Below are 45992 nucleotides of genomic sequence, written 5' to 3'. Positions count from 1 at the left end.
GGTAGCACCAGTAGCGCCAGTGTTGCCTCTAGGTCCGGTAGCACCAGTAGCGCCAGTGTTGCCTCTAGGTCCGGTAGGTCCAGTAGGTCCTCTGCCGAACGAAGCTGAATTAACTAGGGTGGTTTGTAATTCGGCTATTAGTTTAAGGAGTTCTTGGAGTGTACACGGGTCAATTCGGAATAGTTTGGTAATGTATAGTAAATAATTAATTAGGTTTTGAAGTTCAATAAATACGGCGCTTGCTACGAAGTTTGGATTTTTTAATATAGTTATTAAATTTTTAATAATGGCCAATCCTTGTGCTTTCAGAGCGGAAGTGGCGTCTAGTGAACAGATGAATTTGCTTAGTAGTTGCAATGTATCTATTAGATCCTCTATGTTTTTTTGGGATGGATTAGCGAAAAGTTTTGGAATTATTTTTATTAAATCGTTAATGATTGCTCGAAATGTTCTAATTTGTGCTTTAGAAATTGGGATTGATGGGGTATTTGGGATTCGTCCGGCGCTACTTGGAAAGCATGGCTTGGAGTATTTATTTTCATTGTCGTTATAACGAGACATTAAATCTCTCCTTTCTAATGAGAATGTGAACGAAACTCATCATAGTAGATGCAAAAAATAGTTAAATGGTCATAATAAAATTGTTTGTTTAAAGAAAAAATAGAAAAAACGCCTTAATTTAAGGCGTTTTTTCTATTTTCTGCGTATTGATAATATCGTTTTAGTGAAATTTTTGATTTGAATCCAGCTAGTTTTATAATTTCTGACTCCGGAGTTTCTTTTTTTATTAAGTTTAAAATATAGGTGTTACGAAAGTGTTGTCCTGAGATTCCTTTTCGTAAATTAGCTCTAGCTACTTCGAGGCGAATCATTTTTTGGATAGCGATTTCTGTTAATCCTTTCGGCGCATCATTTTCGTATACCCATCTGTATGTTCCGCGATTAAAATCGAATGCGACAAACAGTGGGTCATTACTATGGTATTTTGGACGAACGGGTTCAGGAATGCTTTTGTAGTAAGTGTACAGTTGTTTTTTGTCTTCTTTCGTTAATGAAATTGTTCTTTCTACCCCTGCGGTTGCTGGGATAGATAATGTGTTAGTTTCAAAGTGAACGTGATGCATAGTTAATGCTGTAAGTTCCTGTAAGGATAAACCATAGTCGATTAATAAGTTTAAAATAGTGATATTACGATCCATTAATAAAGGGCGCACAGGACGTTGTTTTTCTGAAAGGCCTTCCAATGAAGTGACTATGTGTTTTAATCTTTTTTCTTCATCAGATGAAATGAAATCTTCGTTACGTAGTGTGCGATCTGGTTGAATGGAAATTTCCATATTTTTCAATGGATTGGGAATGTTAAGAAAATGATGCATTCTATTTAGTACAATAAATACACGGTGCATTGTTTTCTCTGAGTAGTGTCGATTCTTTTTTAAGTCGGAAAAGTAATCTTCATAGTCTTTTGTACAAAGTGTCGCCCATATATTACTGGAAGGGAGCTTTTGTTTTTTTTCTAACCAATGTCCGAAATCTTCGATGTCATAAACATAACGTTTAATGGTTGAAGGCTTTCGACCTTTATTCAATAAAAAAATAGAAAAGGCTTGTATTGTATCATGGAATTCCGTTGTTTCCATAGTCCCACCACCTTAATTATTTCTTATATTATAGCAAACTTTTCTGAAAATAGGCATTTGAAAGAGAGACTGGAATAATAATATTTGGTGAGTGGATAAAATGAGGTGATTGTATGGAACAATCGATGCGTAAGAAAAATAACAATCAAATTAATATTGTATTAAACCATCGAAAAAAAATTTCGTTACCGGCATCAGAAAATAAAGCAGTAATTTCAAGTGAAACCACTACTAAACATGAGATGTTGCAGAGAATTGAAGAAGAGATGGGAAAACTTGTTGGGATGGATGATATAAAAAAGATAATAAAAGAAATTTATGCTTGGATTTTTGTGAATAAAAAAAGGCAAGAGGTGGGGTTGAAGTCTGAGAAGCAAGTGCTTCACATGTTATTTAGGGGTAATCCCGGTACTGGGAAGACAACCGTTGCTAGAATGATAGGGAAATTGTTGTTTGAGATGAATATTTTATCGAAAGGGCATTTAGTTGAAGCTGAACGTGCTGATCTTGTAGGTGAGTACATCGGTCATACAGCACAAAAGACAAGGGATTTAATAAAGAAGGCTATGGGAGGGATTTTATTTATTGATGAGGCGTATTCATTAGCGAGGGGTGGAGAGAAGGATTTTGGGAAGGAAGCTATTGATACACTTGTGAAGCATATGGAAGATAAGCAACACGGCTTTGTATTAATTTTAGCTGGATATTCAAGAGAGATGAATCATTTTCTTTCATTAAATCCAGGGTTACAATCTCGTTTTCCGTTTATTATTGAATTTGCGGATTACTCGGTAAATCAGTTGTTGGAAATTGGGAAGAGAATGTATGAAGAGCGTGAATATCAGTTGTCGAAAGAAGCAGAGTGGAAATTTAGAGATCATTTACACGCGGTAAAGTATTCGTCACAAATTACATCGTTTAGTAATGGGCGATACGTACGGAATATTGTTGAAAAATCAATTCGCACACAAGCTATGCGATTGTTACAAGAGGATACGTATGATAAATATGATTTGATTGGGATATCAAGTATGGATTTGATGCTTGAAGAGGAGACGCACAGTACGTAAACTGTGCGTCTGTTTTTTGTGTATAAGTGTATTTACTCTTTTTTCGCTTTTTCTTGGTAAGATTTATGGAAGCGCTCCATTTTAGCGCTTTTTTCGTGTGTTGAATTAGGATCGTGTTCAATTTGACCTACTGAGCTTTTTTGAGCACCTTTATTAACGTGGTTTGTCATTTGTATTCACCTCACTTTAAAAATTAGTATAAACATTATGTGAAGAAAAACTCGTTAGAAAAGAAAAACCTCTTTACGATATGTAAAGAGGTTAGAGTGCTATTTATGCATTGAACGTTCATTTGTATCGATGCGTCGATGCGGTAAATGCCATTTGTAATGAATAGAAATCATGCGGAAGCAAACAATTAAAATGAATAAGGTGTATAGAGCCCAATCGCTAACGATAATTTTAGCGCCAATTAAGAAACCTGCTAAAATTGTCCAAAACGCATATACTTCAGCTCGAAGGACAAGAGGTTTTCTGCGAGCTAAAAGATCACGAATAATACCACCGCCGATGCCGGTTAAAACTGCAGCTACAATTGTAGCGCTAATTGGTAAATCTAGTTTTTGAGCATATAGTGCTCCTTGTACAGCGAATGCTGATAAGCCGATGGCGTCCGTGATGTTTTCCCACTTTTTCCAATGTCTAATTAATTTATTTGGAAAAAGAAAAATAATCGTCATTGATAAAAGTGCGATTTGGAATAACATGTCTTGTTGCCAAAATGCGACGATTGGATAACCGATTAATAAATTACGAAGGGCACCTCCCCCAAATGCGGTTGCCATTCCTAAAATATATACCCCGAAAATATCATAATCTTCTTCCATTGCAACAATGGCTCCGCTTAGTGCGAAGGCGATTGTGCCTATGATGCTAAAAATCTCCCATGCCATGAATTTTCTCCCCCGCTAACTAGATGAAATATGCTTCCTCTGCTATTATATTAGAAGGTTTAAAATTCGAAAAGGATGAGTGAACATATTTGATGGAAGAAAAAGAAAAAGTCATATTAGTTGGCTGTCAATTGTCGCAAGATGATGATGAAAAATTTATGCATTCCATGAAAGAACTTGCATCGCTAGCTAAGACTGCTCGAGCGGAAGTGTTAGTATCAACGACGCAAAAACGTCCGAAGTTCCATCCGGCGACTTATATAGGGAAAGGTAAATTAGAAGAGCTTGCGGCTTTAACTGAAGAATTAGAACCAGCAGTTATTATATTTAATAACGAGTTAACACCGAGTCAAATTCGAAATCTATCTTCGGTGTTAGATGCAAGAGTAATTGATCGAACGCAATTAATATTAGATATTTTTGCGCAACGTGCGAAATCGAGAGAAGGTAAGCTTCAAGTAGAATTAGCTCAGTTGCAATATACGATGCCGCGCCTTATGGGGCAAGGTTTGTCTTTATCTCGTCTGGGTGGCGGGATTGGTACAAGAGGACCGGGAGAGACAAAACTTGAAACAGATCGTCGTCATATTCGATCGCGTATTGATGAAATAAAGAAACAACTTGCGGTTGTTGTGGAACATCGGAAAAGATATCGTGAGAGAAGAAAAGATAATAAAGTATTTCAAATTTCGTTAATAGGATATACGAATGCAGGGAAATCCACGTTGTTTAATAGGTTAACGGAAGCGGATACGTTTGAAGAAAACTTATTGTTTGCAACGTTAGATCCGACAACAAGGAAGATGCCATTACCTTCTGGTTATACAGTGCTACTGACTGATACAGTTGGTTTTATACAAGATTTACCTACGTCACTAATTGCTGCTTTTCGTTCTACGTTAGAAGAAGCTGGTGAAGCGGATGTGATTTTGCATGTTGTTGATTCGGCAGACCCTAATTACGTAGGGCATGAGCAAACGGTAAAAGAATTATTGTCAGACCTTGAAATTAATCATATTCCTATTATTACGCTTTATAATAAAAAGGATAAGTTGCATCAAAATTTCATTCCATTTCCGAAAAGTGACTTCTTAATGACTAGTGCTTTTGAAGAAAGTGACTTATTACATATAAAAGAAGCAATAGAAAAACAGATGAAGGAAGAAATGGATCGTTATCAAGTGGAAATTCCTCCGAGTGAAGGCAAGTTGTTAACGCTATTAAAGACAGAGACGCTATTAACAAAGATGGAGTTTTTGGAAGGAAAATTTGTATATGATTGTACAGGGTATATATTTGCTCATTCATCGCTTAATGGGCAATTAAAGAGATATTTAGTGGAAGAAGGAGAAAATAAACATGTTTGATCGTTTGAAAAATGGAGAAAAAATTGCTCCGATCGTAAAAGAAGTAGAGAGCCAGATTACAGAAGTACATAAACGTGCGGATGAAGTAATTGAAAGTAATCAGTTTCGTGTATTAGAAAGTTTTCGTAAACATAAAATTAGCGATTCGCATTTTATTCCGACGACAGGTTATGGTTATGATGATATTGGCCGTGACACGTTAGAGAAAGTGTATGCTGATGTATTTGGAGCGGAAGCTGGTCTTGTTCGTCCGCAAATCATTTCAGGAACTCACGCTATTTCAACAGCTTTATTTGGTATTTTACGTCCGGGAGATGAGTTGCTATACATAACGGGGAAACCGTATGATACGTTAGAAGAAATCGTTGGTGTACGCGGAAAAGGTGTAGGTTCATTTAAAGAATATAATATTGGCTATAATGCAGTTCCGCTTACTGAAGAGGGGCTTGTTGATTTTGAAGCTGTTGCAGCCGCAATTCATAGTAATACGAAGATGGTTGGTATTCAACGCTCGAAAGGTTATGCTACTCGTCCGTCATTTACTATTTCTCAAATTAAAGAGATGGTAGCGTTTGTTAAAGAAATTAAGCCTGATGTTGTTGTATTTGTAGATAACTGTTATGGCGAGTTTATTGAAGAGCAAGAGCCATGTCATGTTGGTGCAGATTTAATGGCAGGTTCGCTTATTAAGAACCCTGGCGGTGGAATTGTTAAAACTGGTGGTTACATTGTTGGTAAAGAGCAGTATGTTGAAGCGTGTGCATATCGTTTAACATCTCCAGGAATCGGTGCGGAAGCAGGAGCGTCTTTATACAGTCTGCAAGAAATGTATCAAGGTTTCTTCTTAGCACCGCATGTAGCGGGACAAGCGCTAAAAGGTGCGATTTTTACAGCTGCATTTTTAGAAAAGTTAGGAATGAATACATCACCAGCATGGAATGCGCCAAGGACGGATTTAATTCAGTCTGTTCAATTTGACGATAAAGATCGTATGATAGCGTTCTGTCAAGCGATTCAATACGCATCGCCGATTAATTCTCACTTCACGCCGTATGCGAACTATATGCCAGGTTATGAAGATGATGTAATTATGGCTGCGGGAACGTTTATTCAAGGTGCGAGTATTGAATTGTCTGCTGATGGCCCGATTCGACCACCGTATGTTGCATATGTGCAAGGTGGATTAACGTATTCGCATGTTAAAATTGCGATTTGTTCTGCAATCGATGCATTAATTGAAAAGGATTTATTAACAATTTCTTAAAGGGAAGCTGTCGATTTCGACGGCTTTTTTTCGTGTGAAAGTAATGATTTGTGCAATTAGAAAAAAGAATGAAAAAATTTATAAAAAAATCATGTAAGAAAAGCTAACATCTATTGACACTAAACATAACATGGTATAAAATGAGAAGCAGTTAAGGCGAAGGAGGAACTGAAACGATGAAAGAAGATAGACGTTCTGCTCCGCTGTTTCCTATTGGTATTGTTATGGATTTAACACAATTATCTGCACGTCAAATTCGCTACTATGAAGAGCATAATCTTGTTTCTCCAACCCGTACAAAGGGGAATCGTAGATTATTTTCATTTAACGATGTAGATAAGTTGTTAGAGATTAAAGATTTATTAGATCAAGGCTTGAATATGGCTGGTATTAAACAAGTGTTACTAATGAAAGAAAATCAAACAGAAGCAGTGAAAGTAAAAGAAGAAACGAAAGAAATTTCAAAAACTGAGCTTCGCAAAATACTTCGAGACGAACTACAACATACAGGTAGATTTAATCGAACTTCATTGCGACAAGGTGACATTTCAAGGTTTTTTCACTAAAGATAACTGATTCTGAAGGTGTTTAGAGGGACTAAGGAGGAATTTATAATGGCTAGGTACACAAGAGAAGATATTTTCCGTTTGGCGAAAGAAGAGAATGTAAAGTATATCCGCTTACAATTTACAGACCTTTTAGGAGTAATTAAAAACGTAGAAATTCCAGTGAGCCAATTAACAAAGGCTCTTGATAACAAAATGATGTTTGATGGATCTTCTATTGAAGGTTTTGTACGTATTGAAGAATCTGATATGTATTTATATCCTGACTTAGATACTTGGGTAATTTTCCCATGGACTGCTGAAAAAGGTAAAGTTGCTCGTCTAATTTGTGACATTTACAATGCGGATGGCACTCCGTTTGATGGAGACCCACGTAACAACTTAAAACGTGTGTTAAAAGAAATGGAAGCTTTAGGATTCTCAGATTTCAATCTTGGACCAGAGCCAGAATTCTTCCTATTTAAAGTAGATGAAAAAGGAAATCCAACATTAGAATTAAACGATAACGGTGGATACTTCGACCTTGCACCGATGGATTTAGGGGAAAACTGTCGTCGTGATATCGTTCTTGAACTTGAAGAAATGGGCTTTGAAATTGAAGCATCTCACCATGAGGTTGCACCAGGTCAACACGAAATTGACTTTAAATATGCAAATGCAATTCGCTCATGTGATGACATTCAAACATTCAAACTTGTTGTAAAAACAATTGCTCGTAAACATGGTTTACACGCAACATTTATGCCGAAACCATTATACGGTGTGAACGGTTCAGGTATGCACTGTAACTTATCATTATTTAAAAATGGAGAGAACGTATTCTTCGATCAAAACGGTGATTTACAATTAAGTGATGATGCTCGTCACTTTATCGCAGGTATTTTAAAACACGCACCAGCATTTACAGCGGTAGCAAACCCAACTGTAAACTCTTACAAGCGTTTAGTACCTGGATACGAAGCTCCTTGTTACGTAGCATGGTCTGCACAAAACCGTAGCCCATTAGTACGTATCCCTGCATCTCGTGGTATTAGTACACGCGTAGAAGTACGTAGTGTTGACCCAGCTGCAAACCCATATTTAGTAATGGCTACATTATTAGCGGCAGGTCTTGACGGAATTAAAAACAAATTAACTCCGCCGGCTGCAGTAGACCGTAACATCTACGTAATGACAAAAGAAGAGCGCGAAGAAGCGGGTATCGTTGACTTACCAGCAACATTAGCGCAAGCGTTAGTTACATTACAATCTAATGAAGTAGTATGCGGTGCACTAGGAGAGCATTTACTTGAGCACTTCATCGAAGCGAAAGAGATTGAGTGGGATATTTTTAGAACTCAAGTTCACCAATGGGAACGCGATCAATATATGTCTCTATACTAAGAGAGAAAAAAGCCCTAATACTACGGTATTAGGGCTTTTTTTATTTGTGGGCAACATAGGTGCTGGTGAAATAAATTGAATAGGTGTCCGCAAAATGCCCGGAAAAATCAAGGAGATTCTTTAAAATGCTATTGTATTTCTTCGATATTGTATGTTTTGCTCAGTGTTTGATAAATAAAATTGCAAAAATATAGTACCTTGCAATAAACAGTACCTGATGGTATATTATGGATATAATAGGTACTGTTTATTGAACGGTACTGAAATAAGAAAGGGGGGATTGTCCTTGAACGTTCAATTTAAAAAAGGTGTGTTAGAACTGTGTGTATTGGCGCTTGTAAAACGTAAGGATTGTTATGGTTATGAACTTGTTCAGCAAATTTCAAATAAATTTTTAATATCGGAAGGTTCTGTATATCCGCTATTACGTCGTTTAACGAAAGAGGAATATTTTCAAACATATTTAAAAGAATCCACGGAAGGACCGCCCCGTAAATATTATCAGTTAACAGAGCAAGGAGAGATGCAACTTACGTTATTAGTAACAGAGTGGCGTGATTTTGCTAAAGGTGTTCAAGAAATTATTGAAGGGGTGGAATGGGATGAGTAAAGAACGGTTTCTTAAAGAATTATCAAGTCATCTTAGAAAGTTACCAGAAGAAGAGCGACAAGATATTTTATTTGATTATGAAGAGCATTTTCAATTTGGGATAGAAGAGGGGAAAACTGAATCAGAAATAATAAAAGGGCTTGGCTCTCCGAAGGTAATTGCGAAAGACTTGCTTGTTTTGTATCGCTTTGATGAGATGAAAAAAGACCCATCGACTTCAAATATAACAAGAGCTGTCATGGCAGCGGTTGGACTTAGTTTGTTTAACTTTATTATTGTGTTAGGCCCATTAATTGCAATTATAGCTTTTATATTTTCCTTTTGGGTGGGTGGTATTGCTAGTGTAGTGACACCATTTTTCGTTATTTTAAAAGTGTTCATGGGTACTTTTATATGGTTGGATCTTTTCGTTAGTATAACGTTTGTTGGAGTAGGTTTGTTGTTATGTATTGTAGCTTATTATAGTACGAAGTGGTTTAAAAGATTATGTGTGCGCTATGTAATATGGAACTTCAAAATGATAAAAGGGGAGTAGATGATGAAAAAAATATTATTAGTAGCTATCGCTTGTATCATTATTGGAGTAATAGGGATTTCACAAACATATAAAAAAGCAGTAGAAACTGTGGAGAAAGGAAATAAGGAAGAAGTTATTAAAAACGAAACGCTAAAAAATGTAGAAGTTAAGTTAGATGCTGGAGATATTGTTGTACAAAAATCTCCTGATTCCTCTTTTTATGTAAAGCAAACAGGAGACATAAGTAAACAGGAGATTCGTATTGCTGAAGATGGTGACACATTAAAAGTTATAGGGGAAATAGAAAAAGGTGTTTCATTTGATTTTTCATTTTACAATTTCGGATTTCAAGCGCCTGCATTGACTATATTAGTACCTGAACGTTCTTATCAAGAGATAAAAGTAAATTCATCCGCTGGACAAATAGAAATAAGTAATGTGAAAAGTGACCGCGTAAGTGTTGAAACACTAGCTGGAGAAGTGGATTTGAAACATGTAACAGCAAAGAGTGTGGAGGGATCTACAAAAGCTGGTGAGGTGAATTTTAAAAAAGTAATAGGGAAAGCAACAGCCAAAACGGCTAGTGGGGATATAGATATTATTGATCATGATTCTAAATATGATTTAGAGGCAAGTTCAACCGCTGGAGATGTAGATATTACTTTATTGGAAAAACCACAAGATGCAGTTGTAACTGGGCAAAGCGCTGCCGGAGATGTGACAATTTTTAATGAAGAAAATAAAAATATAACGATCGGTAATGGAAGTAAAAAGATTAGCGGTAAAACCGCTGCTGGAGACGTTACTATTGAAACGCGTTAATAATTAATGTAATGTATTCTTTTGAGTGAACGGAAATCTATCAAAATATAAAAGAAGATAACGCCCTATATAAATAAGGGGATTATCTTCTTTTTATTATTTTTAATGTAAATCACGATATACGCCAATTACTTTTCCGATAACTGACACTTGTTTTAAAATGATAGGTTCTAGAGAAGCGTTTTCCGGTTGTAGACGGAAATGGTCTTTTTCTTTGTAGAAACGTTTAACAGTTGCTTCGTTATCTTCTGTTAAAGCAACTACAATTTCACCGTTGTATGCAGACTGTTGTTGGCGAACAACAACTAAATCACCATCAAAGATACCAGCTTCAATCATGCTATCTCCAGAAATGCGTAACATAAACACTTGATCTGCTCCAGCAACGATACTAGCTGGAAGTGGGAAGTGATCTTCTACACTTTCGACTGCTGTAATCGGTAAACCAGCAGTAACTTTTCCGACGATTGGAACTTGAATAACAGATTGTGTTTCTGTCTCCATTCGGTTGTCACCTAAAATTTCAATTGCGCGTGGTTTTGTTGGATCGCGTCGAATATATCCTTTTTCTTCTAGTCGTGATAAATGTCCGTGCACTGTAGAACTAGAAGCGAGGCCGACTGCTTGACCGATTTCACGTACGGAAGGTGGATATCCTTTTTCTTGTACTTTTAGCTTAATAAAGTCGAGAATGTCTTGCTGGCGTTTCGTTAACTTTTCCATGTTTTCTAACACCTCGTTTTCTTTCGTTTTTCTTATTAATAAGTATAACATGCGAAAAAACATTCTACAAACATAAGTTCGAACAATAGGGAGATTTATGATACACTAGAGGGAAAATAAAGCGAGAAAGAAGGGTTCAAAATGAATGCAATTGTTTATGCGCGTGTCAGTACAACAAAAGAAGCGCAAGAAACATCATTATTGCGTCAAAAGGATGAATTATTGCATTTAGCTGAGCGCTATCAAATGAATGTGATAAAAGTGATTGAAGAGCAGGCTAGTGGCTATACAATTGAACGTGATGGTATATTAGAAGTATTAGATACAATTCGAGATGAACAAGTTGATGTACTTTTAATACAAGATGAAACGCGTCTTGGTAGAGGGAATGCGAAGATTGCATTAATGCATTGTTTACATAAAGAAGGAATAAAAGTGTATACACATACGCATAATGGTGAATTACAACTTTCGGATTCTGACTCGATGGTGTTGGATATAATTGGAATTGTGGAAGAGTATCAAAGAAAGATTCACAATTTAAAAATTAAGCGTGGCATGCAAAGGGCGGTAGAGAAAGGATTTCGTCCGGAGAATAATTTGAAAAATCGTCATTTAAGTATAGGACGTGAGAAAAAAGAAGTGCCAATTGAGGAAATTGTACGTTTACGCCGGAATGAATTAACTTTTGAAGAAATTGCAGCAACACTTCGTGGTTTTGGTCATGATGTTTCAAAAGCAACTGTACATCGAAGATATGTAGAATATACAAAGCAATTGCTTGATAAAGAGGACTAACTATTGTATGATAATAATCAGTTTTGAGTAGAAGGGGGATTCGAGATGCCAAGTCACGAACTCATTGAACGCATTAACTTCTTAGCGAAAAAAGCAAAAGCTGAAGGCTTAACTGAAGAAGAACAACGTGAGCGCCAATCGCTACGTGAACAATATTTAAAAGGATTTCGTCAAAATATGTTAAACGAATTAAAAGGAATTAAAGTCGTTAACGAAGAAGGCACGGATGTTACACCGACGAAATTAAAAGCTCTAAAAAAGCAAGATAATGCAAAATTAAATTAAAAGATGGGCATAGCCCATCTTTTTTGATATTAATAGAAAGATACATGAGTAATAGCTTTCCAGTTGTAATACTACTTCAATCGTTTCAGTACATAGTGAATGATGAATTTAGACATATCTATTGATATGTCTTTTATTATGCGCTTGTTTAGAAGTTAATAAGTGAATAAACCGAATCTGTTGATCCGGTTCCAGTAGAAGTAATGATTACGAGAAGGGTGTGTATGTAGTATAAGCATATTGAGGAGAATATACGCGTGATGGTTATTTTAGAATTAGTAGGAGCAGGTGGAATTGATATGCTTTTCATTTTTATCCTGCTATTTGTGGGCAGTAAAACTCCCACCTCAAAATTCAGGTGGAGCAAAGAAGTTAGGTGGAAGCCCTGCTGCCCGTAAAAGCTCGATTGGTGAGGGCTAATAATCAGTGGGGGATGAACAAAACCCCCACTGATTAAAGTTTCACTTTATATTAAGCAAATGATCTCGTGGAGGTATTATTTTGATGACAATTATTATTGATCGTATTTCGGTTCAAAATGAGATTGTCTTAATGAGGATGTTCTTTATGTTCAGTTAGAGCGTTGTATTCATTTGTTTCGCAGAGTAATGGAAGATGGATGATATATTTTTTATTTGAGAATTTAATGTTTTTGCATAAAAATACAGATAATTCCCTTTCTTCCTAAAATAAAAACAGTAAAAAAGTATGTCATATTGAATACCCATACATTCCCGGAAACATTGATTTTTTTATAAAAAATCAAAAAAACATCAACATATTTGTCGATACATGTTGTATAATCTTGCGTGGGAAGCTATCATATAAATGTATAAAACGTTTACTAACATACGCGAAGGGAAGAATAGCATGTCACATTCAATCGAACAACTTTCTATCAACACGATTCGCACATTATCCATTGATGCGATTGAAAAAGCAAACTCTGGTCACCCAGGAATGCCAATGGGTGCAGCACCAATGGCTTATACATTATGGACTCAATTTATGAAACACAATCCAAATAACCCAACGTGGTTTAACCGCGATCGTTTCGTATTATCTGCAGGTCATGGTTCAATGTTACTATACAGCCTACTTCATCTATCTGGTTATGACTTAACAATGGATGATTTAAAGAACTTCCGTCAATGGGGAAGTAAAACTCCAGGACATCCTGAGTATGGTCACACAGCAGGTGTAGACGCAACAACTGGTCCACTTGGACAAGGTATTGCAACAGCTGTTGGTATGGCGATGGCTGAAAGACATTTAGCAGCAAAGTATAACCGTGATGCGTACAATGTAGTGGATCATTTTACATACGCTATTTGCGGTGATGGCGATTTAATGGAAGGCGTTTCTGCTGAAGCATCTTCATTAGCTGCACACTTAGGCTTAGGTCGTCTTGTAGTGCTATACGATTCAAATGATATTTCTTTAGATGGCGATTTAAATCGTTCATTCTCTGAAAGTGTAGAAGATCGTTATACAGCATACGGCTGGCAAGTTATCCGTGTTGAGGATGGAAATGATATTGAAGCAATTGCAAAAGCAATTGAAGAAGCGAAAGCTGACGAAAAACGCCCAACGCTAATTGAAGTAAGAACGACAATTGGTTTCGGTTCTCCAAACAAATCAGGAAAATCAGCTTCACACGGTTCTCCGCTTGGTGTAGACGAAACAAAATTAACGAAAGAAGCATATGCTTGGACTGCTGAACAAGATTTCCATGTAGCAGAAGAAGTATATGACAACTTCCGTAAAACGGTACAAGATGCTGGTGAGACTGCACAAGCTGCATGGAACACGATGCTAGGTGAATATGCACAAGCATATCCAGAATTAGCAAACGAGTTGCAAGCAGCAATGAATGGTCTTCTTCCAGAAGGTTGGGAACAGAGCTTACCAACTTATGAATTAGGATCAAAAGCAGCAACACGTAATTCTTCAGGTGCTGTAATTAATGCTATTTCAGAGTCTGTACCATCATTCTTTGGTGGATCAGCTGACCTTGCTGGTTCTAACAAAACATACATGAATAACGAAAAAGACTTCACAAGAGCTGATTACAGCGGTAAAAACATTTGGTACGGTGTTCGTGAGTTTGCGATGGGTGCAGCAATGAACGGTATTGCACTACATGGTGGTTTAAAAACTTACGGTGGTACGTTCTTTGTATTCTCTGACTACTTACGTCCAGCAATTCGCCTTGCAGCATTAATGCAATTGCCTGTAACGTATGTATTCACACATGATAGTATCGCTGTTGGTGAAGATGGTCCAACACATGAGCCGGTTGAACAATTAGCAGCACTTCGTGCAATGCCAAACGTTTCTGTTATTCGTCCAGCAGACGGTAACGAATCAGTTGCAGCTTGGAGACTAGCTCTAGAATCAACAAAAACACCAACTGCATTAGTGTTAACTCGTCAAGATCTTCCAACATTAGAAGGTGCAAAAGACGACACTTATGAAAAAGTAGCAAAAGGTGCATATGTAGTTTCTGCAAGCAAAAAAGAAACTGCTGATGTAATCTTAATTGCAACTGGATCTGAAGTAAGCTTAGCAATTGAAGCGCAAAAAGCTCTAGCAGCAGACGGCGTTGATGCAGCTGTTGTTAGCATGCCATCTATGGATCGCTTTGAAGCTCAAACTGCTGAGTACAAAGAATCTGTGCTACCAAAAGCAGTAACGAAACGTTTCGCAATTGAAATGGGTGCTACAATCGGATGGCACCGTTACGTAGGTCTTGATGGAGATGTACTAGGTATCGATACATTCGGCGCTTCTGCTCCTGGTGAGAAGATTATGGAAGAGTATGGATTTACTGTAGAGAACGTTGTTCGTAAAGTAAAAGAAATGCTTTAATGATTTTAGAAAAATCTCTCCAGCATGGGGAGATTTTTCTATGTAGTTGAGTTTTTTCGACAGAAAAAGTTTTTTCTCTCTCCGTAGTCAGACAATCATTGCAAATTTTCTCTTATATAATGTAGGGAAAAGGTTGTCCAGATTGGGAGGGGAAAAATGAAAACGTATGAATTGTATTTAATTCAAGAGGATATTGCGAAAGCTTACTTTGGTCGTGAATATTTGTTTTTTGATTTATTTGCTCGATTTTCAGAATCTGGGTCCCTTTCGGAGAAAAAAGTATTATATAAACAAATGACGTATATTACGATGCCGTTACAAGTAATGAAAATTCATCATAAATTAGAACAAGCTTTGCGTGTTCTTGGCAAATATGAAAGAACAAATTATACTCATACGCTTTATACAGGAGCTGAATACGGCGAAATAGTCGTGAAATCACAATATATTCGAATGAATACTTCTGGAAATGTATCCATGGAAACAACTTTCTTTGAGGTGCTTAGAAAGTGTGAGTTAACATTTTTAGCGATGGATTATGAAAATAAAAAGTACGGCTGGTTAAATCCTCTCAAACAAGTACGAACATATGTGTAAAAAATGTCGAATAGTATCTTGTCTTATTGAAAAGGTTTTAGTACACTGTAAGGTAGACAACATGAAGGAGGAAAAGATATGCCAATGTGGTTAGGTATTCTAGTGGGCGTAGTAGCACTAGTAGCAGGCGTGGCGTTAGGATTTTTCATTGCCCGCAAATATATGATGAATTACTTACAAAAAAATCCACCAATTAACGAACAAATGCTAAAAATGATGATGATGCAAATGGGGCAAAAACCTTCCCAAAAGAAAATCAATCAAATGATGAGCGCGATGAACAAGCAACAAACGAAATAAGCGCTAAAGGGCACTCTTACCGAGTGTCCTTTTCTTTTGGATATAATAAGTGTTTAAAACTTTTAAAAATTCTGTGTTTTTGGTAAACTGAAAACATCGCTCATTTTAAGGGAGGAGGATAAATATGAAAGTGTTTTTTAATTTAGCTTGGTTTTTTAAGCAAGAAAAACGAGCGTACATAATCGGAATTATTATGTTATTTGGTGTCGCGCTTCTTGAACTTGTAGCGCCAAGAGTACTAGGGATTGTAGTAGATGAAATTAATAATGGAACATTAACGGCTGAAAAATTGTTGAACTGGGTTATTCTATTAGTAGTTGTAGGAATTACGATGTATATATTACGTTACTTATGGCGTATTATGATTTTTGGATCTTCTTTAAAACTAGCTCGTCAACTGCGAAAGAATCTATATGAACATTTTACTAAGATGAGCCCATCCTTTTATCAATCACGTCGCACAGGCGATTTGATGGCACATGCAACAAATGATATTCAGGCGATTCAGCAAACTGCGGGGTCAGGTGTTTTAACACTTGTTGATTCATTAGCTGTTGGAGGATGTGTACTCGTAGCGATGGGATTTACAATTAGTTGGAAGTTAACGTTATTAAGTTTAATTCCGATGCCAATTGTAGCTATTTCTACAAATTATTATGGAACTTTATTGCATAGAAGATTTCATAAGGCACAGCAATCGTTTTCTGAAATCAATGATAAAGTACAAGAAAGTATGAGTGGGATGAAGGTAATTCGCTCACTTGGACAAGAGAAAGAGGATTTACAAGCATTTCGGAAAAAATCTGAAGATGTCGTACATAAAAATATGCTAGTTGCACGTATTGATTCGTTATTTGATCCAACGATTTCCTTAATTGTCGGATTTTCATTTTTGATCGCAATTTGTTACGGATCATTATTAGTCGTACGGGGAGAATTAACTGTAGGGGAATTGGTAACATTTACAACATACTTAGGGACACTTGTATGGCCAATGTTAGCGTTTGGATGGCTATTTAATATTATGGAGCGTGGACGTGCTTCGTATGATCGTGTAGAGAAGATACTTTCACAAACTTCAGATGTAGTGAATAGGGACAATGCTATAAATACTATAGCAAGTGGTGATGTTTCATTCGCTGTTGATTCGTTTTCTTATAAAAAGAATGAACTATTAAACTTAAAAGATATTTACTTTAATTTAAGAAAAGGTGAAACGTTAGGAATTGTAGGACGTACCGGTGCAGGGAAGACGACGTTGTTAAAATGTTTAATTCGAGAGTATGATCATTTTAATGGTGAATTAAAAGTTGGGGAGCGGGATATTCGAGATTTAACACTTCACGGTGTGCGTTCTGCAATTTCATACGTACCGCAAGATCACTTTTTATTTTCAGCGAGTATTGGGGAGAACATTGCTTTTGGAAAGGCCGATGCTACATATAAAGAAATTACCCGGGCTGCTGATATTGCTTGTATTCATAATGATATATTTCAATTTCCAGAAGGGTATGACACTGTAGTAGGTGAAAGGGGCGTTTCACTATCAGGAGGTCAAAAACAGCGAATCTCTATTGCGCGTGCATTATTAACAAATGCTGAAATTTTAATATTAGATGATTGTTTATCAGCCGTAGATGCAAAAACAGAAGAAACTATTTTAACTGCATTGAAACGAGAAAGGGCAGAGAAAACGACGATTATTACTGCCCATCGTTTAAGTGCTATTCAGCATGCAAATCTTATTCTTGTTATTGATGAAGGTAGGGTTATGCAGCGAGGGACACATGAGCAATTAATGAAAGAAAATGGTTGGTATAAAGAAATGTACGAAAGCCAGCAGTTAGAGGCATTAGTAGAGAAAGGAGGCGTATGATGGCTGAGAAAAAACGGAGTGATTTAAGAAGGTTGCTTTCTTATATGAGGCCTTATAAAGGGTTATTAGCGTTAGCATTTTTATTTCTAGTTGGTGCAACTGTAACTGAAATGATGGGTCCTTTTTTAATTAAACAATTTCTTGATGAACACTTAGTGCCAGGTAACTTTGAACAATCAGCACTTGTAACTCTATTTGTAGTGTATATTATTGCTCATTTATTAAAAGTATTATTTACTTATTTAGACTTATTGTACTTTCAAAATATCGCTTTTAAGATTGTCCAAGATATGCGAGTTGAGGTGTATGAACATGTTCAAAAATTGTCATTAAGCTTCTTTGATCGTACGCCGATTGGTACGCTCGTATCCCGCATAACGAATGATACAGAAGCGATTAAGGATTTTTATGTTAGTGTACTATCAACATTCGTGAAAAATGTAGTCTTTTTAGTAGGGATTTTAGTAGCGATGTTTTTATTAGATGTAAAATTAGCGCTATTTTCGCTCATATTAATTCCGATAATGTTTGCAATTATGGTGTTGTATCGACGGAAAAGTGCAGCTTTTTATTTAGAGGTACGTAATCAGCTGAGTGTATTAAATGCAAAGTTAAATGAGTCCATTCAAGGTATGAATATTGTTCAGGTGTTCCGGCAAGAAAAGCGGATGAGAAAAGAATTTGAAGAAGTGAACAATAAACATTTTAGTGCTGGACGTCGTACATTGAAACTAGATGCATTACTTTTACGTCCAGCAACAGATCTTGTTCATATTGTAGCAATTGCGTTAGTACTTGGTTTATTCGGAATCGATGCTTTAAAGAGTCCTGTTGAAGTAGGGGTTTTATATGCTTTCGTTAACTATATTCATCGTTTCTTCCAGCCGGTCAATGAGATGATGATGAAACTATCCTTCTTCCAGCAAGCGCTTGTTTCATCATCGCGTGTATTTCATTTAATGGATGATAAAGATTTAGCTCCTGTTCAAATGGGGAGTGAACAGCCACGAGTAGCTAACGGGGAAATTCAGTTTAAAGATGTTACTTTTTCATATGATGGAAAGCGTGACGTTTTAAAAAATGTATCTTTTCACGTAAAGCCAGGGCAAACGGTTGCTTTCGTAGGGCATACTGGTAGCGGAAAGAGTACGATTATGAATTTATTAATGAGATTTTACAATATTAAATCAGGAAATATTGTAATAGACGGAGTAGATTTAGAAAAGTTTGAAGAACAAGAAATTCGAAAGAAAATTGGTCTTGTGCTGCAAGATGCATTTTTATTTGCTGGAAATGTAAAGCAAAACATTCGTATGTATAATGAAGAGATTACAGATGAAGAGATAGAGGAAGCGGCAAAATTTGTGCAAGCGAATACGTTTATTGAAAAATTACCAGAGCAGTATGATACAGAAGTTGTCGAAAGAGGAGCTGCATTTTCTAGTGGTCAAAGGCAATTAATTGCTTTTGCTAGAACGATAGCAACCAATCCGAAAGTATTAGTGTTAGATGAAGCGACGGCAAATATTGATACAGAAACAGAGGAGGCTATCCAAACGGCATTGCAGCAAATGCGAAAAGGCAGAACAACGATAGCGATTGCGCACAGATTGTCTACAATACAAGATGCGGATCAAATATTTGTTATGCATGAAGGGGAAATCATAGAAAGAGGAACACATCAGGAGTTACTTAGTAAACAAGGGCTATACTATAATATGTATTTATTGCAAAATAAAGGGAGTTTACAAAAGGCCTTGTAATTACAAGGCCTCTTTTGGGATGTTAAAAGTGTATTAATGGAGTTTATGATGGACGGTGTAGTTTCAATTCCACTTTCTTCTTAAACATCTCGACAAAATAAATATATTAGAACTTTATTACTATAGCATAAACGTCGTGTCCACTAACTTAAGTTGTACATATTGTATACGGAATAAAAAATTTGATAGGAGCTTTTATATGCAAAATAGATCCAGTTCAAATGTTACGTTTATCGATGTGTCTCATTGGGAAGGGGACATTAATTGGAATGCTGTGAAGTCATCAGGTATTCCAGCGGCGTATGCAAAAGCGACGGAAGGCGTGAACTATATTGATCCTACTTTCGTTCAAAATGTACAAGCTGCAAGAAATGCGAATGTATTAATCGGTGCATATCATTTTGCGCACCCAGAACAAAATGATGCCATTTCAGAAGCGAAATATTTTGTGAATATATTACAGAGTAATCAGACGGACTTAATTCCTGTTTTAGATTTAGAATCGCCAACGGATACTAGCAATAGTAGTTTAACGGGTGCGACTATATCGAATTGGGCAAGAAGTTTCGTGAATTATGTGAAACAAGCTACTGGGAAAAATGTAATGTTATATACAGGAGTTTGGTATATTAGTGAATTTGGAATTAACGGGTTAAGTGACATTCCACTTTGGATTTCCAGATATTCTAGTACACCGCCTGCTGATGCTGGCGGATGGACAGAGTGGACAGCATGGCAGTACACAGATTCTGGTCAAATTTCAGGTGTGGGAAATTGTGATGTATCAGCAGCTGTTTCATTAGAAGCTTTACAAGAAAATGGAGCAAGTGGTGGAGGTAATGTTTCCGCGCCTAATAATGCAACACCAGTATATGGAGTTGCTGTAATTAATGGAGATAATGTGAATTTACGAAGTGGACCATCTTTACAGTCTAGTGTAATTCGCCAATTGAATCGTGGCGAATCATATGAAGTTTGGGGAGAACAAAATGGATGGCTCTGCTTAGGGACAAATCAGTGGGTATATAATGATTCAAGTTATATTCAGTATAAACATTATGTGGCAACTATTACTGGCGATAATGTGAATCTGCGAGACGCTCCATCATTAAACGGGAATGTTATAAGACAGTTACATCATGGTGAATCATATCGAGTATGGAGTAAGTAAGATGGATGGCTTTGCTTAGGGACAAATCAATGGGTATACTATGATTCAAGTTATATTCAATATGGTGTGTAATAAAGTAAACTTTAATTGATGAGGATTGTCCACACTGATTATTGGACAATTGACCAATACCAATGGGTTTTTACCAGCGGTTTTACTATAAAAAGGTATCTTACTTGAGATGCCTTTTTATAAAAAATATATAATTTTTACTAAGTGTATATTAAAAGCATAGTATAATATAATCGATATATTTATAAAAATAATCGGACGTGAAATAAAGGAGAAAAAATATGGAGTATGTGCTAATAGGTGGAATTTTAATATTATTAGCTGCAGTGTTTGTACTGTTTTATAAAAATAAACAGTTAGAATCAGAGAGCCAGCAAGTAGAATTTGAAAAGAAACAAGCGATTGAAACGTATGAAAGTGAAATTGCAGCTACGATTACAGAGCATAAAGAACAACAAAGTACTTTAAAGAATATGGAACAGAAAAAATATAATGATTTACAAGTTAGTACAGCTAGAGAACTTGAAAATATGCATATGATGAAAAATCAACTAGCTGTTCAACATAGTAAAGAACGTAGTGAAATGCAAGATAGGCATAGTAATGACCTACATATGTTTCAAAATTTAATTGCGGATTTACGAGAGTATACCAAAAATGGTGCTGAAGTGAATACACATGAAACATTACATTATATGAAACGAGGTTTTGTTGAGCAAGGAATCATACTAGAAGATGAGTTTCATATTGTGCCGAATATCTTTATGAGAAGTAATAAAGATAGACATAAACGTGACGTAAACGATAATCGAATCCATCATCTCATCTTATGTAAAACTGGTATTTATCTACTGGAGACGAAAGAATGGACAGGGAAATTAATCCATGGCTTAACGAGAGAAAATGCAGGTATATATTCATTTATGATTGAGGAAATTGGCAAGTATCAACATGAAATTGAAAAAGAAGAGACATTTGAATTTATTACGGATGGAACTTCATTAACTTTGCAAGTACGAAATGAAGGGAATCCAGCGTATAAAGCGAAAATACTATCTCAAACTTTATATAATTGTTTGGAAGAAATGCAAGTAGATATTGTAAAGGAAAAAATAAAACCGATTGTATATTTTGAAAATGAAGGTGGAAAAGAAGTTATTGATCTTTCTAATGAAGAATTGCCGAGATTTAAAGATAGAGAGCAAATTGTAACGTTTTTCAGAAATGAAGTTTTAACAAGTAAAGTAATATATACTGCTCAAGAACTACGAAAGATTAGAGATATGATTGGCCAGATGAATTATGTTGCGAAGTGAAACTTTAATTAGCAGAGCTGTTATATGTAGCACGACTTCCACCTAACATAGTAAGGCTTGAAGTGGGAGTTTCACTGCCTGTAAATAGCGGGATAAAGTAGGTGAGTTAGGTGGAGAAAGGTAAAAGCTCTATATTGTGGGGAATATTGTACATTTATTTTTGTTTGTATATATTAATGTATCTTGTGTTTATCTTTGTTATTGATATGGTTCATGTGTCATTGAGTGTAACGAGTATTTTTGTAGTAGCAATGCCTTTTATTCTACTAGTTATTATTCAAAAGGCTGTTTTACATGTATCAGCAGGACGTGATAAAGATAAGAAACAGCTGTTCATTGTAATGATGGTTGCTCTCATTCCATTGATAGTATGCACTTTACAATTAAGTTTAAATAAATACACTTCAAACTTTAATCAGGATCGGTGGTTAAATGATGAGGAAAAACGGGTATATATGATAGATGACTTATTAAAGCGGCATAAATTGATAGGGAAATCAAACGAGGAAATCATAAAATTGTTAGGGGTCCCTACGAAAACAAGCAGTTTGGAAACGGGAATTACTACACTATACTATCTTGGGAATGAACGTAGTTTCATTCCTATAGATAGTGAATGTCTTGTTTTGCAATTTGATAAAGATGGTAGAGTTATAGAGTATAAGGTACAACGAGATTGAAATAGTGAGAGGAGAAGCTATATCTTTTATAGCTTCTTTTCTATATTCCAATATAGAAAAAACAGGCAAATAGTAGTCATTCCTATCTATACGAATGAGATAGAGTTTGTTATATTGTAAATGGTTATTTAGTTTAGAAGTTTACTAGATAGTATTAAATTTTTTAGATTAGGGAGGGAAGTTAACACGAATTTCGATATAAGCGTGTTAAATAATTATTATGAAAAAAGGATTTTATAATGTTTTAGCTGCATCAATTGTATTTAGTATGGTGACGATTCCAACTTTTTCCTATGCTGACACAGTAGAAAAGACCGTAACAATTTCAACTGACGAACAAGCTTTAAAAAGTATTGAAAACCATATGAAAGATGAAGATGGGCGTGGAGAGGACAAAGGAGTAACAACTGAAGCGCAAGGAGATTTTCTTGTACATATAATAAGTTCAGCATCTTTATTTGATTCTGCTGATTTACAAAAAGCGACAGGTGTGCAGCTTTCTAATCAAGTAGTGAAAGCCGAAAAACGAAAAGGGAACGCTTACTATGTTGAAACATCATCTGGAGCTGGATGGATACAAAGTAGTGAAGGAAATGTAGAGGTTAAGGAAGTTTATCGCTTGGTAAACGAAAAGTTAGTAATTAATGAAGAGACAGCTACATATTCCGCACCATTTAATTCATATAAAGATGAGAAAGTGTTACAACCGCAAACAATTATTGCAATTGGACAAGTTGGAGAGTGGTTCCAAGTCCAAATAGATAATGAGGTGAAATGGATTTATGCACCTTCAGCAAAATTTGAAGGGACAAAGGCCTCGCTTATTCAAGACACAACACCAACACGTACAAAACGTGCAGCTGTTATGTATGCAGCGCCATCAGCAGAGAAAACAACGGATATTTACGGTGTACCATTAAAGGAAATGATTGTACCAACAGGAAATGAAAATATTCGTCCAGGCAATGCGATGAAACCAAAATACATTACAATTCATGAGACAGATAATTATAGTGTTGGAGCAAATGCTAGAAACCATGCACAATATTTATACAGCCAAGCAACAGGAACGACTGATCGTTCAGCATCTTGGCATTTTACAGTAGATGATAAAGAAATTTATCAACATCTACCATTAAATGAAAATGGTTGGCATGCTGGAGATGGAGCAGAAGGAACTGGTAATAGAGAATCAATTGCAATTGAAATTGCTGTCAACCAAGATGGTGATTATAATAAAGCTGTGGAAAATGCTCGCAAACTAGCAGCATATTTAATGGGGGAATTAAATATTCCTTTAGAAAATGTGAAAAAACATCAATTTTGGAGCGGAAAGAATTGTCCGGCCATTATGATAAAGGATAATGCGTGGGAGCCATTTTTACAGGGAACGAAAGCTTATTATGATGCGAATCATAAAGATGATATAACTGGTGGTTGGTATGAAGCGGATATTCGTGAATTAGATAAAAGAGGTATTATGGTTGGAGATGGAAAGGGTTCTTACTGGCCAGAACGCCTTGTAACACGTGGTGAATTTGCGAATTTAGTTTCAAGATCATTGCAATTACCAGAGGGGAAATCGAATTTCAAAGATTTAAGCACAGCTCATCCATCGCTAGTAGATGGTATTAATCGTGCAGCTAGTGCTGGGATTATAAGTGGAAGAGGAAATGATATATTTGCTCCGAATGATACGATTAAACGTGATGAAGCTGTCATTATGATTGATCGTGCATTGCAATACAAAAATATAAAAGGTAATTTAGTTTCATTACCATTTACGGATCAAAATTTAGCGTATGATAAACAGGCAGTTCAGCGTGTTTATGGATTAGGTATCGTAAAAGGGAATGAGAATAATGAGTTTATGCCAAAAGGTTCTGCAACACGTGGGGAATCCGCAGCATTTATTAATAGAATGTTAAAAGTAATAGAGAGTAAATAATGGAAAGGCATTCGCTTTGGCGAGTGCTTTTTTATTTTTCAATATGTTATAGAAAGGGGATGTGAATTTTGACTGGAATAAGGAATGAAAGTGGAGGTGATGCATATATTTAGAGGCATTGGGTAGTTTTTTGTATAAAATGAAAAGGAGGTAGGACGGTGAAATCAATACCGACTGAAGTCCTGAGTAAGGAATTGATGGAAAGAGAAGGGGTTATATCTATTACAGTGATGGAATTTGAAAAGATAGAAGTGGCCGGAGTAGTTGTTTCTGGTCCCGCTGTTATTTTGATTAATCAAGAGTAAGTACATATTATTAATATAGAAAAAGTAGAAAGAGCATCCATTTAGGATGCTTTTTGTTTGTATAGAAGTGCGCATGTGATAGATAATTGGAATATTGGAGGGGGAATATGTGGCAATTATTATAACAATGTTATTAATGGGAGTTTTATTAGGGTTTGTCGGAGCAGGAGGAGCAGGATTTATCATCGCGATACTCACTTTAGTATTCCATATCCCTATTCACGTTGCTCTTGCAACATCTCTAACTGCTATGGCATTTACGACATTATCTGGGGTAGTAAGTCATTATAGAGAAGGGAATGTTGTGTTTGTAATAGGCGGAATTGTTGGGGGATTTGGAGCGATTGGTTCCTTTATTGGTTCGAAGTTTGGTTCGCTAATACCAGCGAATCTTCTACACTGGTTTACAGCGGGAATGTTATTTTTATCTGCAATTTTTATGTTTATTCGATTAATTATATTTCAAAAAAAGGAACGGTCGTCTTTAAAAGGGCATAACGAACTTTCGAAAGATAACTTGATTAAATGTATATGTCTCGGACTGGTTACTGGAATGTTAGCTGGTTCATTTGGGATTGGTTCAGCACCCTTTATCCAACTTGGATTAATAGTTCTATTAGGATTAACGATTCAGCAATCTGTAGGGACGACAATGCTTGTTATATTACCAATCACAATTGGAGGTGGGCTTGGATATAGTTCGGAAGGGTATTTAGATTATGTATTATTAGTACAAGTTTTAATCGGGACAATGTTAGGGGCATATATAGGAGCTAAGTTTACAAATTATGCACCTCGGATGCTTTTAAGGTTTTCAATGATTATGACACCGATACTAGCTGGATGTATGTTGTTAGTAGAGTAAAGAAAACTATTAATATATTTTACGAATGAATTATGTAAGTAATTCATATTTCCCATATAAAAGAATTTGTTTTAATATAATGAGTGTAAAGTTCGAGTATTCGAAGTATTACTTGAATTATATCCCTATCCCTTTTCTAAAAAATGCGAACAAGTTTTGCCCTATTCTATTCAATAGTTTATTGTATAGAAATATATTGTTCGATGACCATTATGGAACGTACATAATGGGTAAATCCCGATCCTTAAAGAGGATGCCCCTAATCTTCATGTGAAAATATGATCGGATAAGAAAGCTGGCCAATTTATGGTCAGCTTTCTTTTTGTTCAATGAGTAATTCTTCTTTAATTTCTGTTTGCAATAATAAAGTTTTTCCGAAGCGCCGTGTGCATTCAGCCCGTACCTTTTGGATTGCTAGTAGCTGCGAAGTGGCGGGTACTGTGACGATAGCCTGCCGAGGTTTTCGATTTTCTTCACAAAAAACACATTCCACAACATATTTAGAAATCATAATTTCATCCTTCCATTTTTAATTTCTAAGAAGGGATTGTCTATGAAGTTAATGTGATTTTTCGTCATTAGTTTACTTTTTTCCTCTTTTTTCAAGGAGAAAATGATAAAGAAGGTGAATTTTTATAGGGGAGGGATGTATATGGAAAGATGGGTAGGTTGTGCAGCAGTATGTGTAAATGAAAGAAATGAAATTTTAATGGTGTTGCAAGGGCAAAAGGGTGAAGAAAAAAGGTGGTCTGTTCCAAGTGGTGGGCTTGAAAATGGAGAAACACTAGAAGAATGTTGTATTCGAGAAGTTTGGGAAGAAACGGGTTACAATGTGGAGGTTGTAAATAAAATATACGAAAAAGAAGGTATTACATATGGGGTTCCTGTATACGTTCATTATTATGTCGTTAAAAAAATAGGCGGTAGTATGAAAATCCAAGATCCTGATGAGTTAATACATGAAATTGCTTGGAAGAGGATAGATGAAATGAAGGAATTAACGCTATCTTTCCCGGAGGATTATAAGATTTTAAATAAATATATAAATAAAAAAGCAAGTGTTTAAACACTTGCTTTTTTTAGTGTAACCAAGATAAAAAAAGCGGAACGATAACTAAACTAGCTCCAGCTGTTAAAAGCATTGATAAACTTGCAATTGTACCTTCTATAGGACCGATTTCAAATGCTTTTGATGTTCCGGTTCCATTCGCGCTAGTACCTAGCATTATACCTTTTGCGAGCGCTGTTTTAATACGGCATATGCGTATGAGCGTAGGACCGAGTAACGCTCCAGTTAAGGCAGTTAATACGACGAAAACCGCTGTTAATTGTGACATGCCGCCAATCATTTCTGAAATAGCCATTGCAATAGGTGTTGTTACAATGTGCGGTGCTAAACTTTGTTCTATTGTAGAGTCAATTTGAAAAAAATTAGCTAGTAGTGCTGAAGTAATAACTGAAAGAAAAGAACCGACAATGACATTAATTAAAATAGCAGTGCCATGTTTTTTTAATAGATCAAAATACTTATAGATTGGCCACGCGAAAGCAACCGTTGCAGGCTTTAATAATTCTGTTAGCCAATGACTACCAGATTCGTAGGTTTCGTATGGTGTATCTAATCCGAGCAATAAAGTAATTAAAATGATTGGGCATACAAGCAGGGGAGAAAGTAAGCTCCAATTCCAGCGTTGATACATTTTTTTAGATACCCAATATGTGAATAGTGTTAATAGCAAACAAAGAAAGCCGATCATTGTGTTGATCCTTTCCGCTTCAATAGCAATTCTGTTAATAGTCCTGTTACGAGAGTGACACAAAGTGTACTAATCACGATAATTAAAATGAGATCGATTCCATACTGTGATAATGTATCTTTGTAACGAATGACAGCGACTGCAGAAGGGATGAAAAATAAAATAAGTTCTTTTAATAAAAAGTCTGCACCGTCTTGTATCCATTCTTTTTTCACTATGTTAAATTTTAATGAGATTAATAATAGAAAAATACCAATTATACTTCCTGGAACTGGGAGGTGTGCCTGTTTTGCAATCCATTCACCTGTCCAAGCGAAACAAAATAATAATAATATTTGTCCGCTTAACTTCCACCATTTCATACAGTAACCACCTCTTTCTTTTTTTACATAAAAATTGTAAAAAAGAATTAACAATTTCTACTATACGTTCATTCGAAATATTTGTCTAATATATAAATTATATGTTATTAATATATTAGATGTATTAATCGAAAGTGAAAAGGGTGTCCAAAATGGAATTACGGCATTTGCAATATTTTGTTGTAGTGGCAGAGGAATTACACTTTGGACGAGCAGCTGCTCGTTTACAAATGACACAACCACCGCTTAGTCAACAAATTCAGCAATTAGAAAAAGAAATGGGAGTTATGTTATTTTCAAGAACGAAGAGAAAGGTTGAATTAACAGAAGCAGGAGAAATGTTTTTAAAAGAAGTAAAAAAAGCGTTTGAACAAATTGAAAAAGCAGTAGAAGTTGCACAAAGTGCGCAAAGGGGAGAAGTTGGATCACTTTCAATTGGTTTTGTAGGTGCGGCAATATATGATATTTTACCGTCAATCGTCAGAGAGTATAGAAAGAAATTTCCGAGAGTGTCTGTAGCATTACATGAATTGTCAACACCGGATCAGGTGCATGCACTTCATGATAATCGAATTGATATTGGATTTTTACGTCCGCCAATTCCAACGCAATTACTTGAGTTAGAACCAATTCAAAAACTTTCGTGTACGTTATGTTTACCAAAGGCACATCCGCTTGCTGAAAAGGACGAAATACATATCGAAGATTTAAGGGATGAACCGTTCGTATTTATTACGAGACCAGTATGGCCAGCGTTATATGATACAATTCTATCACTTTGCCGTGATGTAGGTTTTAGTCCGCACATTGTACAAGAAGCAACGGAGTATCAAACTGTCATGGGTCTTGTAGCAGCAGGTATTGGAATTACGGTAATACCTGTATCAGCAAATAAATTGTATAAAACAGAAGTTGTATATAAGGAACTATGCGATTCTAATTTTGTAGCAGAAATGTCGGTGGCTTACAAAAAAATGAATAGTAATCCAGAGCTGTTAGAGTTCTTAAAAATTGCAAGAGAGAAAAAAAGGATTGAAGTGGAAGATGGGAAGGGTGAGCAGTAATCATGACGGAGAAGGGATTTAATTAAGATACACAAAACTACACCTTGTTAAACAATAAAGCGGAAATGCACCTAAATTGCATTTCCGCTTTATTGTTTTTTTAGCTCGATACTAAATAGATAAACATGTTCGTTTTCTTTTAAGAGTAGATCAATACCCGTTTCTTCATCAATTGTAGGGACGCTTATAGTTTCTTTATTTGTTGGGATTACAGCGGCTAAAATCGTTTTTTGATTGTATTTTACGTTTTTAGTAGATTGAATTGTAGTAGTTGCAGAACTATTTACGATTGGAGGGGACTCTTCAGGAACAAGCGTTGAACCACCGTCGATATTAATATACCATTGGCCTTTTTCTTGTACATCTTTATCAAATTGGAGATGTGGTGCTATGCATGAAAGCCTTATGTTCTTTTCTGAAAAATGTGATGAAGCTATGTTAGCAATTTCTTTTACTTTTTTACCATTTTGATAATAGTCAATTGTAGCATGGAGTTCATCTTTATTATTTTTGATTGTAACGTTATAAAACATTCTATTTCCTTCTCCTATAGGAGTCATTTGTAAAATATCAGATTGCTCTTTTGTTAACTTATATGGTTTAACAGTGGCACCTTCATTGTTTTTTAGTGAGCTACAACTAGTGAAAAGTAACAAAGAAAGAATATACAGTAATTTTATACGCATATAACCCCTCCTTTTTACAATTATAGTATATAAATGTTTTTATTCCCATTTTATTTTCTAGGACTAAAGGCTTAGTAAAGATTCCGATTGAAGTGCGATGTTTAAAATGTCATATTTTTATACACTAGTATTATAGAAGGAGTATGTTATGAAGTGAGGTAGGGGAAGAAATTTATGTCTTTATTTCGGTTGGCGAGAAAAAATATACAAAAATTTGCTATCAGAAGGTTAAAACAATTTATGTGGATTGCTATGAATACAATGGTTTGTTTTTTTATGATATCATTCCGGTTCAATGAAGATGTAATAAGTAAAGCGGAATATACACCTATATTTGTAAAGTGGTTTTATGCAATGTTTCTATTTGTAATTTTTGTGTGTATGTTCATTACTTATAAAATGACAGCCTCTCTTTTACAGAGTAGGAGAGAGGAGTTTAGATCGTATGAAGTAGTGAATATGAAGAGAAAAGAAATGTTATGTTTATTATGCCAGGAGCAATTATTAACTTACGGAGGAGCTTTCATTTTCGGATTAATTCATGGTATGTTATTTCTGAAATTATTTATTATTATTTTTATGAAAGTAGTAGGAATCCAAGGAGTAACAAATGCACCAATTACGTTGTATGCGATAATGGTAACAGCAGTTGTTATGATAACCGTCATTATAATATCGATGTGGCAATGTTGTAGATTTATACAAAGGTTAAAAAATGAAAAGTCATATGAAACGAGGAGAAAGGCATGAGAAATCATGGCTTTTTCTTCATTTTACACATGTTATTAATCATGATACAGTGGGAAGAACTGAAAAAAAGAGTTAAGAAGAAAGGTTGTATGGAATGATAAATGAGCAAGCGATCGTAAAAGTTGATCGATTAACAAAGCGAATTGGTTCAAAGACGTTAGTAGAAAATATTAGTTTTGAAGTGAAAAAAGGTGAAGTAGTTGGCTTATTAGGACCAAATGGTGCTGGGAAAACGACATTAATGCGAATGATGGTTGGAATGATTCGTATGACAGAAGGAGAAGTATGGATTGATGGTCAATCTGTAAAACAGCAATTTGAAAAAACTGCTGCGAAAATTGGTGCTGTAATTGAGACACCGGAATTTTATCCTTTCTTAAGCGGCTATGAAAATTTAACATATTTCGGAAGAATGAATGGAAATGTGACCGAAGAACGTATCGATGAAGTAGTGCAATTGCTAGGGATGGGACAAGTAATTGATCGTAAAGTAAAAGCATATTCACTCGGTATGAGACAGCGTTTAGGAATTGCTCAGGCGCTTATTCATGATCCAGACGTATTAATACTAGATGAACCAACGAACGGATTAGATCCTAGTGGTATACATGAAATGCGGATGTACATAAAGAAAATTGCACATGAACAAGGAAAGGCGGTTCTTGTATCTAGTCACTTACTTTCAGAAGTAGAATTAATGTGTGACAGAGTTATTATTATTCAGCACGGAGAATATGTCGCAACACAAAATATTCAAAGTGACAAAAAGGAAGAAAAGGAAAAAATACATATACGTGTAGATGATGTGAATAAAGCGAAAGAAGTTTTAGAATACGATGTTTTAGTAGAAGAAAACGAATTAGTTATAAACGTGAAAGATGAAGAAATTCCAAATATTATTCGTACATTGATGGAGAAAAACATTCAAGTTTATCGTGTATATGAAGAAAGAAAAACGCTAGAAGAGCAGTTTTTAGAATTAACAGGGGGAAAAGATATTGTTTAATTTAGTTTATAACGAGTTGTATAAAATATTTAAGCGAAAGCGAACGATTATTCCTTTTGCAGTTATTGCAGTATTAATTGTTGGATTAGGATGGGTTACGGTCAAGTATTTAGAGCCAGAAACAAAAGGGTGGAAAGTGGATTATACAGAACGTACTGTAGAAATCGAGAAAAAGCTCGGCATGAAAAAAGCGGATATTTTAGCAGAAAAGTCAGGGGACGAGCTTGTAAAGGAATATCAGCTTAAAATGAAGCATTTAGATACGGACATAGCACCGTCAAGTAGTTCACCGCTTTCATTTATGAGAGATACAGGTTTCATTGTATTTCCAATTTTGCTTCCGTTTATTCTCGTGTATGCAAGTACAATTTTTGCGAATGAATATAGCTGGGGAACATATAAGTTTTTAACGATCCGTCCGGCAAATCGATTTAAAATTTTAACAGCAAAATTTTTAGCGATCGTGTTATTTGCAGCGTTATTGTTTATATTTAATATGATTTTCTCAGCTTTATGTGGACTTGTTATTTATAAATTCCAACAGCCTGCATGGAGTGAATTTATTTTCCGAGATGGAAATATAATAAAACAAAACATTTTTATGGAAGTAAGTAAGTATTATGTTTTATCGTGGTTGCCAACTATTGTGTACGCAGCGTTTGCGTTTATGATTTCTGTTTTAACGAGATCTAGTGGCGGCGCAATTGGTATTTCGCTATTTCTTGCTTTATCAGGAAATATTGCGTTAATAGCAGCAACTAGATATGAATGGGCGAAATATTTATTGCCAGCAAACACAGATTTATATAGTATTTCAAAGAATGGAAGCTTTATTGATGGAGTAACATTCCCATTCGCTTCTTGTATACTTCTTCTGTATTTAATTGTATTTCTAGGGATTTCTTATACAGTATTTATAAAACGAGATTTAACCGCATAGGCAAAAGCCGTTAAGGATTAACTTAACGGCTTTTTGTATGTGCTAATTGATGAATAGCCTCTTCGGCTAATAAGGAGAAATACTCCGCGCTAATAGGTAATGCTTTTTCATCTACTGTAAAAGATGGATGATGCCATTCATGTGTACCACTTGTTCCCATAAAGACGAATGAACCTGGTGTTTTTTGTTGGTAAAAAGAAAAATCTTCTCCGGCCATTGATGGTGTAGGAGAGATAACGTTTAGATTCATTTGCTCTGCAATTTGAATAGAAAGATTAGTGAGTGTTTTATCGTTATGAACAGCAGGAGGACCTGGGTAAAATCGGAATTTTGTTTTTACACCTAGTGCATCAGAAACCCCTTTAATAATACGCTCCATTAATGCTGGAATCTTTTCACGTGTTTCAGCTTGGAATGTACGTACAGTTCCTTCTAACGTAGCTTTTTCAGGAATAACGTTCCACGTATTTCCTGAATGGATGTTTGTAACACTAACAACTGCATTATGAGATGAACTTATATTTCGACTTACAATTGTCTGCAGTGCCATAACAATTTGAGAGGATGCGACAATAGGGTCTACGCCAGCATCTGGTACAGCTGCATGTGTACCAACTCCGTGAATTTCAATTTCAAATCGATCAACTCCGGCCATTAGTGGTCCATCTTTAATACCGATTGTACCTACTGGTAAATCAGGTTTATTATGCATACCAAAGATAGCTTGTACATCCTGTAAATGTCCAGCTTCAATAACTTTGCAAGCACCATTACTGCTTTCTTCAGCTGGCTGAAATATAAAGCGTATAGTTCCGTTAAGAGAAGATTCTTTTTCCTTTAATAAATAAGCTGCACCAATAATAGCAGCCGTATGAAAATCATGCCCGCAAGCATGCATTTTACCCTGTATTTTTGAAGCGTATGGAAGGCTTGTTTCTTCCTGGATAGGAAGAGCATCGATATCAGCACGAATCGCTACAACTGGTCCATTTTTATTACCAGAAATTTCAGCGATAATCCCTGTTTCTAAGTTGGAATCCATAATAGTGATATTGGCCTCTTCTAACCAATTTTTTATCGCTTTTGTTGTTTCAAATTCTTCGTATGATAGTTCTGGATTTTCATGTAAATGCCGACGAATAGAAATAAGTTTTTCTGTTAATTGATCTGGAATAGATGCCACTTATTATGCCCTCTTTCTTAAGTGAAGTATTTATATTAATTATACAATAATAAAAGAGAGGATTCTCAAATGAAAATCCTCTCTCGTTTATCCCCGATTGGTTTAACTAATAATCAGTGGGGATGAACAAAACCCCCACTGATTAAAGTTTCACTTTATGCTGCAACTTTTTTATGAGTATGCTGTTTTCTATGACGTCCACGCATTGCATATGCAATTTGCGGGATTGCGATACCGATTAAAATAAGTGATACACCGAACCATTGTGAAGATAGTACAGCTTCTTTTAAAACGAATACAGACATAATAGTTGTAACTGGTAGTTCTGCTGCACCAAGAATAGTCGCTAATCCAGAACCGATTTTTGGAATGCCAATTGTAAAGGCAATAGACGGAATAACGATACTAAATATTCCTAATCCTAAGCCATATTTCCAAAGCCCTTGAGAAATGGCACCGTTCATAATAAATGTTGGCGGGAATACGAGCATTACTAAAGTTAAAGCACCAGCCATTAAAAGAACACCGCGCGGTAATGAAGGCACTTCAACAGCAACTTTTCCGCTCACGAAAATGTATGTTGCGAATGTAACGGCAGATAATAAACCTAAAATGATTCCAGTCGTATCGAAATCACCTGCTGATTTTTCTAGTAAACCACTTGATAAAAATGTACCTACAAGTAAGAAAATAACCGAAATAACTTTTTCTCTTGAAGGTAATGTTTTCGTTGCGACTGCTTCAATGATAATCCCAACCCAAACGAATTGGAATAAAAGTATAATTGCAATAGAAGCTGGTACAGTTTTTAATGAAGCGTAATAAAAAATTCCAGTGAAGCTTGCCGATGTTCCTGCAACGAATAAAATTAACGCTTGTTTTAATGGAACACGGTGTCTAGAAAATAGAAGTGTAATAGTAAGCAAAATAATCCAACCGAACAAATATTGGCTACCAATTACCTCTCCGAGTGAAAATCCTTCTGCATATGCAAGCTTAACAAAAATAGCTAAAATCCCATAACTACACGCTCCTAATAAAACTAAAAGAGAATAACGAAGCATGAAAAATTCCTCCCATCTATATGAAATTGTTCCGTAACGGACATATATAACTAGAGGGAAGTATACAAAATTAAAAATAAAGGGTCAACTGAAAGAAAAGTGCGACATTTTATAGAATAATAATAAAAGTATGATATTTATGCATAATCTTGAAATTAATAATAATTAAAGTATTGTAAAATCAGTGTTACATTGTATAAAGACAGCATTTGAAAAAAATATTTTTTCAGGTCAATATGTGTGAAGTTGATTGTAATGTGCTAAGTATTTGAGAAACTGTGATACCTTTGTTATGTTAGTAACAACTAGAAAGAGCTTCATAATTCAATTGAGATTGTTCTATATAATAGAAGGAAATGAAAACGTTTTATTAGAAACTGTTTGAAAGAGTAGTTTTTCTTATTATCACGTTGTTAAAGTGAGTTCACGAATTGTTCATAGTATTTTTATGTGTTTTTGCTACAATATGTAAGGAGAGGAGTGGAATCATGCAAGATATTAGTATTTTTTTAGCGTTTGGCGCTGGGTTTTTATCATTTATTTCCCCATGTTGCTTACCGCTTTACCCGGCATTTTTATCATACATAACAGGTATGTCGGTTTCTGAATTGAAAGAAGAAAATGCAATGCTTCGCAAAAGAAGTATGATACATACAGCGTTTTTCTTACTTGGTTTTTCAATTATTTTTATTGCGATTGGATTTGGTACAAGCTTTATCGGAGGCATCTTTACGGATTATAAAGATTTAATTAGACAGTTAGGTGGTATATTTATCATCGTGTTCGGTCTTATAATTGTCGGTGTGTTTAAGCCGAAGTTTTTAATGCAAGATCGTAAATTTACTTTTAAGAATCGTCCGAGTGGTTATTTTGGTTCAGTTCTAATTGGATTGGCATTTGCTGCAGGGTGGACACCATGTACTGGCCCTATTTTAGTGTCTGTAATTGGATTAGCTGCAACAAATCCAGAATCGGCAATGATTTATATGATTGCTTACATACTTGGATTTGCTATCCCGTTTTTCGTACTTTCATTCTTTATTACGAAAATGTCTTGGATTAAAAGAAATAGTATGGCTTTCATGAAAATCGGAGGATACATTATGATTGTCATGGGGATATTCTTATATTTTAATTGGATGACGAAAATTATCGTATATTTCTCAAGTTTATTTGGTGGTTTTACCGGTTTTTAGTATTATTCTGTGAAAATGTTGGAAATACTAACGGAAAAGCATATAATGAAAGTATATTTTGCATATAGCCACAAAAAAGGATGAGAAAATATGAACATAGTTCTTTTATCAAGTATCGTTGCTGTTTGTATGGCTGTCGGTGCGATGTTTATTCGTTTAAAAGCAGCTAAGAAACCCGCAACATTGAAAAAAATTATACTTCCACCATTTTTTATGAGCACGGGAGCATTGATGTATGTTTTTCCTGAATTTCGATTAACTCCAGCGGAAATGTTAGAAGCTATTGGCGTTGGTTTGTTTTTCTCTATTTTTCTTATTAAAACATCTAAATTTGAAATTAGAGGGCAAGAGATTTATTTGAAGCGTTCAAAAGCATTTGTTTTTATATTAATTGGATTACTTGTAGTGCGAATTGTATTTAAAACATACTTAAGCCAATCTCTTGATTTAGGACAACTTAGTGGCATGTTCTTCTTACTTGCGTTTGCGATGATTGTGTCATGGAGAATTGCGATGTACCGTTCCTTTACGAAATTACAGAAGGAAATGGAAAAAGAAGACGGTTTTTATAATGAAAAAGATATGAAGCTAACTTAAAACTGTATATGTATTAAATAAAAAGACAGCGCCAAAAACGCTGTCTTTTTATTTATATTGTTAACATCCTCTGTTCCAACCGCGACGTATAAAACGTTCACCATTAAAAAAATAATTTAAGTTTGGTGAGACGAATGGACCGATAAACGGAACGATGTTAGGTTCTGAAGTCTCATCAACAGGAATTGGTGGTTTAGTAGGGTCTGGTCTGAGTGTATATCTAACTCACGCAGTATTTCGGACAAGGCCATTTTGTGGCTCGCTTGTTACTTGTACGATGAAGCGAACGATAACGGATTCCCCTGGATTGACAGTTTCAATAAGAATACCAATAGCTGGATTACTTCCAGGACGTAATACGCCGTTTACTGTTACTGAATCCTGATAGAAAGTAACTTCAGGAGGTAGTGAGTCGGTAATGAGTAAATTATTTGCTGGTATAGTGCCATTGTTAGTGAAGGTAAGTGTATATGTTATGAAGTCACCAAGCTGGGCGCTATTTACATTTGCAGTCTTAATAAATGTGTTTGGCTCATTCGGGTTTACTTCTATCGTAATTGGTGGTGTTGTTGTCGTTGTTGTGACGGGTGGTCTAGTAGGATCAGGCTGAGAAGTATACGTAACTGATGCGATATTTGTAATCATTCTATTAGTTGGGAGTGTAATAACCTGTACTTGGAATGAAATAGTTACTGATTCTGATGGATTCAAGGTTCCAACTGGAATTCCTAATGGTGATACGGATGCGACTGCAGATATATTTGTTTTAAATGGTAGTGCACTTTCAGGACCTAACAATGCTAATCCAAACTTTTTCGCCTCACAAGTTAATAATTATTTAGGGAATTTAGATACAGTAGGTAGCTTTGCAGACCGAAATATGCCTATTGGAACTGCTGCAACGAATCGGCGTGCTGAATTTGATGTGACGAATGTTCCTGCGAACGGTGTATTAACAGCGGGATCAACTTCTACGTCAGTTAATATTCCAAATACATTTGATTATATTTATGCTGGTGCTGTAGGCTTGCAAATAGAGTTAGGAGAGGCTCGTCTAGTTGCTACAAAATCAGTAACTGTAAGTTAAAAAAGATTGCCATAAGCTAGCAATCTTTTTTTACGAAGGGTATTTTGTTAGTAAAGATTGATAATTAGAATAATCAATCTCTTTTTCTTGTAGTTTTTTAACTAAAAATTTATGATCACGCTTTGGTGTGGCGATAATATATCCTTTAATAATTAAATCTTGTGTAATTTTAGAGGCATTTTCTTGTAATGCTAGTTCCCCAATTTTACCAGCAATTTTTGATTTAGCAACATCACGAAATAGTTCAGGAACAGGGCTTACGAGTTCTTCTAATAATTGTTTCTGCTCGTTATCCCATAAGTGTCGTGTTTGATCAATGTAGTGTGCTTCCCAATCTAAAATAGACATGCCGTCTTCTTTCGGTAATCGTTTTAAAAATTTTCTGAACATAAAGTATCCACCGATAGACATAAGTCCTAATAAAATTACAGTCCATAATACAATGAACCAACTGAACCATCCTTCGAGCAAGTATATCCCCCCTTAATGATTGCGGTCTTCTTTTATTCATATTATAAACAGTGAGATTCATAGAAAGCAAGAACGCTTGGTCAATTTGACCAAGCGTTATAGTTTAAACGAAGTATAGTTGTTCAACACATAAATTATTATTATCGTCTTCAACGTACTCAATAATAAGTGTGCCAACTTTACGATCTTTATCTTCAGTTGTGAAAATAGAGTAAGAAGTAAAACGCGCTGTTGATAGGCCGCTTATATGTGTAGGTAAAGAAATGTAGTCGTTATCGCGGAAGAATTCCATTAGTTCAATATCTTCAAATTCTTTTCGGTCAACTTGTTTGTTTGTATAGCGGCGTTGAAGTTGTTTTAAAGATGCATTCCAAGAAATTGCTTTTGTGTCGTATACCATTGTTCTATCTCCTTACTGTATGTAATTATTAAGAACATACGTTCTAATTTAGTATACTCTTTTTATAAGAAAAGGGAAAGCAAAAAATAATGTAAGCTTGGATTTCCAAGCTTACATTATTTTGCGTCCGTCATAATCTCTATTTTTTATTATAAGTTACATAAGAATAAGAAACAAGGTGATATATATTATGTTGATAGTTTTCAAAATTCTGTATATTATCAATGTATTATAAGAAAAGGGAATGAGAGGGATGGTATACGTAATTTCACTTCAAGGACCGATGGCAAGTGGAAAAACAACATTGGCCAAAAGCTTAGAGCGATGTGGGCTTTCAGTTATATATGAAAATCCTTATCAAATTGTAGAAAAGCGAAAAAAATTAAATTTGGATATGTGTACAAAAGAGGGATTTATTACAAATCAAAAAATGTTTATTGAAGCAAAAATAAAAGAGGTTCAAAATGTGAAAAGTTCAGTCGTGATTTTTGATCGTGGGCCAGAAGATATTGAATTTTATACACTCTTTTATCCGAAAGTGATAGGGAAAGAGTGGGATATAGAAACAGAATTAAAAGATGAATTGTATAAATTAAGAGAATGCCGTTCGGATGCAATTTTTTATTTAGACGTTTCGAAAGAGAATGTATATGATAGAAAAAATAATGATATGACAAGAAATCGAAGTACTTTTGAGGAACAATTTAAATTAGTAGAAACTGAAAAAGAATGGTATAAACAATTTCCTGTAACTTGTGTGGACACGAATACATTAACAGTGGATGAATTAGAAGCATATTTTATGGGCTGGTTAAAGGAGAAAGGACTATGAAAAAAATATTATTATTCGTATATCCAACATTTGCGGAGTTTGAAATTACAGTAGCAACAGCATTGCTGAAAAAGAAATATGAAATCATTACTGCGGGTTTAACAAAAGAATTGATTATAAGTGAAACAGGCTTGCAAGTACAACCGCATATAGAATTAAGTGAAGTGCGTGTAGAAGAATATGAGGGGATTATTATTCCAGGCGGAGATGCAATACATATGAAGGGTGCGGAAGTACTCTTTTCACTCATCCGTCAATTTCACGAACAAGAAAAATTAGTAGCTGCTATTTGTGCTGGACCGTATGTGCTAGCAAAAGCAGGCTTATTCAAAGAAATCTCGTATACAGTGACTATCGATTATAAAAAAATAGATTGTTTTCCAGTAGAAAATTTTGTGTATGAAGAAGTTGTGCGACACTCAAATATTATTACAGCACAAGGACATGCTTTTGTACCATTCGGAATAGCAGTTGCTTCTTATTTTGGAGTAGCGAACGAACATAATACAAATTTTTATGGTGGCAAGGGCAATATGATGATGGAGAATCTTTTACCGGAAAACGTGTAAAAGCTAGCATTTGCTAGCTTTTTTCTTTTTTACATTGATAAATCGCTATCGTTTTCGGATCGCGCCATATACCGTTGTGAAATGATAATTCATTTTCTATTTCTTCTTTTAGCCATTCCTTCATTTCAGTGTGAAGATATATATTATCAGGTATATTCAGGGACGGAAACATGCTAGAAATATAGTTTATAATTGGAGAGGCATGATGGAAAACGAGTGCATTATGAATAATTGTTTCTTCAACAGTTGAAAAAACAGATTGTAGTATCTCTTTACCATTTTCTGAACAAAATGGAGCTACCGCTACTGATGTTTTTGGTAAGTCAAATGCGTCTAGCATGCTGTTACACATTTCAACTATACGAGGCATTGAAACTTTGGAATTTGTTGTAGCTAAAAGTGCGCCGCCGGGACGAATTACTTTATGGAATCCTTGAATTGTTTTTTCGACATCTTTCATGTGGTATAGCATATGCCTTGCGATTACCCAGTCATAACAATTAGCGTCGAAAGGAAGTTTACTAGCATCGCCCAGTTTCCATTCAATTATTTTATTCTTTATTGCAGCTTCAGAAAGCATAGTTTCCGATTGATCAAAGCCGGTTAGATGTCCTTTATGACCGTTTGTTTGTAAAAGGGAAAGGAATTTTCCATTAGCGCATCCGACCTCTAATATTTTTTCTTCTCCTTGGAGTTGTAAATGTTCCATGACGACTTCATCTACATTCACTCGTTTCTCTTCAAAATGTTTATGCGTATTGATACGTGTTTGTAAATGGTTGCTTACGCTGTATTGGCGTTTTACATCATTCATTTTTTCACATTCCACCTTTATGCAAAATTGCTGGATTGCATGTGTTAATACGTCTGTTTTATTTAAACTTTCGTAATGGAGTGCTGCTTCAAATCTTTCAAGTAATTTTTCTTCAATTCGAAAATGAATATCTTTTCGCTTCGCCACTGAAATTTCGCTCCTTTGCATCTGTTAGTGAGACTATAGCACGCTTGAAAAATTTATGTAAATAATTTGTGTACACAAATTGAGAAGATGAAAAAATTGTTTGAATATTATTTTAAACTATTGACGATTTAACCGTTTTCATATATTCTTAAATTAAGTAATATTCAAATAATTCAAAAGAAATGAGAGAGTCACATGCTTCTTCAAGGAACACATCGAATTGGTCGTATGGCCATGCTGTTGGCACTTGCGGATGAGAATGAAAGCCCTGTATTATCTATTCCAAAAGGTTGGAAGTATTGTACGGGGAAAGTGGGTTCTATGAATTCGCAAAAGGTTGTAGCAGCAATGGAAACAGCGGCGAAAAGCACCCAAGTTATTGAAACAGACGTTTACAGAGAAACACATGCACTTTATCATGCAATAATGGAAGCTTTGTACGGAGTGACGAGAGGTCAAATTCAGTTAGCAGACGTTCTTCGTACAGTAGGACTTCGCTTTGCGATTGTGCGCGGTAGACCATACGACGGAAAAAAAGAAGGCGAATGGGTTGCTGTTGCATTATATGGAACGATTGGTGCACCTGTAAAAGGATCTGAGCATGAGGCGATTGGTTTAGGAATTAATCACATATGATTTGCCCATAGTCTATTAGTTAGAAGGGGGCCTTACTTTTTTAGGACAGAAGTCTGTCTTAAAAAGATAAGGTCCCCTTTTGCCTTTATAAGGAGGAAAAAGAATGATTACGCTAACAGGACACACATTGACAGTTGAAGAAATGAAGAGGTTGTTACTTGAAGGTGAAGGTGTAACAGCTTGCCCAACTAGTATGCAAAAGGTGGCAGAGTGCCGCGAAGTTGTCGAGAAAATTGTAGAGGACGGAAAAGTTGTTTACGGTATTACAACTGGTTTTGGAAAGTTTAGTGATGTGCTTATTCAAAGAGATGATGTAAAGGCACTTCAGCACAACTTAATTCAATCACATGCATGCGGGATAGGCGACCCATTTCCTGAAGAAGTATCACGCGGTATGTTAATTTTACGAGCGAACACGATGCTTAAAGGAGTATCTGGTGTTAGACCGCTTGTTGTAAATATGCTTCTTGAGTTTGTAAATCATAAAATTCACCCAGTCGTTCCGCAACAAGGTTCACTTGGTGCGAGTGGCGATTTAGCACCTCTATCTCATCTTGCTCTCGTTTTATTAGGGGAAGGTGAAGTGTTCTACAAAGGAAAACGAGTTCATGCGATGGTCGCTCTTACAGAAGAAGGACTTGAACCTATTGAACTTGAAGCAAAAGAAGGTCTTGCGTTAATCAATGGTACACAGGCGATGACAGCGCAAGGAGTTCTTTCTTATATAGAAGCTGAAGCAACGGCTTATCAATCTGAATTAATCGCTTCTATGACAATTGAGGGATTGCGCGGCATTATTGATGCATTTGATGAAAATGTTCATAAAGCGCGTGGTTATAAAGAGCAAGTAGAAGTAGCCAGCAGAATTCGTGACATTCTTCATGATAGTAAATTAACAACAAAGCAAGGAGAACTTCGGGTACAAGATGCATATTCACTTCGTTGTATCCCACAAGTACACGGTGCTTCTTGGCAAGTTTTAAATTACGTGAAAGAAAAATTAGAAATTGAAATGAATGCAGCGACAGATAACCCACTTATTTTTGATGGCGGGGAAAAAGTAATTTCAGGTGGTAACTTCCACGGACAACCAATTGCATTTGCCATGGACTTCTTAAAAGTTGGAATGGCAGAACTTGCAAATATTTCAGAGCGTCGTATTGAACGCTTAGTAAATCCGCAATTAAATGATCTACCACCATTTTTAAGTCCAGAGCCAGGACTTCAGTCTGGTGCAATGATTATGCAATATGCAGCGGCTTCACTCGTTTCAGAAAATAAAACGTTAGCACATCCGGCGAGTGTAGATTCAATTCCATCGTCAGCTAACCAAGAAGATCACGTGAGTATGGGGACAATCGCTTCACGTCACGCACATCAAATTATTCAAAATGCAAGACGCGTTCTTTCTATTGAGATGATTTGTGCGATGCAAGCAGCAGAATATCGCGGTATTGAAAACATGAGTACAGTAACGAAAACGTTCTATCATCAAGGCCGTCAGCAAGTACCTTCTATTACAAATGATCGCATATTCTCAACGGATATTGAAAATATCACGCATTGGTTAAAAACGAATTATTCGATAAAAGAAAGATTGGATGTAAACGCAGCACTATAAAACAAGAAAAGGGAGAGATTGAAATGGAAAAAGTACAACAAACAATTCGTGCGGCAAGAGGTACTGAGTTACAAACGAAAGGGTGGGTTCAAGAAGCTGCACTTCGTATGTTAATGAACAATTTAGATCCTGAAGTTGCTGAAAAACCAGAAGAATTAGTTGTATATGGCGGAATTGGCCGTGCAGCTCGTAACTGGGAAAGCTACAATGCAATTGTTGATTCATTAAAAACGTTAGAGAGCGATGAAACGTTACTTGTTCAATCAGGAAAACCAGTTGCAATTTTTAAATCACATGAAGATGCACCTCGCGTTCTGTTAGCGAACTCAAACTTAGTACCAAAATGGGCGAACTGGGATCACTTCCGTGAACTGGAGAAAAAAGGTCTTATGATGTACGGCCAAATGACAGCTGGTAGCTGGATTTACATTGGAACACAAGGGATTTTACAAGGAACATATGAAACATTTGGTGAAGCGGCACGTCAACATTTCGATGGATCATTAAAAGGTACAGTAACACTTACTGCTGGTTTAGGTGGTATGGGTGGTGCGCAACCTCTTGCTGTAACGATGAATGGCGGTGTTGTGATCGCTATTGATGTAGATAAGCGTAGTATCGATCGTCGTATTGAAAAGAGATATTGTGATCTGTATACAGAATCATTAGAAGAAGCATTAACTATTGCGAACGAGTATAAAGAGAAGAAAGAGCCAATTTCAATTGGGTTGTTAGGAAATGCAGCAGAAATCTTACCTGAGTTAGTGAAGCGTAATATTACGCCAGATTTAGTTACGGATCAAACATCTGCTCATGATCCATTAAACGGTTATATTCCAGTAGGTTACACGTTAGAAGAAGCAGCGAAACTTCGTGAAGAAGATCCAGAACGTTACGTACAATTATCAAAAGAAAGTATGAAAAAACATGTAGAAGCAATGCTTGCTATGCAAGAAAAAGGCGCGATTACATTTGATTACGGAAATAATATTCGCCAAGTTGCTTTTGATGAGGGTTTGAAAAATGCATTCGATTTCCCAGGATTCGTTCCAGCATTTATCCGTCCGTTATTCTGTGAAGGAAAAGGACCGTTCCGCTGGGTAGCGCTTTCTGGTGATCCAGAAGATATTTATAAAACTGATGAAGTAATTTTACGTGAGTTTGCTGATAACGAGCATTTATGTAACTGGATTCGTATGGCTCGTCAACAAGTTGAGTTCCAAGGTCTTCCATCACGTATTTGTTGGCTTGGTTACGGTGAGCGCGCAAAATTTGGCCGCATCATTAATGAAATGGTGGCAAATGGCGAATTGTCAGCACCGATCGTTATCGGTCGTGACCATTTAGATTGCGGATCAGTAGCATCTCCAAACCGTGAGACAGAGTCGATGAAAGACGGCAGTGATGCAGTAGCAGACTGGCCAATTTTAAATGCATTAATTAACAGTGTAAACGGTGCGAGCTGGGTATCTGTTCACCACGGTGGTGGCGTTGGTATGGGTTATTCACTTCACGCTGGAATGGTTATTGTTGCAGATGGAACAGAAGCAGCAGCAAAACGTATTGAGCGCGTATTAACTTCTGATCCTGGAATGGGTGTTGTTCGTCACGTAGATGCTGGATATGACTTAGCTGTTGAAACAGCGAAAGAAAAAGGCGTTAACATTCCAATGATGAAATAAGGAGGAGAAAACATGCTGGACACTTTACTAATAAATATCGGTCAATTACTAACAATGGATCAAGAAGATGGCTTGTTAAGACGGGAAGCGATGAACACGCTTCCTGTTATTGAAAACGGTGTAGTTGGAATTGAAAACGGCGTAATTACTTTCGTTGGAACAGCGGAAGAAGCAAAAGGGCTTCAGGCGAAAGAAGTTATTGATTGCGGCGGGAAAATGGTTTCTCCTGGTCTTGTTGATCCGCATACTCATCTTGTATTTGGTGGATCACGTGAAAATGAAATCGCGCTGAAATTACAAGGAGTTCCGTACCTAGAAATTTTAGAACAAGGCGGAGGTATTCTTTCAACTGTAAATGCAACGAAGCAGGCGTCGAAAGAAGAACTTGTTCAAAAAGCGAAATTTCATTTAGACCGTATGCTATCTTTCGGTGTGACAACTGTAGAAGCGAAGAGTGGTTACGGATTAGATGATGAGACAGAATGGAAACAATTAGAGGCAACTGCGCAATTACAAAAAGAACATCCAATCGATTTAGTTTCCACATTTTTAGGTGCCCATGCAGTTCCGAAAGAGTATAAAGGTAGATCAAAAGAATTTTTACAATGGATGTTAGACTTACTGCCAGAAATGAAAGAGAAGCAATTAGCTGAATTCGTCGATATTTTCTGCGAAACAGGTGTGTTCTCTGTAGAGGAATCAAAAGAATTTTTATTAAAAGCGAAAGAGCTTGGCTTTGATGTGAAAATCCATGCAGATGAAATCGACCCTCTTGGTGGTGCGGAAGCAGCAGCTGAAATTGGTGCAGCATCAGCGGACCATTTAGTTGGCGCTTCTGATAAAGGAATTGAAATGCTTGCAAACTCTAATACAGTAGCGACTTTATTACCAGGGACAACTTTCTATTTAAATAAAGAAAGTTTTGCACGTGGACGCAAAATGATTGATGAAGGTGTAGCGGTTGCTTTAGCTACAGACTTTAACCCAGGTAGCTGTCCAACTGAAAACATCCAGCTTATTATGAGCATTGCGATGTTGAAACTGAAAATGACACCAGAAGAAGTTTGGAATGCCGTAACAGTTAACTCTTCTTACGCAATTAATCGTGGTGATGTAGCTGGGAAAATTAGAGTTGGTCGTAAGGCAGATTTAGTTTTATGGGATGCTTACAATTATGCTTACGTACCGTACCATTACGGCGTAAGTCATGTAAATACAGTGTGGAAGAACGGTAATATCGCATATACAAGAGGTGAACAATCGTGGAGCACGGCCACTATTTAAAGAAAAATGCAAAATTTATTGATCGTGAAGTAACGAAATGGAGTGAGATGATTAAAGATTGGGAGGAAGGCGTAGAAATATTCGGTGCAGCCTTAATTGGTGCACCCCTTTCTAAACCATCTATTAGTCATTCAGGGGCATGTTTTGCACCGAAAACAATTCGTGCGATGTTAGATGCATATAGCACGTACGCAATTACAGA

Annotated in this window: 48 protein-coding genes and 4 pseudogenes (1 of these 52 running past the window's edge); 37 read left to right on the top strand and 15 right to left on the bottom strand. The window is 35.9% G+C overall.

The window, feature by feature from the left end; genetic code table 11:
* Together JDS80_RS08375 and JDS80_RS08370 are read right to left on the bottom strand one after the other, a co-directional pair.
* On the bottom strand, nt 1-561 hold a 561-nt coding region (locus JDS80_RS08375), incomplete at its 3' end, for a collagen-like protein (protein WP_199637975.1).
* A gap of 113 nt (nt 562-674) precedes the next feature.
* Nucleotides 675-1640 (bottom strand): tyrosine-type recombinase/integrase, encoded by a 966-nt coding sequence (locus tag JDS80_RS08370; protein WP_098890279.1) that lies wholly within the window; start codon nt 1638-1640, stop codon nt 675-677.
* A 113-nt stretch (nt 1641-1753) separates the two neighbouring features.
* On the opposite strand from JDS80_RS08370, the gene spoVK reads away from it, so the two are divergent.
* Nucleotides 1754-2710 carry a stage V sporulation protein K gene (spoVK, locus tag JDS80_RS08365; protein ID WP_000438191.1) on the top strand — a complete coding sequence of 319 codons (957 nt, stop codon included), beginning with the start codon at nt 1754-1756 and terminating at the stop codon, nt 2708-2710.
* Between the two features lie 32 nt (nt 2711-2742).
* On the opposite strand, the gene JDS80_RS08360 is transcribed toward spoVK, so the two are convergent.
* Together JDS80_RS08360 and JDS80_RS08355 are read right to left on the bottom strand one after the other, a co-directional pair.
* Nucleotides 2743-2880 carry a hypothetical protein gene (locus JDS80_RS08360; protein ID WP_199637973.1) on the bottom strand — a complete coding sequence of 46 codons (138 nt, stop codon included), beginning with the start codon at nt 2878-2880 and terminating at the stop codon, nt 2743-2745.
* Between the two features lie 99 nt (nt 2881-2979).
* Nucleotides 2980-3603 (bottom strand): trimeric intracellular cation channel family protein, encoded by a 624-nt coding sequence (locus JDS80_RS08355; protein ID WP_071747729.1) that lies wholly within the window; start codon nt 3601-3603, stop codon nt 2980-2982.
* A 92-nt stretch (nt 3604-3695) separates the two neighbouring features.
* On the opposite strand from JDS80_RS08355, the gene hflX reads away from it, so the two are divergent.
* The 7 genes from hflX (at nt 3696) to JDS80_RS08320 (ending at nt 10132) form a co-directional block, all read left to right on the top strand.
* Nucleotides 3696-4970 (top strand): GTPase HflX, encoded by a 1275-nt coding sequence (gene hflX, locus JDS80_RS08350; protein WP_071747728.1) that lies wholly within the window; start codon nt 3696-3698, stop codon nt 4968-4970.
* Complete coding sequence (locus JDS80_RS08345) at nt 4963-6234, top strand: methionine gamma-lyase family protein (protein ID WP_071747727.1); 1272 nt, start codon at nt 4963-4965, stop codon at nt 6232-6234. The genes hflX and JDS80_RS08345 overlap by 8 nt, the downstream gene beginning before the upstream one ends.
* A gap of 176 nt (nt 6235-6410) precedes the next feature.
* Nucleotides 6411-6800: a transcriptional repressor GlnR gene (gene glnR, locus JDS80_RS08340; protein ID WP_000656783.1), complete on the top strand. Its 390-nt coding sequence runs from the start codon at nt 6411-6413 to the stop codon at nt 6798-6800.
* A 48-nt stretch (nt 6801-6848) separates the two neighbouring features.
* Complete coding sequence (glnA, locus tag JDS80_RS08335) at nt 6849-8183, top strand: type I glutamate--ammonia ligase (protein ID WP_000135338.1); 1335 nt, start codon at nt 6849-6851, stop codon at nt 8181-8183.
* A 286-nt stretch (nt 8184-8469) separates the two neighbouring features.
* A complete protein-coding gene (locus tag JDS80_RS08330; RefSeq protein WP_001102616.1) occupies nt 8470-8793 on the top strand; it encodes a PadR family transcriptional regulator in 324 nt (107 codons plus the stop codon).
* Nucleotides 8786-9328 (top strand): DUF1700 domain-containing protein, encoded by a 543-nt coding sequence (locus tag JDS80_RS08325; protein WP_071747726.1) that lies wholly within the window; start codon nt 8786-8788, stop codon nt 9326-9328. Before JDS80_RS08330 ends, JDS80_RS08325 begins: the two co-directional genes overlap by 8 nt.
* Nucleotides 9329-10132, top strand: a complete 804-nt coding sequence (locus JDS80_RS08320) for a DUF4097 family beta strand repeat-containing protein (protein WP_084667569.1) — start codon at nt 9329-9331, stop codon at nt 10130-10132.
* A 102-nt stretch (nt 10133-10234) separates the two neighbouring features.
* Here the strand turns inward: JDS80_RS08320 and lexA are convergent, their stop codons facing one another.
* The gene (gene lexA, locus JDS80_RS08315; protein ID WP_071747734.1) at nt 10235-10855 is read right to left on the bottom strand and encodes a transcriptional repressor LexA; all 621 of its coding nucleotides are present in this window, start codon (nt 10853-10855) and stop codon (nt 10235-10237) included.
* 141 nt (nt 10856-10996) lie between these two features.
* On the opposite strand from lexA, the gene JDS80_RS08310 reads away from it, so the two are divergent.
* The 13 genes and pseudogenes from JDS80_RS08310 to JDS80_RS08250 all read left to right on the top strand — a co-directional run bounded on the left by JDS80_RS08310 (nt 10997) and on the right by JDS80_RS08250 (nt 25642).
* Nucleotides 10997-11653: a YneB family resolvase-like protein gene (locus JDS80_RS08310; RefSeq protein ID WP_071747725.1), complete on the top strand. Its 657-nt coding sequence runs from the start codon at nt 10997-10999 to the stop codon at nt 11651-11653.
* Nucleotides 11654-11698: 45 nt separating this feature from the next.
* Complete coding sequence (locus JDS80_RS08305) at nt 11699-11938, top strand: DUF896 domain-containing protein (protein ID WP_001139098.1); 240 nt, start codon at nt 11699-11701, stop codon at nt 11936-11938.
* Nucleotides 11939-12808: 870 nt separating this feature from the next.
* The gene (tkt, locus tag JDS80_RS08300; RefSeq protein ID WP_071747724.1) at nt 12809-14809 is read left to right on the top strand and encodes a transketolase; all 2001 of its coding nucleotides are present in this window, start codon (nt 12809-12811) and stop codon (nt 14807-14809) included.
* A 156-nt stretch (nt 14810-14965) separates the two neighbouring features.
* Nucleotides 14966-15406 (top strand): sporulation inhibitor of replication protein SirA, encoded by a 441-nt coding sequence (sirA, locus tag JDS80_RS08295; protein WP_000860649.1) that lies wholly within the window; start codon nt 14966-14968, stop codon nt 15404-15406.
* A 78-nt stretch (nt 15407-15484) separates the two neighbouring features.
* Nucleotides 15485-15706 (top strand): YneF family protein, encoded by a 222-nt coding sequence (locus tag JDS80_RS08290; protein ID WP_001132292.1) that lies wholly within the window; start codon nt 15485-15487, stop codon nt 15704-15706.
* Nucleotides 15707-15830: 124 nt separating this feature from the next.
* The gene (locus tag JDS80_RS08285; protein ID WP_071747723.1) at nt 15831-17582 is read left to right on the top strand and encodes an ABC transporter transmembrane domain-containing protein; all 1752 of its coding nucleotides are present in this window, start codon (nt 15831-15833) and stop codon (nt 17580-17582) included.
* Nucleotides 17582-19345, top strand: a complete 1764-nt coding sequence (locus JDS80_RS08280) for an ABC transporter ATP-binding protein (protein ID WP_071770782.1) — start codon at nt 17582-17584, stop codon at nt 19343-19345. The genes JDS80_RS08285 and JDS80_RS08280 overlap by 1 nt, the downstream gene beginning before the upstream one ends.
* Nucleotides 19346-19544: 199 nt before the next feature.
* Nucleotides 19545-20588, top strand: a pseudogene (locus tag JDS80_RS08275) (GH25 family lysozyme).
* A 221-nt stretch (nt 20589-20809) separates the two neighbouring features.
* Entirely contained in the window at nt 20810-21844 is a 1035-nt protein-coding gene (locus JDS80_RS08270) for a nuclease-related domain-containing protein (RefSeq protein WP_199637971.1), read from the top strand.
* Nucleotides 21845-21954: 110 nt separating this feature from the next.
* On the top strand, nt 21955-22524 hold the full coding sequence (locus JDS80_RS08265) for a hypothetical protein (protein WP_071747719.1): 570 nt from the start codon (nt 21955-21957) through the stop codon (nt 22522-22524).
* A 220-nt stretch (nt 22525-22744) separates the two neighbouring features.
* Nucleotides 22745-24472: an S-layer homology domain-containing protein gene (locus JDS80_RS08260; RefSeq protein ID WP_199637969.1), complete on the top strand. Its 1728-nt coding sequence runs from the start codon at nt 22745-22747 to the stop codon at nt 24470-24472.
* A gap of 158 nt (nt 24473-24630) precedes the next feature.
* Complete coding sequence (locus JDS80_RS08255) at nt 24631-24777, top strand: BC1881 family protein (RefSeq protein WP_000836278.1); 147 nt, start codon at nt 24631-24633, stop codon at nt 24775-24777.
* A gap of 109 nt (nt 24778-24886) precedes the next feature.
* A complete protein-coding gene (locus tag JDS80_RS08250) occupies nt 24887-25642 on the top strand; it encodes a TSUP family transporter (RefSeq protein ID WP_199637967.1) in 756 nt (251 codons plus the stop codon).
* A gap of 310 nt (nt 25643-25952) precedes the next feature.
* Here JDS80_RS08250 and JDS80_RS08245 read toward each other — a convergent pair whose 3' ends face one another.
* A complete protein-coding gene (locus JDS80_RS08245; RefSeq protein ID WP_071770778.1) occupies nt 25953-26153 on the bottom strand; it encodes a DUF3903 domain-containing protein in 201 nt (66 codons plus the stop codon).
* A 141-nt stretch (nt 26154-26294) separates the two neighbouring features.
* On the opposite strand from JDS80_RS08245, the gene JDS80_RS08240 reads away from it, so the two are divergent.
* A complete protein-coding gene (locus JDS80_RS08240) occupies nt 26295-26708 on the top strand; it encodes an NUDIX hydrolase (RefSeq protein WP_098890274.1) in 414 nt (137 codons plus the stop codon).
* Nucleotides 26709-26721: 13 nt separating this feature from the next.
* Here JDS80_RS08240 and JDS80_RS08235 read toward each other — a convergent pair whose 3' ends face one another.
* Nucleotides 26722-27399: an LrgB family protein gene (locus tag JDS80_RS08235; protein ID WP_071747714.1), complete on the bottom strand. Its 678-nt coding sequence runs from the start codon at nt 27397-27399 to the stop codon at nt 26722-26724.
* Nucleotides 27396-27761, bottom strand: coding sequence for a CidA/LrgA family holin-like protein (locus JDS80_RS08230; RefSeq protein ID WP_000872360.1), 366 nt, complete (start codon nt 27759-27761; stop codon nt 27396-27398). Before JDS80_RS08230 ends, JDS80_RS08235 begins: the two co-directional genes overlap by 4 nt.
* A 152-nt stretch (nt 27762-27913) precedes the next feature.
* Here JDS80_RS08230 and alsR point away from each other — a divergent pair, with 152 nt between their 5' ends.
* Nucleotides 27914-28825, top strand: coding sequence for an acetoin biosynthesis transcriptional regulator AlsR (alsR, locus tag JDS80_RS08225; protein WP_071747713.1), 912 nt, complete (start codon nt 27914-27916; stop codon nt 28823-28825).
* A gap of 89 nt (nt 28826-28914) precedes the next feature.
* Here alsR and JDS80_RS08220 read toward each other — a convergent pair whose 3' ends face one another.
* Nucleotides 28915-29511, bottom strand: coding sequence for a histidine kinase (locus JDS80_RS08220; RefSeq protein WP_199637965.1), 597 nt, complete (start codon nt 29509-29511; stop codon nt 28915-28917).
* Nucleotides 29512-29685: 174 nt separating this feature from the next.
* Here JDS80_RS08220 and JDS80_RS08215 point away from each other — a divergent pair, with 174 nt between their 5' ends.
* The 3 genes from JDS80_RS08215 to JDS80_RS08205 all read left to right on the top strand — a co-directional run bounded on the left by JDS80_RS08215 (nt 29686) and on the right by JDS80_RS08205 (nt 32207).
* Entirely contained in the window at nt 29686-30261 is a 576-nt protein-coding gene (locus JDS80_RS08215) for an FtsX-like permease family protein (RefSeq protein ID WP_071747711.1), read from the top strand.
* Nucleotides 30262-30355: 94 nt separating this feature from the next.
* Nucleotides 30356-31267: an ABC transporter ATP-binding protein gene (locus tag JDS80_RS08210; RefSeq protein WP_199637963.1), complete on the top strand. Its 912-nt coding sequence runs from the start codon at nt 30356-30358 to the stop codon at nt 31265-31267.
* Nucleotides 31260-32207 (top strand): ABC transporter permease, encoded by a 948-nt coding sequence (locus tag JDS80_RS08205; protein WP_071770774.1) that lies wholly within the window; start codon nt 31260-31262, stop codon nt 32205-32207. The genes JDS80_RS08210 and JDS80_RS08205 overlap by 8 nt, the downstream gene beginning before the upstream one ends.
* A 22-nt stretch (nt 32208-32229) precedes the next feature.
* On the opposite strand, the gene JDS80_RS08200 is transcribed toward JDS80_RS08205, so the two are convergent.
* Nucleotides 32230-33390: a M20 peptidase aminoacylase family protein gene (locus JDS80_RS08200; RefSeq protein ID WP_071747708.1), complete on the bottom strand. Its 1161-nt coding sequence runs from the start codon at nt 33388-33390 to the stop codon at nt 32230-32232.
* Nucleotides 33391-33545: 155 nt separating this feature from the next.
* Nucleotides 33546-34454: an EamA family transporter gene (locus JDS80_RS08195; RefSeq protein WP_071747707.1), complete on the bottom strand. Its 909-nt coding sequence runs from the start codon at nt 34452-34454 to the stop codon at nt 33546-33548.
* Nucleotides 34455-34776: 322 nt separating this feature from the next.
* On the opposite strand from JDS80_RS08195, the pseudogene JDS80_RS32100 reads away from it, so the two are divergent.
* The 3 genes and pseudogenes from JDS80_RS32100 (at nt 34777) to JDS80_RS08185 (ending at nt 36247) form a co-directional block, all read left to right on the top strand.
* Nucleotides 34777-34926: pseudogene (locus JDS80_RS32100) on the top strand (peptidase T).
* 16 nt (nt 34927-34942) lie between these two features.
* Entirely contained in the window at nt 34943-35650 is a 708-nt protein-coding gene (ccdA, locus tag JDS80_RS08190) for a cytochrome c-type biogenesis protein CcdA (protein ID WP_071747706.1), read from the top strand.
* Nucleotides 35651-35740: 90 nt separating this feature from the next.
* Nucleotides 35741-36247: a CcdC family protein gene (locus JDS80_RS08185; RefSeq protein WP_001028439.1), complete on the top strand. Its 507-nt coding sequence runs from the start codon at nt 35741-35743 to the stop codon at nt 36245-36247.
* Nucleotides 36248-36307: 60 nt separating this feature from the next.
* Here the strand turns inward: JDS80_RS08185 and JDS80_RS08180 are convergent.
* Nucleotides 36308-36976: pseudogene (locus JDS80_RS08180) on the bottom strand (DUF7507 domain-containing protein); the annotation flags it as partial.
* Between the two features lies 1 nt (nt 36977).
* Here JDS80_RS08180 and JDS80_RS31380 point away from each other — a divergent pair.
* A pseudogene (locus JDS80_RS31380) lies at nt 36978-37334 on the top strand (hypothetical protein); the annotation flags it as partial.
* Between the two features lie 30 nt (nt 37335-37364).
* Here the strand turns inward: JDS80_RS31380 and JDS80_RS08170 are convergent.
* Nucleotides 37365-37805, bottom strand: coding sequence for a DUF2621 domain-containing protein (locus JDS80_RS08170; protein WP_071747705.1), 441 nt, complete (start codon nt 37803-37805; stop codon nt 37365-37367).
* Nucleotides 37806-37908: 103 nt separating this feature from the next.
* Entirely contained in the window at nt 37909-38205 is a 297-nt protein-coding gene (locus JDS80_RS08165; protein ID WP_000262392.1) for a hypothetical protein, read from the bottom strand.
* A 244-nt stretch (nt 38206-38449) separates the two neighbouring features.
* Here JDS80_RS08165 and JDS80_RS08160 point away from each other — a divergent pair, with 244 nt between their 5' ends.
* Together JDS80_RS08160 and JDS80_RS08155 are read left to right on the top strand one after the other, a co-directional pair.
* On the top strand, nt 38450-39037 hold the full coding sequence (locus tag JDS80_RS08160) for an AAA family ATPase (protein ID WP_116733505.1): 588 nt from the start codon (nt 38450-38452) through the stop codon (nt 39035-39037).
* Nucleotides 39034-39606, top strand: a complete 573-nt coding sequence (locus JDS80_RS08155) for a DJ-1/PfpI family protein (protein ID WP_071747703.1) — start codon at nt 39034-39036, stop codon at nt 39604-39606. The genes JDS80_RS08160 and JDS80_RS08155 overlap by 4 nt, the downstream gene beginning before the upstream one ends.
* 13 nt (nt 39607-39619) lie before the next feature.
* Here JDS80_RS08155 and JDS80_RS08150 read toward each other — a convergent pair whose 3' ends face one another.
* Nucleotides 39620-40567, bottom strand: coding sequence for a class I SAM-dependent methyltransferase (locus JDS80_RS08150; RefSeq protein WP_071747702.1), 948 nt, complete (start codon nt 40565-40567; stop codon nt 39620-39622).
* A gap of 195 nt (nt 40568-40762) precedes the next feature.
* On the opposite strand from JDS80_RS08150, the gene hutP reads away from it, so the two are divergent.
* The 5 genes from hutP to hutG form a co-directional block, all read left to right on the top strand.
* On the top strand, nt 40763-41203 hold the full coding sequence (gene hutP, locus JDS80_RS08145; protein ID WP_000926520.1) for a hut operon transcriptional regulator HutP: 441 nt from the start codon (nt 40763-40765) through the stop codon (nt 41201-41203).
* Between the two features lie 103 nt (nt 41204-41306).
* Nucleotides 41307-42824: a histidine ammonia-lyase gene (gene hutH, locus JDS80_RS08140; RefSeq protein ID WP_199637961.1), complete on the top strand. Its 1518-nt coding sequence runs from the start codon at nt 41307-41309 to the stop codon at nt 42822-42824.
* Nucleotides 42825-42847: 23 nt separating this feature from the next.
* Nucleotides 42848-44506 carry a urocanate hydratase gene (gene hutU, locus JDS80_RS08135; RefSeq protein WP_071747700.1) on the top strand — a complete coding sequence of 553 codons (1659 nt, stop codon included), beginning with the start codon at nt 42848-42850 and terminating at the stop codon, nt 44504-44506.
* 12 nt (nt 44507-44518) lie between these two features.
* Nucleotides 44519-45790: an imidazolonepropionase gene (gene hutI / locus JDS80_RS08130; protein ID WP_000887557.1), complete on the top strand. Its 1272-nt coding sequence runs from the start codon at nt 44519-44521 to the stop codon at nt 45788-45790.
* Nucleotides 45769-45992 carry the 5' end (the start) of a formimidoylglutamase gene (hutG, locus tag JDS80_RS08125; protein WP_071747698.1) on the top strand. It continues 748 nt past the right edge of the window, so the window shows 224 of its 972 coding nt (coding positions 1-224); the start codon lies at nt 45769-45771; the stop codon falls past the right edge of the window. Before hutI ends, hutG begins: the two co-directional genes overlap by 22 nt.

The organism is Bacillus cereus group sp. N8 (assembly GCF_016483685.1).
In the GTDB taxonomy this organism is placed as follows: domain Bacteria; phylum Bacillota; class Bacilli; order Bacillales; family Bacillaceae_G; genus Bacillus_A; species Bacillus_A proteolyticus.
Note: the sequence above shows the minus strand (reverse complement) of the source record. Positions and strands in the feature narration are given on the sequence as shown.

Coding starts and splice junctions, on each gene's coding strand:
- JDS80_RS08370 (WP_098890279.1), bottom strand. CDS start 1,640: ATGGAAACAACGGAATTCCATGATACAATACAAGCCTTTTCTATTTTT.
- spoVK (WP_000438191.1), top strand. CDS start 1,754: ATGGAACAATCGATGCGTAAGAAAAATAACAATCAAATTAATATTGTA.
- JDS80_RS08360 (WP_199637973.1), bottom strand. CDS start 2,880: ATGACAAACCACGTTAATAAAGGTGCTCAAAAAAGCTCAGTAGGTCAA.
- JDS80_RS08355 (WP_071747729.1), bottom strand. CDS start 3,603: ATGGCATGGGAGATTTTTAGCATCATAGGCACAATCGCCTTCGCACTA.
- hflX (WP_071747728.1), top strand. CDS start 3,696: ATGGAAGAAAAAGAAAAAGTCATATTAGTTGGCTGTCAATTGTCGCAA.
- JDS80_RS08345 (WP_071747727.1), top strand. CDS start 4,963: ATGTTTGATCGTTTGAAAAATGGAGAAAAAATTGCTCCGATCGTAAAA.
- glnR (WP_000656783.1), top strand. CDS start 6,411: ATGAAAGAAGATAGACGTTCTGCTCCGCTGTTTCCTATTGGTATTGTT.
- glnA (WP_000135338.1), top strand. CDS start 6,849: ATGGCTAGGTACACAAGAGAAGATATTTTCCGTTTGGCGAAAGAAGAG.
- JDS80_RS08325 (WP_071747726.1), top strand. CDS start 8,786: ATGAGTAAAGAACGGTTTCTTAAAGAATTATCAAGTCATCTTAGAAAG.
- JDS80_RS08320 (WP_084667569.1), top strand. CDS start 9,329: ATGATGAAAAAAATATTATTAGTAGCTATCGCTTGTATCATTATTGGA.
- lexA (WP_071747734.1), bottom strand. CDS start 10,855: ATGGAAAAGTTAACGAAACGCCAGCAAGACATTCTCGACTTTATTAAG.
- JDS80_RS08310 (WP_071747725.1), top strand. CDS start 10,997: ATGAATGCAATTGTTTATGCGCGTGTCAGTACAACAAAAGAAGCGCAA.
- JDS80_RS08305 (WP_001139098.1), top strand. CDS start 11,699: ATGCCAAGTCACGAACTCATTGAACGCATTAACTTCTTAGCGAAAAAA.
- tkt (WP_071747724.1), top strand. CDS start 12,809: ATGTCACATTCAATCGAACAACTTTCTATCAACACGATTCGCACATTA.
- sirA (WP_000860649.1), top strand. CDS start 14,966: ATGAAAACGTATGAATTGTATTTAATTCAAGAGGATATTGCGAAAGCT.
- JDS80_RS08290 (WP_001132292.1), top strand. CDS start 15,485: ATGCCAATGTGGTTAGGTATTCTAGTGGGCGTAGTAGCACTAGTAGCA.
- JDS80_RS08285 (WP_071747723.1), top strand. CDS start 15,831: ATGAAAGTGTTTTTTAATTTAGCTTGGTTTTTTAAGCAAGAAAAACGA.
- JDS80_RS08280 (WP_071770782.1), top strand. CDS start 17,582: ATGGCTGAGAAAAAACGGAGTGATTTAAGAAGGTTGCTTTCTTATATG.
- JDS80_RS08270 (WP_199637971.1), top strand. CDS start 20,810: ATGGAGTATGTGCTAATAGGTGGAATTTTAATATTATTAGCTGCAGTG.
- JDS80_RS08260 (WP_199637969.1), top strand. CDS start 22,745: ATGAAAAAAGGATTTTATAATGTTTTAGCTGCATCAATTGTATTTAGT.
- JDS80_RS08245 (WP_071770778.1), bottom strand. CDS start 26,153: ATGATTTCTAAATATGTTGTGGAATGTGTTTTTTGTGAAGAAAATCGA.
- JDS80_RS08240 (WP_098890274.1), top strand. CDS start 26,295: ATGGAAAGATGGGTAGGTTGTGCAGCAGTATGTGTAAATGAAAGAAAT.
- JDS80_RS08235 (WP_071747714.1), bottom strand. CDS start 27,399: ATGATCGGCTTTCTTTGTTTGCTATTAACACTATTCACATATTGGGTA.
- JDS80_RS08230 (WP_000872360.1), bottom strand. CDS start 27,761: ATGAAATGGTGGAAGTTAAGCGGACAAATATTATTATTATTTTGTTTC.
- alsR (WP_071747713.1), top strand. CDS start 27,914: ATGGAATTACGGCATTTGCAATATTTTGTTGTAGTGGCAGAGGAATTA.
- JDS80_RS08220 (WP_199637965.1), bottom strand. CDS start 29,511: ATGCGTATAAAATTACTGTATATTCTTTCTTTGTTACTTTTCACTAGT.
- JDS80_RS08215 (WP_071747711.1), top strand. CDS start 29,686: ATGTCTTTATTTCGGTTGGCGAGAAAAAATATACAAAAATTTGCTATC.
- JDS80_RS08210 (WP_199637963.1), top strand. CDS start 30,356: ATGATAAATGAGCAAGCGATCGTAAAAGTTGATCGATTAACAAAGCGA.
- JDS80_RS08195 (WP_071747707.1), bottom strand. CDS start 34,454: ATGCTTCGTTATTCTCTTTTAGTTTTATTAGGAGCGTGTAGTTATGGG.
- ccdA (WP_071747706.1), top strand. CDS start 34,943: ATGCAAGATATTAGTATTTTTTTAGCGTTTGGCGCTGGGTTTTTATCA.
- JDS80_RS08185 (WP_001028439.1), top strand. CDS start 35,741: ATGAACATAGTTCTTTTATCAAGTATCGTTGCTGTTTGTATGGCTGTC.
- JDS80_RS08165 (WP_000262392.1), bottom strand. CDS start 38,205: ATGGTATACGACACAAAAGCAATTTCTTGGAATGCATCTTTAAAACAA.
- JDS80_RS08160 (WP_116733505.1), top strand. CDS start 38,450: ATGAGAGGGATGGTATACGTAATTTCACTTCAAGGACCGATGGCAAGT.
- JDS80_RS08155 (WP_071747703.1), top strand. CDS start 39,034: ATGAAAAAAATATTATTATTCGTATATCCAACATTTGCGGAGTTTGAA.
- hutP (WP_000926520.1), top strand. CDS start 40,763: ATGCTTCTTCAAGGAACACATCGAATTGGTCGTATGGCCATGCTGTTG.
- hutH (WP_199637961.1), top strand. CDS start 41,307: ATGATTACGCTAACAGGACACACATTGACAGTTGAAGAAATGAAGAGG.
- hutU (WP_071747700.1), top strand. CDS start 42,848: ATGGAAAAAGTACAACAAACAATTCGTGCGGCAAGAGGTACTGAGTTA.
- hutI (WP_000887557.1), top strand. CDS start 44,519: ATGCTGGACACTTTACTAATAAATATCGGTCAATTACTAACAATGGAT.